Source organism: Actinomycetaceae bacterium MB13-C1-2, assembly GCA_035621235.1.
GTDB lineage: Bacteria > Actinomycetota > Actinomycetes > Actinomycetales > Actinomycetaceae > Scrofimicrobium.
This window is the reverse complement of the sequence record CP141731.1, coordinates 917,551-975,221: the sequence shown is the minus strand read 5'-3', so window position 1 is coordinate 975,221 and position 57,671 is coordinate 917,551. Positions and strand designations below refer to the sequence as shown.

Here is a 57,671-nt window from a genome sequence, read left to right as displayed (position 1 = left end):
GCGCAAATGACCACTAGGTCGATAGGTTCACGCATTCTTGTCCTCTTCCCCCCTCGTTACCTGATCCCAGGAAGCGCGCTCGACAAGGAATCCTCGTACCGCCTCTTGCGCCGCGGCGAGCGAGTGGTTCGCACCCCACCCGCACTGCACCTCGTTGGCAGCTGGAACCTCGTCCGCCTGCAGAATGTCTTTGAAGGTGTTCTCTAGAATTTCCTCGAACTGAGGCTGTTCCAGGCCGAGGGTCAGGGCGTAGAAGCCCGTCTGGCATCCCATCGGGGAGAAATCGATGAGAGCATCCGTGTGGTTCCGCATCAGTTCCGCGGTGAGATGTTCGATTGAGTGGACCGCGGGCATGTCTAGATGATCTACGTTCGGCTGAGTAAAACGAACGTCATACTTAATAAGAGTGTCACCGCCGGGAAGCTCTTTCCGGTCTGCAACTCTCACATAGGGGGCTTGGACTTTGCGGTGATCTAGGTTGAAGGACTCTACATTCATGCGGGGTGGAGTAGGTGTCATACCTCAAGGTTATTGCTCAGGGCGACAGGATGGTTGGCAGGACCAACCCGCGGCGACTGACACGTAATGATTTCGATGCCTAGGATTGAGTCCTAGGTCTGGGGGAACCATGCAACTTGGAGTTTCGGACGTGTTTCGTCTTGGCATCGGTCCGTCCTCGTCACACACCGTTGGTCCGATGAGAGCGGGAAGACACTTCGCTGAACTCATGCTTGGCAAGAAGGACAGGCCCGTTGCGGTCGAGGTTGATCTCTACGGTTCCCTTGCGGCCACCGGGGTAGGACACGGAACCGACCGTGCGGTTCTCTTGGGGCTGGGCGGAGCCAAACCCGAGACCGTCGACACCCGGGAAATAGCGAGTCTTGTTCCCCGCATCAGGACCACCGGAGAGCTTCCGCTACTAGGTGGAGACCCGGTACCGTTCTCTATTTTGGACGATCTTCGTTTTCACCCCTGGGATTCACTTCCCTTCCACGTCAACGGCATGATTTTCAGTGCCCAATATGAGGATGGAAGCGAGCTTCACCGTACCTACTACTCGGTTGGCGGCGGCTCAGTCGTTGTCCAGAATGCTGACGAAGGAATCCCGGTTCCGATCGACGGCGATCTCATCCTGGTAGATGGAACCACCGAACCCACCTATCCTTTCGCTTCCGCCTCTCACCTGCTTCAGTACTGCGAGATCCATGACCTGTCCATAGCTGAGCTGGTTCGCGCAAACGAGGAGCACACCAGAGAGTCAGCCTCCATAGACCGCTATTTGGACCAGATCCTCAATGAGATGTTCGCTTCCGTGGTTGCGGGATGCCAAACGGAGGGAACCCTGCCCGGAGGCTTGGGCGTTCCTCGGCGTGCGTCAAAACTGCGGAAACGTCTGGAACAGAGTGTTTCTGATCCAATGGTGTTGGTCGATTGGGTCACTCTGTATGCTCTGGCGGTTAATGAGGAGAACGCGGCCGGCCACCGAGTTGTCACCGCACAGACGAACGGCGCTGCGGGGATTGTCCCAGCTGTCCTCGGTTACTTCCTAGTCTCTACTGCTGTCGAACGTGTCGGCGGTTTAGAGAACCTGGCGGAGATCTGCCCCCTTTGGAATCTCGAAGATTTGCTTGGGCTGTTCGATGATGAACGAGTGAAGCTGCGGGAGTTTCTTCTCGCTGCCACCGCAGTCGGCTCACTGATCAAGACGAATGCGTCCGTGGCCGGAGCAGAGGTCGGCTGTCAGGGGGAGGTCGGTTCCGCGTCCGCGATGGCCTCGGCAGGCTTAGCGCAAGCCATGGGTGGCACACCCACTCAGGTTGAGAATGCGGCCGAAATCGCCATGGAACATTCACTGGGCCTGACCTGCGATCCGGTTGGAGGTCTGGTTCAGATTCCGTGTATTGAACGCAATGCCATCGCGGCGGTGAAAGCCATCTCGGCAGCACGGATAGCTCTGTACGGCGATGGCCACCACCATGTCTCCCTCGATAACGCGATTGAGACGATGCGTCAGACGGGCGAGGATATGAATGCGAAATACAAGGAAACCTCCGTCGGAGGTCTTGCCGTCAACGTCGTGGAGTGTTAGTTGACCGGTTCCACCGATCAAGACAGCGACACGCCGAAGTCGACTCGATTCTGAAGTGAATTACGTCGTTGTTATTCACAGGGTGAGGACAGAGAACTCCAGGTTATTCACAGGCGTCTGCATTGATGAGCGCGATCGAATCCCGATGATTCGCGGATATGTCGGAGCCATGAAGGACACTTACAAAATGAGGTTGAGTAAGTAATCCACAGGGCACATGCCTGAGTCCACAATTACGCCTCAACACGACATATAGGGGGTACTGGACAACTCAAACACAAGGTGTAGTGTTACAAGCCGTGGGGCAAACAGCGTCACGAAGAATCACAGTGGTGTAGTTACAAATATGGGGTTACCGGCGGATCTGGGCTAACTCCTGACAGGGCGGAAGGAACTCGACATGGAAATCACCGTTTACTCAAAGCCTCGGTGTGTTCAGTGCGATGCGACCTACCGCGCTCTTGATCGTTCCGGAACTCCTTATCGCAAGGTTGACGTTAGCGTCGATTCCGAAGCGCTCCAGTACATTATTGACCTGGGCTACCAGCAGGCTCCCGTTGTCGTTGTCGGCAATGAGCACTGGAGCGGGTTCCGCCCGGACCGCATTGCCGCAGCGTCGAAAATGGTGCTGCAACCCGCGGCTAACTAAAGGGGCCGGTGATGCGCGCCGAGGCGGCACAGTCTGGCGCTGTTGCTCCTGTCCAACCGAATGAGGTCAAGAGCCCGCAAGTGGCTTCGTCAAGGCCGAGGTTGGTCTATTTCTCATCAGCAACGGAGAACACCGCACGCTTCGTCAAGCGCCTCGGAGTCCCGGCCGAACGTGTTCCTCTGCGCCCCACAGACGGATTTCTGTCGGTGAACTATGACTATGTCCTCGTCATCCCGACATACGGAGGCGGCAACAGGGCCGGCGCCGTTCCTAAGCAGGTCATCAAGTTCCTAAATGATGAGACGAACCGAAATCACTGCAAGGGCGTAATCTCTGCGGGAAACACAAACTTTGGGAAGGCTTACTGCATTGCGGGCGATATCGTCTCCAAGAAGGTTGGCGTCCCACACCTGTATAAATTCGAGCTTCTAGGAACTCCCGAAGATGTCTCACGAGTACAAGAAGGACTGAATAGATTTTGGTCGACAATATGACAGATACCGGCCCAGAGAAGGCCCTGCCTCCCGAACTCGATTATCACGCTTTGAACGCACAGCTAAACCTGTACGACAAGGACGGGAATATCCAGTTCGACGCGGACCGGAAGGCCGCTCGCCAGTATTTCCTGACTCACGTCAACCAGAACACGGTTTTCTTTCACGACCTTGAAGAGAAACTCCGCTACCTGGTTGACGAGGGATACTACGAACAAGTCGTCCTGGACCAGTATTCGTTTCAGGACATCAAGGACCTGTACAAGCGGGCGTACGCTTTCAAATTCCGCTTCCCAACTTTCCTCGGAGCATTCAAGTACTACACCTCCTACACCCTGAAGACGTTCGACGGGCAGCGTTACCTTGAACGCTTCGAAGACCGGGTCGTTATGGTAGCCCTATATCTGGCTCAGGGTGACTATGCACTAGCTCAGCACCTGGTCGACGAGATGATGGCCGGACGTTTCCAACCCGCCACCCCAACGTTCCTGAACGCAGGCAAAGTCGCTCGCGGCGAACTGGTTTCCTGCTTCCTGTTGCGCGTCGAAGACAATATGGAATCGATCGCACGAGGTATCAATTCTTCCCTGCAGCTTTCAAAACGGGGCGGGGGCGTGGCGCTCTCGCTGACCAATCTTCGTGAGGCCGGGGCCCCGATCAAACGCATCGAGAACCAGTCCTCTGGGGTAGTCCCCGTAATGAAGTTGCTTGAGGACTCCTTCTCGTACGCCAACCAGCTCGGAGCCCGCCAGGGAGCCGGGGCCGTATATTTGAACGCTCACCACCCCGACATCATGGCCTTCCTCGACACCAAGAGGGAGAACGCTGACGAGAAAATCAGAATCAAGACACTGTCTCTGGGCGTCGTCGTACCAGACATTACGTTCCACCTTGCGAAGAACAACGAGGACATGTACCTCTTCAGCCCCTACGATGTTGAACGCATCTACGGGGTCCCCTTCAGTGACATCTCCGTGACCGAAAAGTACCGAGAGATGGTGGATAATCCTGAGATTCGAAAAAAGAAGATCAGTGCCCGCCGCTTCTTCCAGACTCTCTCTGAGATTCAGTTTGAGTCGGGCTACCCGTACATCGTCTTTGAAGACACGGTCAACAATGCGAACCCGATTGAGGGCCGCATCTCGATGTCAAACCTGTGCTCGGAAATCTTGCAGGTCTCTGAACCCTCCGAGTACTACCCGGACCTCTCATACAAGAAGGTCGGCAAGGACATCTCCTGCAATTTGGGCTCACTAAACATCGCAAAGACAATGGATTCTCCGGACTTTTCTCTCACGGTGGAGTCGGCAATACGTGCTCTTACCGCAGTTTCGGACCTGTCGAATATCGAGTCTGTTCCATCAATTGCTTCGGGGAACGCGCGTTCCCACGCGATTGGCCTGGGGCAAATGAACCTTCACGGGTACCTGGCCCGAGAGGGCGTCCATTACGGCTCTGAAGAAGGCCTAGACTTCACAAACATTTACTTCCTAACCATTCTTTTTGAGGCGATTAAGGCCTCCAACAAGATTGCCAAAGAACGTGGTGAGACCTTCGACGGTTTCGAAAAGTCCGACTACGCCAGTGGGAAGTTCTTCGAGAAGTACATTGAAGGAACTTGGGAGCCTGAGACGGAGCGAGTCAAGGAACTCTTCGCTAGGTCCTCTGCTCACATTCCAACCTCAGAAGACTGGAAGAAGCTTGCGGCGGATGTGGCCGAGTACGGGATGTACAACCAAAACCTACAGGCCGTGCCCCCGACGGGTTCCATTAGCTACATCAACAACTCGACCTCATCGATCCACCCGATCACTGCAAAGATCGAGATTCGCAAAGAAGGCAAGATTGGTCGCGTCTACTACCCGGCCCCATATCTGACCAACGACAACCTCGAGTACTACGAAGACGCGTATGAAATCGGACCCGAGAAGATCATTGACACATACGCGGCGGCCACCCAGCATGTGGATCAGGGCCTGTCGCTGACGCTTTTCTACCCGGACACCGTCACGACCCGAGAGCTGAACAAGTCCTACATCTACGCCTGGCGCAAAGGAATCAAGACCCTGTACTACGTGCGGATCAGGCAGGCCGCCCTTGAGGGAACCGAAGTGGAGGGCTGCGTAAGCTGCATGCTTTAGTGATCGATCGACCATAAGTCGGACTACTCGGCCACCTGCGCATAGGAAACAAACACGAACGGTCGAGTAGTCCGACTTACGATCCTGGTCCACTCCCCCGGACTCCCACTTGAGTCACGAATTCGTAACCGTTTGGAGCGGCCCGTGTCGCCGCCTACCATCTCCTCGTACGGTTGGCGTATGAGCAAGACTGTCTGCGTAAAAACGCCCATACTCAGCGCCTTTGCCGTGTGCGCGATGCTTCTGGCTGGTTGTAGTAGCCCGGAAACCAGTGGCGGTGGAGACCGCGGAACTGCCCCCGGAGTCAACGAAGCAGACGTCGAACCCGTGAGCTTTTCGTTGGATCAGGCCTCCTCATCGGCGTCGGTGATTCAAGCGACCAGAGAGTTTGGACTTAGCGTCCTGGCGCTGGAATCCGACGAAACCCTGGTCACCTCACCGGCTTCAGCCATCATCGCCCTAGCAATGTTAGGTTCTGGAGCTGAGGGGGAGACAGAAAGTCAGTTCACAGAACTCATTGGTGCGGGAGGAAGCGATCGGGACGAGGCAGTAAATGCTTTGGTCGGGTCACTGGATCCCTTCCGCGATGATGTTTCAAACATTGACTCTGACGAACTACCGGAAGAACCTAAGGTTCACATTGCGAACCAAGTTGTTCTCGACGACCAACTCACGGTGGAACCAAGCTATCTCGACTCGCTTAAGAAGTGGTTTAACGCAGGTGTTCTAGAAACTGATCTCGGCTCAGAGAAAGGTAAGGAGCAACTCGACCAATGGGTTCGTTACAACACCGCTGGACTTATTGAGAAATCTGCGGTTGAGCCAAACTCCATGTTGCGGCTAGTCCTGCAGAATGCTGTCCTGTTCGCTGCGAAGTGGTCAGAGACTTTCGATGCGAATAACACCTATGAAGACACATTCTCAAAGTCTGATGGGTCGACCATCGATGTTGACTTCATGCATGATCGCCGAGTCACCGGATATGCGGAAGCTGATGGTTGGAAGATGCTTGAACTCCCCTATGGATCCGATGCAAACCTGGTGGCTCGCTTTGTTCTCCCGCCTGAAGGAACGGCCCCGGCAGCAATAGAGATTTCAACTCTAGAAAGGCTCGAGAGCGAGCTCGCATATGAAGACACTGTGATCGCGCTTCCCAAGCTTGATCTCAAGTCCAACCAGGATCTAGTTCCAGCGGTCAAGGCGGCCGGACTGACCGACATTTTTGATGTCCAGGGAGACCCCCTGGCCTACATCTCCAAGTCAGAACCCCTGTTCGTCAGTCTGATCGTTCAGCAAGGTCGAGTAATTATGGATGAAGAGGGGACCATCGCCGCCGCGGTCACCGAAATCGCCCTCGAAGCTACCTCAGCGCCGGTCGCTGAAGAGCCCCCCAAAGAGTTCATCGCCGACCGTCCCTACCTTATGTTTATCCTCGACAAAACCGTCGGCTGGGACCTGTTCCAAATTCTGGTGAACGACCCAGCTGCCGAGTAGCTAGGGTGTATCTCCTAAGTCTGTGCTCAGGCGAGGATGCCCGGCAAATTCGTAATTGCAAGGCGGAAGAAGAGCCTTACTGGTGGCAAAGCCGACGATGACAACGTAGCAAACGCGGATTTCCCGGTCACCACTGCAAGCAGGAATTTAGGAGACACACCCTAGCTGCCAGCCGACTCCAGAGCCTTCTCCGGGGTTCCGAACCAAGCGTTGAAGAAAGCGTAGAAATTCTGGTTCCCCCAGGTTGTGCAGGCATCCCTGCTCCCCGAGAGCGCCGCCGCGTTCGGCTGGTACGGGGTGTAGTTGTAAAGGTTCGAGGTCGCAAGGTTCGCCACCGTCACCACCGGACCCTCGCAGTCCTCGCCCGGCGCATAGGGGATAGAAACTGGAACTCCCGGTTGGACCATGTAACTGTAGGGGTTAGCCTCGTACTTCCGCATTTGACGCGCAGCATAGTAAACCTGAGTTGCGAAGCCGAAATAGGCCGGGTCACAGACCGACGCATCCGGGCAGGCGAACCCCGTTGCAATGTTGTACCGTGACTCATCCAGTCGCAGACCGGAGGCGGTGAAAAGACCCTGCTCCTTCTGAATTAGTGTGAGAAGAACCTGAGGGTTAATCCCGCAACTCTGGGATGCCTTCCAAATGATCGAGGCGGCCGTATCTGCCTCTTGACCGGAGAATCCGAGTGAACAGTACTGGTCCGGCTCAAAACTTGGCGAGTCCTCCCTGAACTCCGTGATGCACGGCGTTCCATCGACTCCGTCTCGGCAGCCCTCATTCCACTTCACTATGAAGGACTCGATCTGCTCCTGGTCATAGGCTTGGCTGTCGAAGAATGCTTCGTCTGAGATGATGAACGCAGGATCGAAACCCTCGTATGACAGATCGGGAGTCCTAGGTTCTGGAACAAAGGGCTCCGCGTCAGACGATGTCTCAGGCGGCGTGACTTCTCGCTTGCTCGCCCAGGGGTTCCCGAGTCCCAGTAGGCCAGAAACAGCCCACAAAATGAGTGCTACAAGAACCGCCAGAACCACCAGCGTCGTCACGACTCGACGAAGATAGCTGGTTCCAGCTGAGCGATTCGAAGAAGTCACGGAGGAACGTGCCTACGAGTTCTCGCGGACGAACTCCGCTATCGCTGGCACGGCCTGCTCAATGATCTCCAAAGTCTCATCGAAATCTGACTGATCACCATACCAGGGGTCAGGCACATCCACCTCGTCATCGGGGACGAAGTCGCGGAAGAGCCGAATATCAGCGCCGAGATCACCGGCCCCGAAGCGTTCGGCAAACCGATCAAGCGCCCGCGCGTGCGAGCGGGTCATTGGCAGCATCAGGTCGAAACTCTCGAAGTCTTCAGCACTAACCTGGCGTGCACGCCTATCCGGAACCCGATAGCCCGCTGCCCTAAGGGTCCGGGCCGCCCGATGGTCAATGGCGTGCCCCAGCGCCTCGGTTGTTACCGCGGCTGACTGGACCTCCACATCTAGGCCAGCCTCAGCAAGCTTCTCGGCGAGAACAACCTCTGCCATCGGCGAGCGGCAAATATTTCCCGTGCAGATAGTGAGGATTCGATAACTCACTGCGTGTCCCTTCCAGCGAAAGTCTTCTCGCCAGCTTCGACCCGAGCGGGGATGCGGTTGGTCTCTGGAGGCTTCGGGCAGGTTCCGTAGGGACTCAGATGAGCCGGGAAAATCTGAGCTCGGTTGAAGTCAAGGACAACCGTTCCTCCATCGACAACCACTGGTGCCGAGCGCCATCCCGGGGTGGTGTCACCATTCGTGTCATCGTGGAACATCACGTTCGACGACTCGGGGCCATCGCCGGTGACAATAAGCGTTAGTGTCTCTCCGTCCGGCAATGCCACCTCCGCGTCAGCCCATGCGTTGACTGTCTGACTGCCGCCGGGGACGGCCGAATCTACGGTTAGTTCCTTGACCTTGTCATAAGGGAGGATCACGCCGCGCAAGACCCAGCGCGGTTCAAAGTCGTAGACATCCAAACCTTGAAACTCAGCGAGTCGCTTCGCTTGGGGGTCGCGCACTCTAATTGCCGGACCCCAGAATCGGTACATAACCTCAGTCTCTCGGCCACGTTCGTCACGAAGTGAACGATCCGCCACTCCAGGCCCAACCTCAATCTCTAAGGAATGAGTGATTTCCTGGCCATCACGGTAGACCTTTGGCTCCCCCGCCACCGGAGCAAACCGAACTGTGTTGTCGCTATGGTTCCAAAGACCGGGAAACGTATTAAGGGGCGACGGGTCTTCCTCTAGCCAGGCGAGCTCAACCAACGAAAGCCACCCGTAGGGGTCACGGAGTGTTTCCTCTCTCTCCGCCTTCCACTGCTCCCATCCTTCGCGGGTGCCAACTGAATAGGTCACTGGTCTTCCTCCTAGATCGGTAGCTCCTCAGCGATTCTAGCGGGTGGGGCGAAAGACCTAAATTACAGGTCGAAAACGGCCCCAACCCGCAGGTCAAGACCATTTCGAAACGCTGGGTTTAGTGAACGCTCACCGCGCAGGACAGTCCATCTGCCAACGCGTGAAGGTTCATGTGCATCACTGTCAGAAAATCATGTTCGGGATCAACCTGCACCTCCATGGGATCGAGGAGCAAAGCGGGAATCCCCAAGGCCTGGGAGATCGCCGTTGTCTGTTCCTCAGTCAAGTGGATATGATCGTGGTCCTCTTCCTCGTGAACGCTCTCGCCAACAGACTCATTACCGTTCTCGTGATCGGGCTCCGCCGCGCCGTGCGAATGGGCAGTGGTAGGTTCGACAAACAGGGTGGTTATTCCTCGATCCTGGATCAGGGCCAAGACCTCGTTGATCCGTGCGGGTGAAGGCTCCGCGTCCGGGTCAACTCCTAGGACACCCACCTGCTCAAGCCCGTACCGAGCAGCCAGGTAGCCGAAGGCTTCGTGCGAGGTTAGAAGGGTTTCACCGTCGCAGTTCGCAAGAACGGTCCGATACTCACCATCCTGCTCCTCAAGCGCTTTCCGAAGAGTCTCAGCATTCTGCCTATAGGTGTCTGCGGCGGCGGGATTCTCTTCAGAGAGCTTCTCAGCAATGGCATCGGCAATATCCGCCGAGATCATCGGATCCAGCCACACGTGTGGATCGCCAGCAATTACTTCAGCGTTAGGAATCGCAGAAAGAACGTCCATCCCCTCGATACCAGCCACGCTGATCGCCTGTTCCATCGCTGGCTGAAATCCCTCACCGATATAGAGGGCCAGATTCGCCTTGGATATCTCATTTACCTGGGACGGGGAGAGTTCCAAATGATGCGCATCGCCAGCATTAGCCGACATATCTTCAACTACCGCGTCGTCACCAGCGACTGAGGAAGCAAGGAATGCCAGCGGGTAAGAGGAGACGACAACGACCGGGCGGTCGCCCTCCGCTTCAGGGGTTATCGATTGCTCGGCGTCTCCCCCTAACTGCGAGGACGTTCCGGAAGAGCACCCCGCGACCATTGCCAATGTCGCGATAGAACCGCCCGCGAGCGCCAAGGCGCGCCTCACCCCTCGACCGAAACTTGAACCCGACCTAGTCACTATTGAACCTCCAACGTTGCTTTCCGCTGCGGGAGCCGAAACTTTCCACGCTTTACCAGAAGCAACAATAGCGTTATTGCGAACGCTATTCAATATGATTCTCAATAAGAGGTTTTGGGCTAAATCTCCGAACGCTCTGTCAGGTACGCAAGAACGGCCCGAACACGTCGGTTCTCCTCGCCAGGACCCAAGTTGAGCTTTGCGAAAACATTCGCAACATGCTTTGCGACAGCGCCGGACGAAATAAAGAGCTTCTCCGAGATCTGCTGGTTAGAAAGGCCAGAGGCCATAAGCTCAAGAACCTCAAGCTCACGCGGTGTCAAGGCATCGAGCGCCGAACGTTTGCCTCGCATCAGATGCGCTGCAACCTCCGGATCGACCACGACTCCTCCGCCTGCCACTATTCCCAGCGAGTGCATGAAGTCCGCAACTCGCGAAATCCGATCCTTCAGAAGGTACCCCACTCCACCTCCGGGTGGCTCCAGTACAGTGGGGGCTGCGAAAAGCTCGGTCGCGTACGCGGGTGCAACGTACTGAGAAAGTACTAGAACACCTAGTTGCGGGTACCGCGCCCGCAGAGCCATCGCCGCCTTCAACCCATCATCCTTCATCTGCGGGGGCATCCGGACATCGGTGAGCACAACGTCAATGCGGTCCTCTTCCATATGTCTGTTAACCAGAGCTTCTAGTTCCACAGCATTTGAGGCTTCCGCGATCACCCGGTGTCCGCGACGCTCTAGCAGGCCCACCAGCCCTTCGCGCAACAGCGCCGAATCGTCAGCCACGACAAGTTTCATTCGCTCTCCCCAATACGCGGATCGGCCTCGGACGGTAGTACAACGGACGGCTCACCCTCATACAACAGCAACGGCAAGTGAGTAGATACGGTGGTTGGCCCTCCCACTGGACTCGACACCTGGAGCGTTCCTCCGAAGGCGAGCAGACGCTCCCTCATCCCCGCCAATCCGTGCCCCGAACGCAGCTTAGCTCCACCGGGACCGGTGTCCACGACACTCACTTGAAGATACTGGTCTGCCGCGAGCAAAACGGTGACCGAGGCGCCCGGCGCGTGCTTAGCAACGTTAGTGAGAGCTTCGGATACGAGGAAGTACGCCGCTGCCACGACCCCCTCCGGCATATCTGGAAGAGGGTGGGGAACACGTACCATCACCTCCAATCCGCAGCGCGACGCGATGTCTCGCACCGCCGCTTCAAGACCGATGTCACTTAGCACTTTCGGGTGGATGCCCGCGACGGTTCGACGCAGTTCGGTCAGTGCCGCATCCACCGTATCTTGGGCTTTCAGCAGTAGCGAAGCTGCGTCATCCAGAGCTTCACGGGAGTTCTCGTCACCGTCACAGGTTTGACTTTCGCGCACGTCGTCCAAAAGCAGACTCGCCTCGCCAACCTGCATTGAAGCGGCGACGATGTACTGTTGCGCGCCGTCGTGAAGATCGCGCTCGATTCGCCTGCGTTCGATCTCGAACGCTTGGACAATATCGCGGCGACTGCGTGTCAGTTCACGAAGCTCATCTCGGTAAGACCCAGGGTCCGTCATTTTCCTGGGCCTGGATGACGGCCGCAGCCGCAACAGCGGCCCAAGCACCAGGCAAAGTAGTGTCCAAGCCACGAGAATCACAACCGTTCCCGCACTGCCCGGGTCCCATGCAAATACCCTGAGCAGCGTCACGGTTGCGATGACGGGGAGCGAAACGAGGGCAACAACCCGCCACGCCGAACGACCTTGACGTTGCGTGGACACAATCTAAGTCTAGGGGTTGACCAAAATGCGGCCGGTGTTCCGCGTTGCAAGTTCGGTTCCTAGATTGCGAGGCGAGTCGGTGCATCCCAAGACAAACGAGGGCGGGTTTGCCAGAACAAATCTGGACGAGAGAGCCACCTAGCGGTGCTGACTCAGCACGCAAAGACAGGGGTGCCCCCGAGATGTTGGCTCAGTGCGCGAAGCAGGGAGCGAAGTTGCGCCGAGGGTTACTAGGTGGTGCCAGCACCACCTAGATTGTGGAGTACACGCCGTGGTGGCAACCGGCCGCAGCGAGTCAAATGGGAACATGAGCATAATGAACGACACTGAGATCTATCGTGAGGCCGCCCCCGCAGGAGGCCGCGGCGACCTTGCGGGCTTCAACCTGACCAAGAACTATGGAGCAGTCCGAGCCCTCGCCGGGGTAACGCTTGTGGTCCCTAAGGGGCAGAGCGTTGCAATCATGGGGCCATCGGGTTCGGGCAAATCGACTCTGCTGCACGTGATATCCGGAATTCTGAAACCGGACAGTGGTGAGGTCGTCCTCTCGGGACGCTCCATTTCTGACCTGTCAGACTCCGACCGTTCTCGTCTTCGCCGAGAGCAGTTCGGCTTCGTGTTTCAAGACGGACAGCTACTGCCAGAACTTCCTGCCCGCGAAAACGTGGCCCTCCCCCTAATGATCAACGGTGTAGGACGCAAAGATGCTCTGACTGCGGCCGACACCTGGCTGGAGCGATTGGGACTAGCCGGGATGGGATCCAGACGTCCGGGTGAGATGTCCGGCGGCCAAGCTCAGAGGGTCGCAATTGCGCGAGCTCTAGTGCACAACCCAGCCGTGGTGTTCGCGGACGAACCGACCGGCGCTCTTGACCAGGCAACCGGTCACGAGGTAATGCAAATCCTCACTACCGCCACCAAAATGGCAGGGGCCAGCCTGATCCTGGTGACTCACGATCCGAAGGTTGCCGCCTGGTGCGAACGGCTTGTTGAGATCCGTGATGCGCGAATCCATGACGACCGCACGCTCGGGGGCGAAGCGCGATGAGGAACGCGATCAAACTGGCTCCCCGTCTCGCCGTCGAACGTCTCCGAAGCCACCAGGGCAGTGCAATCCTAGATGTCTTTGCCGTCATTGCCTTCACGGTCGCAACCCTGCTCGCCCTCACAGTCTCAGGGGGCACATGGGTATTTGTGAACTGGCACATCCACGGCAATCCCGAAATGATGGCGAACTTCGGAGATGCGGCCACGATGGTCGATCAACAGTTCACCAGTTTTTATGTAGTTTTGGCAGTAATCGCCTGCGCGCTAGTTGTCGTTCCTATCCTCTCCCTGGGAGGTGCGGCAGCACGGCTGGGCGCACGGGGCCGCTCATCACGGCTAGCGTCTTTGCGACTAGTCGGAATGACGGGATCTGAAGTAGTCGCAATGTCAGTTGTGGAAACCACGTTTCAAGCCTTAGTCGGCATGGTATTTGGAACCCTTGCGTGGCTCGCATCCCTGCCGCTTTGGTCCCTGGTGAGCTTCCAGACTGTACATCTGAACCCGACCGACATGAGGGGACCGTGGTGGCTGTGGCTGGCCGTGTGGGGCATCATGCTGATACTCGCCGTGAGCTCGACGATTATTGGGCTGCGTCGCGTGCGAATCTCTCCCCTCGGCGTAGCCAACCGACAGACACCGCCAGCAATGAAATCCTGGAGATTCTGGGTCTTCGTGCTTGCAGTCGTTGTGGCAACGGTCTTGGTGACCAACGGCAACGCCATGGCCCAAGGAATAGTCATGGGCGTACTGGTGATTGGGGGACTGATCACGGTTCTGATGCTCGTAATAAATCTGATGGGTCCGTGGCTGATACAGATGATCGCCAGAATTCGCGCCAAGACCAACTCGGTTCCAACACTGCTCGCATCGCGTCGCGTCGCGGACGATCCAAAAGCGGCATGGCGGAACGTCTCTGCACTGTCTCTTATTGGATTCATCGCAGCTTTCACACTGATGATGCCGACGAACGACATGGCAGCAGAGGATGACGTGGTGTACCGAACGATGCTTGTTGACCTAAGAACCGGCGTGCTAATCACGGTCGGTATCGGACTCGTTGTAGCGGCAGTATCAACACTTATTTCACAGTCGTCCTCGGTGATCGATCGGGCGGACGAGGAACGATCCATGGATCGCATGGGTATTCCGCGCTCCGTCTTCTCAAAGATGCGCAGGCGTCAAGTGTTGCTCCCCCTTTTGGTCACATTGGCAATCTCCATTGGACTCGGCCTTCTGATGGCTTCGCCGTTCATGTCAATGGTTTCGCCATCTAGCCCGATGATGCTTGCGGGAGTAGCGATAGCGGGAATCGCACTGTCTTTACTGGCGGCGGAGGCATGCCGGCCGGTACTGAATACCGTGCTGGGTCAAACAAAGAGGCGCAACGACTAGGGGCTTAGAACCCGGGAATGAAATAAGAGTTATGAGCAACAGCAGCAGCGGGGCCAAAAACCTCGGAAAAACTATCGTCCTGGTCGCACTGGTCGCGATCGTTGCGGTAGGGGCCTACTTCGGTAAGACCTACTACGACGATCGCTACGTGGGTGAAACCTTCTACGCGCAGGTGCCACTTAACGAGCCAGTTACCGTGCATGATCTGTATGACGCAGAAGGAAACCCCGTAGACAAGGGCTACACCTACTCTCTAACGGGAGTGAGTGAAAAGGGAGAACAAAGACTACTCGAGTTCGATCTGCACTCCTCGAATCCTGCAGATCTTTATCAGCCGGGCACCTATTTGAGGGCCAAGGCTAGTAACCAACTCGTAGTGCACCAGGAAGCTATTGATGAATCCCAGGTGCCGGACACAGTTCTCAAAAACCTGGCTGGCTAACCTAGGCCACTTCTCACGGCCATATCATTGAGGCTGGGGTCTACGGCGCCGAAACGGAGGAAGTTCACCACGGCCGATTAGCTACTTCGCTCCCGCCATTCCCTAACCTTTTCGGATGCCTTCTTGGCGCCCTTCACCCCGAGGTCTCTGGCCTTGCCTGCCGACTCGAACTCAGTCGAAAGAATCGCGAGTCCCCCGAGAGTCACCAGCGTTCCGGGACCCGGCAACGGCATCATGATCACGCCCAGGGCAGTAGTAGCACCGCCCACTACTCCCACCGACGTGCGGTAGGCACGATCAACTTTGGGATTCTTTCTTATGGCCTCGCGCGCGGACCTGGCAACGCGTATCCCGAGACCCGGGGTCTTAGGAGCAGCAGGTCCCTCATTCAAACCCGCCGCTTCCGACGCGTCAGGATGCACGTAAGCGCTCTGCTTGGGCCTTTCGGTCTCGTCGCTCATGATACGAACCTACACCGTTACGAGGAAGCCATCGAAGAGCGCTTAACTGGAGGTGTCCGGGATTCATCCCGCTCCGTCCGGGCGTACGTGTTGGAGCACAATTTGGCATCGGTGCGGTCGCGGAGAAGACGGGGCTGGCTCTGCAGCACCGAGGTCCAAATACGGGCGACCGAATCCAGATGCAATCCACTGACACGCGGCCACTTCTCGCCTCAGTTCCCATCTACGCGAGCTCTCAACTCGAACCTGAAGGGTTTCCCTGAAGGGGGTCAACTTGTGCGACTTCAGTGACCGGGCGCGTTAATCTCTGCGATTAGCATTCGGAAGTCCCCGTTTTTCGGGGCCTCGATCTCCGAGTACTTGACCCAGTCCAGCGTGTACGAGCCAGCGATGTTGAGCGCTGCTTCGCGCCCTCCTGACTTGCACAGGCTTAGTGCCTCAGCGTGTTGAGTAGTTTTTGAACGTCATCGTTGAGTGCGGGGTGGGCGTCGATGTTGTGGCCGGCGATGGTGACGGTGACGGTTTTCAACGGTCGTAGCGTGGTGATGATCCGTTTCAGGCTCCAGCCTGAACGCGTCTGGAGATCGCGGGCGATTGCGAGTGCGGCGAAGACGATAGTCAGGTGCGCTTCGATGGCTTCGCGGGTGTGGTGGAAGATCGGCCTGGCGGCGAGATCGCTTTTGGGCATGCGGAAAGACTGCTCGACGTGCCAGAGGTCGTGGTAACTGGCCACGACCTCTCGCGCTGGCATGAGACTGGCGGGGATGTTGGTGACGTATCCCTTGAGACCAGCGAGATCCCGGGCCCGCTGAAGCGAGGACTCGTTAACGACATAGTGCCCGCCTTGCGTGGCCAGGAAGCGGGCTTTCTTCGCGGCGCGCTGGCCGGTGGCGATTTCACGTGCGCGAGTTTCTTGCTTATTCAGGTTCCGCTCGTCACGCCGGGCGCGGGACGCTGAGTAGTGCCAGATGGCCTGCCAATGCGCTGGGTGCTTCTCGCGGTCCCACACGGGCTCCGCGCGCGTGGCCAGGCGGCAGACGCCACCACTGGAGGGAAGACACCCCAGACACGGACTCCGCGCGCGTGGCCAGGCGGCCCTGTTGACCATGGCCACGTTTCGCAGTCACAGTGTCAATAATCTGACCGTCGGCGAACAAAGTCCCATTCCAATGGAAGTGCTTAGCCAGATCGTGAGGGGCTTTTGTCATGCGCGAGCCGACGATGAACCGCAGATGCTCGGCCTCTAACGCGGTGAGGTTCTCGTTCGACAGCATCCCGGCGTCAGCGACCACGACCATGTCCTCGATCCCATGCCGGGCCTGGAAGCCCTTAATCACCGGGATCAGCGTCTGGGTCTCGACCTTGTTGCCCTCGAAGCATTGGATCTCCAGCGGGAAACCAGTGCGATCTACCAGCAAACCAACCACGATCTGGGGGTCAATCCGGCGTTCTTTCGAATAGCCAGGCTTCCTGAACTCGTCCTCTTCCTCGGCCTGGAAAAACAAAGTTGTGACATCGTAAAGAAGCAGGCTCACGTCCCCGCCAGCACGGGCATAGACGTAATCGAAGCAGGCGTTCGCAATGATCGCCCGATAGTTATCGGCTAAGGAGCGTTGTAATACCTCGCCATAGGTGTTGCGATGTCTAGCGTCCAGCCCAAGCTCGTTAATGACCCAGATACTGTCCAGTCTCGAGGTCGGCTCCACTAACCGCACCAGGACCAGTTGGAAGAATGCTTCATCACCGATCGTCTCGAACCCCAGGCGCTGCCACACCACAGTGATCACATCAGTCAACAACACGCTGCGGGAGCCCCGCACCACTCCATCCGCGACGATCGACACCCCTGTGCCATCCAGGCCAAGATCAAGCACATCCTGGCCCTCGTGGAGCTTCGCATTGCCCACACGCAACAGTGCGGCAAGCTCCACTTCCGTATGCGCCGACCCCAGATACTCAAGGATCTTCCGTCGCCCGGCCCTCTTCTCAACGATCTGGACCGCCGTCGCACCCGAGGCGGCCTTCACCTTACGCAGAAACGGAGACACCACCCGATCCTACCGACCCCATTAGCGCCCCACCCATCAACAGCAACCCGCGGAATATCAACGAAAAACAAGCAAGAAACACGCCAATCAGCAATCACCTGTGCAAGTCAGGTACTACTGACACCATACTTCCGACAGTCTTCTATTAACCTTTTGCCAGTTGGTACCATTACGGTACCATGTCAACATGGCTATGCAACTACGGCTTTCGCCAGATGAAGACAGAATGCTAAACGAGTTAGCTGAGGAAGACGCGACCTCCAAGAATCAACTCATCGCGTCGTTGGTCAAGGAGGCGTGGGAACGTAGGCGTGCTCGAAACTACACGTTCGCGCTCCTCGACCAGATCAGCGAAGAACGAAGCGAGCTACTTGATCGCTTAGCGAAATGAGTATTTGGTGGCCTCAATTCGATGACGTCCAAGCATGGCTCGTCACTGGCGGATACGTGTCACGAGACTGGGGTCTTCTAGCCGCATGCATCGACAGGCCGTTGACAACCTTGGCGGGCGAAGAAATGTATCCAACCATCTGGACCAAGGTGGCGGCACTCCTAGATTCGGTGGAACGCAATCACCCGTTGATCGACGGCAACAAGCGCCTGGGATTCTTGCTGGCGAGCTTAGTGCTAAACAGCAACGGCATAGGCGACCGAATCGTCAGCGATAACCAGTGGTACGAACTGATCTTCGCCGTAGCCTCGGACCACCTAGAAGTGGACGAGATCGCGAATCGACTGCAGACGATGCTCAACCCAAGCTAGCAGTCGAGCCCCTTAGCCGTGAAGTAGACGGAGTGCAACTCTCCTAGAAGTCCCAATCCTCGTCTTCCGTTTCGACTATTTCGCCGATTACGTACGAAGATCCCGAGCCGGAGAAGAAGTCATGATTCTCATCTGCGTTCGGGGATAGCGCCGCAAGGATCGCCGGATTCACGTTGGTCTCATCCGCGGGGAAGAGCGCCTCGTACCCCAGGTTCATCAACGCCTTGTTCCCCTGGTACCGCAGGAACTTCTTCACGTCCTCGGTCAATCCGAGTTCGTCGTAAAGATCTGCCGTGTACTTTTCCTCGTTCTCATACAGCTCATAGAGCAACGAGAAAGTGAAGTCCTTAAGCTCCTCAAGACGCTCCTGCGAAGCACTTCGGTTACCCACCTGGTATTTGTAACCGATGTAATATCCGTGCACCGCCTCGTCCCTAATAATCAAGCGAATGATGTCCGCAGTGTTCGTCAGTTTGCCATGCGAAGCCCAGTACATGGGCGCGTAGAAACCGGAATAGAAGAGGAAGGACTCCAACATTGTGGACGCGATTTTCTTCTTCTGCGGATCATCGGCAACGTAGTACGAGTTGATGATCTCCGCCTTACGCTGGAGTTCCTCGTTGGTCTCTCCCCAGCGGAATGTCTCGTTGATCTCTGCCGTTGACAGTAGTGTCGAGAAGATCGACGAGTACGACTTCGCATGCACGGACTCCATGAAAGCAATGTTCGTGTAGACCGCCTCTTCGTGCGGTGTGATCGCATCGGGAATCAGGCTAACCGCACCGACGGTCCCCTGAAGGGTGTCAAGCAATGTCAGGCCGGTGAAAACCCGATTCGTCATCTGTTTCTCTGCGGCGTTCAAGGTCGCCCACGAAGGCAGGTCGTTCGAAACCGGTACCTTTTCCGGAAGCCAGAAGTTGCCTGTCAGACGATCCCAGACCTCAAGGTCCTTGTCATCCTCGATCTTGTTCCAGTTGATCGCTTCAAAGATCTCGGCCTTGTTCTCCGCCACTGCGTCTCCTTACAACTCAGGTCGCCATTTGCCTACCCGGATTCTAACCGGCTACCCGAAGATTGGGACTTCAGTCTACGTTTGACTGTGTAGGGTTTTGCTATGGATCCAAGACTGAGCGCCGCCATCACAGAATCCCACCTCCCCACTCCCCGCAACATCCCCGAAGACTTCTTACTAGGTGCCGCAGCAGCCGCCTACCAAATTGAGGGGGCGGCGAACGAGGACGGACGAGGACCCTCCATCTGGGACAAGTTCTCCCGCGTTGACGGAGCTGTTGTAAACGGTGAGACCGGCGACGTTGCCTGCGACCACTATCACCTCTACCGCGAAGATGTGGCGATGATGAGGGACCTGGGCCTGGACGCCTATCGCTTTTCGGTGTCGTGGGCCAGAGTGTGCCCAGACGGAAAAACCCTCAACCCCAAAGGGCTCGACTTCTACAAGCGCCTGGTCGATGAACTGCAAGGCGCAGGCATTTTGCCCTGGCTGACGCTGTATCACTGGGACCTTCCTCTCGCTCTCGAAGAAAAGGGCGGCTGGCCCGCGCGCGACACCGCCGAATACTTCCGTGACTACGCAATGTTGGTGCACGAGGGACTCGGTGACCGGGTCGGTGTCTGGACCACTTTGAACGAACCCTGGTGTGCCTCGTTTCTCAGCTACACCGGGGGTGAGCATGCGCCGGGCCACCACTCACTGGCCGAAGGGATGCTTGCCAGCCACCACCTACTTTTAGGCCACGGACTTGCGATCCAGGAACTGCGATCTGCGAACCCGGACCTCAACCTGGGTCTGACACTGAACTTCACAGTGGCACAGCCCCTCGACCCGTCTAGCCCCGAGGACCAGCGTGCGGCTCGTCTGGTTGACGGCCAGTTCAACCGCTGGTTCCTCGACCCGATCTTCAAAGGTTCGTATCCGCGGGACATAGTTGATGAGTTCACCGATGTCGACCCCGAGGCAGGAGCCGCCTTCGCTAGCGCCGTCAAGCCTGGCGACCTTGAGATAATCGGAGCCCCGATCAACACCCTGGGCATCAACTACTACCAGTCAGACCTGTTGTCCGCCTCCGCGACGCCCCCACTGGAAATAACGGAGCGTCTAGGTATCGCCGAGCTGGCCCCCGCTCCCAGTGGCGGCGCTCCAACAACCCGACAGAACACCAATCCGATGCCAGCCTCGCGTGGGTTCGTGGGACCAGACTCCCTCCTCCCTCGTACTTTCCAGAACTGGGATATTGACCCGCTAATGTTCAAGGACCTGCTACTTCGTCTGGACCGGGACTATACGCGCCAGGCCGGTGTGAAGATGTACGTCACCGAGAACGGAGCCGCCTACGACGACCGGGTCGAGCAGACAGAAAACGGTCCAGTAGTCCACGATCCCGATCGCACCGCGTACATTAAGTTGCACCTTGCCGCGGTCCTGGACGCAAAGGACGAGGGCGCCGACGTAGGCGGCTATCTCTACTGGTCACTAATGGATAACTACGAATGGGCATGGGGGTACAACCGCCGATTTGGGATCGTCTATGTTGACTACCAGACTCAGGAACGAATCATCAAAGACTCGGGGAAGGCATACTCGCAGATAATCTCGGAGCGGACAATCGATGTCGGCCCCGACGCCGGTCTGTTGGTCCGTCGCGGTTCCCTTGTCGAAGGGCGGACCGAGTCCCTGTGGAACGGCGTCACTGACTAGTTGGGGTCCCGGACTGCTCTCGGGATGGTTTTGCCTACTGTTGTTGACGGTACTAGTTAATGGCTAGGCCCCAGCGATGTCTTGATCTGTGGTGGTTGTAGAAGCATCTGTATTGGTGGATCACTTCTTCGATTTGTGGAGGCCGCCCGGCTGGGCTAGTCCGTCTCTGAGATCTCACCAGTCGTGGGGCTGGGGCGGAGCAGTCTGCCAGAATCGTTCAGATAGGCGTAGTACAGGCCGATCATCAGGCCACCGCCAACAAAGTTCCCGACTAGCACGACACCAACGTTGGCCAGAGCTAACCAAACATCGATGCCCGCACTCAGTCCTTGAATCAGGAACAAGACTGTGTTCGCGACCGAATGCTCGAAACCGAGGAAGGCAAAAACCATTACCGCCACGACCATCGAAACAACCTTGACTCCGTCCGACTTCACGCGGCCGTTATAGATCAGCAGCATCGCCAGGTTGATCATGAAGTTGCAGAGAATCGCCCGCACAAACAGGTCGCCGATGCCCGCAGCGCCACCGGTAATGTAACCGAGTTTGGTATCTACTGCGCCCGCAACAAACTCTCCTGTCGATCCGTCCAGAAGAGTGGAGAAGTACACGAGGATCGCCACCAGCAGGCCACCCGCGGCGTTCCCCAGAAAACAAAGAAGTAGAATCCAGGTCGCTCTGCCGGCTTTCATGCGGCGGAAATAGACGGCAATCGTAGTGACCATCATGTTCGAGGTCAGTAGCTCAGAACCGGTGTAATAGATGAACGACAGCGCGAACCCAAAGGTTATAGCGCCGAGCAGACGGCCAACTCCGACCATGTTTGAGCCGACTTGAGCAAAGGCCGCAATCACGGCGAAGTTCGCCAAATAGAAGAGTCCGGCGAGCATTCCTGCCATTCCAGCCCGCATCAAGAAGACTCGGGTAACCCGCTTGGTCATGGTCTCTTTCGAGTCGGCTGCGTCCAGAACCCGGGACACAAACTCAGCACCGGGGAAGACTTTTTGCTCGACGGTACTCATGGGTGCGCCTGCTTTCTAGCGTGCCGGTTAGGGTGATGTGCGATTAAGACTGCAATAGTTTCCAGTCCAAACCTCCGTAGAGAACCCAGTTTAGAAGAGAGTGTCAGCCTCGAACGCGTCGAGAGGAGCATCCGGGGCCGAGAGTGCCGGGGCCGCGTTCAAGGGAGTCTGCACATCATTTGCGGGTTGTTGGCTCTGTGTTTGCTGCCTCCGGCCTGGCCGTTGACCCTGTATCTGCTGCGAGTTCTGTGCCTTTTGGGTCGGGACGGATTGTGACCGCCTCGGGGACTGTGGGAACCCGGGTCCCTCATCGAATGATCGACTCCGCTGATAAGCTTCTGCCGCAGAGCGTGCTTTGTCATCCGCCATCTCGTTTAGATCATGTCCGGCATGACCCTTAACCCACTGGAAATTGACCTTACGTCCCTGCATCGCCCGGTCGAGTTGCTGGATTAATTCAAGGTTCTTAACGGGCTTCCCATCGGCTTTCTTCCATCCCTTTCGCTTCCAGTTCGGCATCCACCTAGTAACCGAGTTGATCACGTACTGGGAGTCGGCAAGAACAAGTAACTCCTCGTCCGCCAGTCCGGCTACTGCGGTGTCCTCAAGCAGACGCAACAGCGCGGTCAACTCTCCGATGTTATTGGTGCCGCTGCTCCACCCACCGCAGGCCCAAGTGTTCCCATCGACAACCCAAGCCCACCCTGCCGGGCCCGGGTTACCTAAAGAAGATCCATCGACTGCAGCGGTAATAGTCATGAGTCGATGGTACGCAAGGGCCATCTGTTGCGGGTATTCGACGTGCGCAAGTTCTCGATGCCGCTAGTGTCTCGCGCTGCATAGTCGGCGCCTATCTCGCGCACCGAGTCACCTCCTCGCGGCGGCGCACTTGCTAGACCTGCAACCCCGCAAAACCCTCGTTCGTTTGCCTTGCGATGCGCAGACTCTGCACGCAATCTAAGCAACGACTTTGCGGCGCGAGACACTAGGCTGGACCACATGCGCGACTACGGAAACAATCCTCGTAAACAAGGCGGTCGCGGCGACCGGCGCCGCTTTGATGACACCCCCAAGAAGGGCACCGACCGTGACCTACTGAAACTGCTTCACAGCATCGATGGGTCCTCGTACGGCGCCTACAAGCAGGCAGTCGGCGAATGGGATTACGGTTCATTCGTTCTATACATTGATCGCATCCAAGCCGATCCATACGCCCCTCCCTCGTCACTCCGAGTCGTCACTTGGCCCGACAAAATGGGACTTCCCGAACAAACCTTTACAACCGGCGAGCAGCAAACCGCAACTGCCGACTTCCTCGTCCGGTCCTTAAGTAAGGCGCTAAGAGCCGACAAACGTTTTTCTTCCGTTTCAATCGTTTCGGTCGGGCAGGAAATCCTGGAACGCTCTGCGGCATCGGTTGGTCCGAAACAAGTGGAGTTACGAATCCAAGTCTCAATGCCGGCCCGTGGGCGCACTGTGCTCGGTCACCAGGCCGCAACGATTTTCGATGTCGAGCTGCCGGACGCTCTTGGCGAGACCTTCGACTTCCTCTCCACTCACGCCGACGGGTATCGCGAACGTCTCCTCGAGCACGTTCACACGTACGAGGATTACTGCGCCCTACAACGTGCTCTCACTGACAACAACTGGACCTCGTTTATTGCTAACGAGGCGATCCTCGCTCGCAAATCCGGTATCTCCCAGTTGCCGATGGAAGACTCAGTTCCATTTAGGTCCCCTGAGTCGTTGCTTCGAACAGTCGAGCTTCCTCATGCGGGAACAGTGCGAGGAATGGCGATTGAGCCGGGGATCACCCTGATTGTCGGCGGCGGCTATCACGGAAAGTCCACGGTCCTCTCCGCCATCCAACGGGGCGTTTACGCTCATGTTCCGGGCGACGGACGTGAGTTGGTCGCGACCCTTCCAGCCGCGATGAAAATCCGCGCAGCTGACGGTCGACCCGTCACCAAAGTTGATGTCTCGCCCTTCATCAACCATCTACCAACCGGATCGAATACCTCGCGCTTCTCGACCCAGAATGCTTCAGGGTCCACGTCGCAGGCGGCCAGCATCATTGAGGCACTTGGGGCGCGGTCACCCCTACTGCTGATTGACGAGGACACGTCGGCAACTAACCTAATGATCCGAGATGAACGGATGCGCGAGTTGGTGGTCTCCTCTCAAGAGCCGATCACCCCACTGATTGACCGGATTCGGGGACTGTACGAGTCCGACAGTGTCTCGCTCATCCTCGTCATGGGTGGTTCTGGCGCGTACTTGGATGTCGCAGACCGTGTCCTTCAGATGGACTCCTATCGGTGTGAAGACGTGACCGAACGGGCGCACAAGATCGCGGAAGAGAACCCTCGTGAGCGCACTGACATCGCCGGATTTCCCGATTTGCTACCGCGTTGCCCGACGAGGATCAAGACCGGGGGAGATCGTCAGAAAACAAAGGTCTCTGGGACCCATTCGATCGGAATAGACAAACAGAACATCGATGTCAGCGACGTCGAACAGGTCGTGGAACAGGGTCAAACCGAAGCGATTGCTTGGGCCGTTAGGGGAATCCTGCAGGCGCTCTCGGATGGAGAGAAGACTGTCGCGGACTTAACGGAAGAGGTCGAGGCCATCCTCGAAAAAGACGGCCTCGACGCACTGGTCAGGTTCGGAGCAAGAAAGTACCCGGCGTTCCTAGCAAGGCCGCGAGCGGTAGATATTGCTGCGGCGCTGAACCGTTATAGGGCTCTGGAGATCGCCTAGACCCCGACGACACAAATCCGTCCTCACACGAATCTCCAATCACATAGGGGGCGATTTCGCCGACTTTGTCGGCGTGTCCGGCCCCTATGTGATTGGAGATTCCGAAGGAGGTGTGAGGACCCTAGTCCTCGACGGTCGCACTCTTGTTTACTGCACCGTCCTTAGGCTTGACGTTGTCCCCACCCTTGATGAACTCTTCAACCTGGTGGCGTGCCACGCGGTCTTCCATCTGAATCGGCGGAGACTTCATGAAATAGGCCGCGGGACCCCAGATCGGCCCACCAATTCCTCGATCGAGGGCGATCTTGGCTGCACGAATCGCATCAATAACAATGCCCGCCGAGTTCGGGGAGTCCCAGACCTCAAGCTTGTACTCCATCTGAATCGGGACATCACCGAACGTGGTGCCCTCGATACGGACAAAAGCAAACTTGCGGTCATCAAGCCAGGGCACATAATCCGAAGGCCCGACGTGAACGTTTCGATCTTCGAACTGCGACTTCATGTTCGAGGTGACCGCCTGCGTCTTGGAAATCTTCTTCGACTCAAGGCGCGAACGCTGCAGCATATTCATGAAGTCCATGTTGCCGCCGACGTTCAGCTGATAGGTGCGGTCGATCCTGACTCCGCGCTCTTCCATTAGACGAACGATGTCTCGGTGACTAATAGTCGCGCCGAACTGGCTCTTGATGTCGTCACCAACAATTGGGACACCAGCAGCCTCAAACTTCGCTGCCCATTCAGGATCAGAGGCAATGAAAACGGGGAGGCAGTTCACGAACGCGCAACCCGCATCGATGGCGCACTGGGCGTAGAAACGATCCGCTTCCTCTGAGCCGACAGGCAGGTAAGACACCAGGACATCGACCTTTGCGTCCTTCAGAACCTTGACGACATCCACTGCGTCAAGCGGTGATTCCTCAACTGTCTCCTGGTAGTACTCGCCCAGTCCATCGAGGGTGTTTCCGTGCTGAACGATCACTCCAGTCTCGGGTACATCAGCAAACACAACGGTGCAATTGGGCTCGGCAAGGATAGCTTCGGACAGGTCCTTACCAACCTTGTTCTCGATGACGTCGAACGCTGCGACAACTTTAACGTCGCTCACGTGGTAGTCGCCGAACTGAACGTGCATCAGACCTGGAATCGTGTCGGTTGCCTTCGTATCTTTGTAGTACTCAAGCCCCTGAATAAGAGAGGAAGCACAGTTTCCTACGCCGACAATCGCAGTGCGAATTTCGCTCATTGTTTCTTTCTAGCCTTCTTAGTTGGTGCTGCTCGGGTTTTGTAAACCGGGGTCGTTCTGGATCAAACGGTCGATCCAGGAAAGTTCACGAAGCGTCTGCTCAGAATCCAGCTCGCCCTTCGAGCGGACCCAGTAGTCCGAGGACTTCTTTGCATTCTCACTAGCCTCATGCCGTTCCAAGACCAGGGCCCTGCGCTGCATCAGCAGAGTCAGTCTGGTTGCTGGAGTCGCGCGGGACATGAGCCCCATCGTCAAACCCAACGATTCATCGTCCATCTCAGCGGTTGTAAGCGCCGATTCAAGATACTCCCGACCAGCATCAGTCGTTTGATAAACAACTTGATTCTTTTTTGGTGCGGATGAGTCAGTTCGTACAGGCTTTCCAGACCACTTCGATAGGCGAACCTCCGGAACCGCATTTTCAACGACCCGGATGAGTCCTCGATCGTCGAGTCGGTGCAGTGCCGGGTAGAGGGATCCAAATGAGAGGCGGCGAACAGGTCCGAGCGAACGGGAGAGGCGCTTCCGTAGCTCGTAACCATGAAGCGGCTCTTCGAGTTCACCAAGAATGGCAAGCTCAAGCATGCTCGACCGCGTCCCCACTGGGGCCTCCTGTATTGTTCGATTTCTCGGAACGATGTCCAGGTTAGCATTTTGTATCGATTCGATATGTCGAATCGATACATTCTTGAGTATGCACCCCGTCACAGCACCGGACGCCTCAGTCAGTTCTCGCAGGTTGCCAATCAGATAGGGGAGCGACACGCGGCAAAAGGCGCAACGAAAAGTCCCCTATCTGATTGGCAAACGTGTTGGGACGAGGATCGTTACCCGAGCAACGTCCGCCTGCGGGATATTCTCTTGAGCTCCCTCGCATAGTCGCCTCCCGGTTGGGTAGGGATACCATCGCGAGTCCACTCGAAAATCACTGACGGATCAAACCGCTTTGAGCACCTCCCGCACGATACAACCCGTTTGGGCATTCGATGAAGGTTTCTTCTCTGACCGCAACGAGGGCATGTGCCAATCCACTTCGCCGGTGCGGGCGGAAGCCAGTTAGGCAGTAGAGCCTTTGGGCTCGCCCCGATCTCTGTGGCGATTTTCTTCCACTCGGGTCCGTGCCCTGCTTTGGGTCCAGCGAGGGCATGGGCCGCCTCGTGCAACACCACGTCTCTTTGAACATCCCGGGGATATAGGGCCATCAGGGTCTTGGAAAAGCTAAGGGTCTTCTTCGCGTAGTTGCACGCACCTGCACGACGCTTGGCGTGGTCCCACACTATCGCCCAGCCCTGGAGGTCATGCATGATAAGCACATCGAGAGCAAAAGAGTTGACGTAGCCAACCGCCTCTTCCGTGCTCGAACCTCCCACCGAGCCCCCTGATTGTCCCACTTACTCCCCTGTTGTAGTTCTTTATTGGATCGACTAGAAGGGGATGAAACCCTGCGATGCAGCTTTGCCGCGGTCAATGTCGCGCTGGCAACCGGGGCCGTTATTCCATTGCCTCTAGCCTTCTTCTTATTCGGGTTGCTGAGACCCTTTGAGATGTTCCCAATGATTGAGCGAAGAGAGACACCCTCAATTCCTCAATTAGCATCCGCACTTCTTCGAGTTCACGTTCGGCTCTTCGGGAGTAGGGCCGGGCTTCGGTGTGAGCCCGTGCCGCCTCGTATTCCCTGATGACATTGTTCAGTTCAGACATCCGCTCTGCGTCCACCTTCACTGCTTGGGGTGCTCGAGTGGCTGCCTCAATACGTCTGGCATCCGCCTGTAGGTAGCGCGGAAGGTGCTGGCGGACCTCCCAAGGCAAGTAGGTCAGATATCCATTCGCAAACAGTGCCCTCGAGTGACGCTTCGTGTCGCGCAATACCATCTTGAGGGACTCACTCTGGTGATTCTGCAACGCATCCTGAACCTGGGCAAACGCTTCCGCTGACCTAACAACTCCACCCAGAACCTCGTAAACTCGGTCCTCAAGCCGGTCACGAATCTTTGATCGAAGCTCCTGGTAGGAATCCTCGCTCCGGCCTTCTAGACTCGCCGTGTCGGAGGCCTCGAGCATCCGAGCACGGCCATTATCACGTTCCTCACCACCAATAGCCCCCACGCTCAGGACCCCACGGCCATCAGCTCCCGGACTCTGGATACTCAATGCCCCGCCCTCCGGCAAGAGTTCTCTCACCAGATCAGCCATCGCCGCTCGTTGCGCGTCTTCGACCAGGGCTGCCGTGTTCGGATAGGGAGAAGCCGCGAGTAAAAGGGCCTCCCGACCCGTCCATCGCGTCGTGACCCTAGTTTGATCCAGGCGCAGATCCTCAAGTAGGCGCCTAACAAGATCCTGTTCGGCACGAGCCTCTAGTTGGTCCTTAGGAACCTTTGTTGTCTGAACGAGGAGATCTTTCGCTCTCCTCTTTTTGGCCTTGGCTTGTCCCCTTGCTGCTGTCGCTAACGCTCCCTTCACGGCAGCGTCGACTATCTGGTCCACCTGCCTCTTGAAACGCTTCTGTAAATCCGCGAGTGAGTCTGAAGCGCCAATGATCGCTCCCATATCGTCAACCACACGGAAACCTACTCGCAGGTGAGACGGGAGTGAGTTTTGCGCTTGACGCAGGTCATCCTGGCTGAGCTCAATGCCGCGCGAGTTCCGCACCGCCCGAGCAAATGCAATCATGAACGGTTCCGATGCCCCGCTCTGCCCCGCGGACCCGGGCGCGTGGGCCGCCTCTCCCAATCCGTTCTCCTCAACCGCTGCCGAGCTTGATGGGACCTCAGCTAGTTCTAGTCTTGACGAAATTGGTTCCACGGACTCAGACTGTGCCGCAGGCGCGAAGGCCTGAAAATCCCTCCCGGCCACCAGTCGCCGGTCTAGTGCAGATGAAGTCTCCCCTGAACCATCACCAAAGTCCACAGAAAAACTCGACTGTCCCGCACCATCCCTAACACTCGCCGATTGTCGGGAAGTCTCCGAGTCACTTCGCGTCGCCCGGATAGCGTTCTTCGTCTGGCGAACTGTTCCAGAGGAACCCCAGTTTCTCAGGCGATCAAGCGATGCCTCCAACGAATAGGGGTCCGCCTCAGGTTCCGCACCCGCATCCTGCACGTTTGCGGCAGTCGAGGTGCGTCCTTCACGCTCGTCAACCATTCGCTGCCAGATCGCCTCGCCGTGCTGCTGAGCTGGGGCGAGCAGGCGTCGCTTTGCCTTAGGTAGTCCCCGAACCATCGCGATACACAGATCACGCTGCAGACCTGGAACCAGCCAATCGAACCCCTCGTCCCGTACACCCTGCAACACTCTGAGGGGAATCGTCACCGTGACGCCATCCTGCTTGTCTCCGGGGTCGAACGAGTACGAGACTGGAAACTCCAACTCCCCCTGTTTCCAAGTGTCGGGGAATCCATCGGGGTCAAGTACTGCCCCTGCCGGTAGCAGTTCACCGAGGGAGTAGTCCAGAAGATCGGGTTCGCTACGACGCTTGTCCTTCCACCACCGATTGAAGGAGGCGGCCGACGTTATTTTTGCGGGAATCCGCGCGTCGAAGAACCGGTAACGCACTGCCTCGTCTGGCACCAAGGACGGATCGCGGAGACGATTGGAGAGCTCTGTCGCCTCATCCATCACCTGCTGGTTGTGTCTCACGAACGCGTGATGACCCTCGCGCCAATCCCCGTCAACCAACGCGTTTGAAATGAACATATCGTGGGCGAGGGACCGCGCGGTCACCCAGGTATCCTCACCCAAGTAGGTGCGTCCGATAGGAGTGTCGCCAAGCTGGGTCAGTGGTACCTGTCGGTCGGCGGCGAGCGTCAGTCCGTAAAGGGTAACCCTCTCCTTGACCGTGGCACTCCCCTTAGCGCGAGACCAGATCGGCTCAGAATAACTACGTTTCATGAGCGGACCCGCGTACTCCTCGATCCACTCCGGCTTGATCGCGGCAACGGTCCGGGCGAACAGCCGCGAGGTCTCAACCAGCTCCGCAGCCATTACCCACCCTGGAGTGCGACGGCGCAGGGCCGAACCCGGCCAGATAGTGAATCGACTACCGCGGGCGCCCTGGTAATTGTGCTTTACCTCGTCCCAGTTCCCGATGTTGGAGAGCAGACCGGAGAGGACGGCACGATGAACCTCATCCGCACTAACGGAACCCGGACCCTCCCCGAACTCGATGACCGCGGCAACGGCAGGATGCTCGGCGTCGCGAAAAGCCGCCACCTCGCGGGGCGACGGAATCCCAATGGGAGCAACGTTAATGCCTAACTGCTGGCACATGCGCCTGATCTGCCCGACAATATCGCGCCATTCGCGATAGCGCAGGTAGTGAAAATACTCGGCTTTGCAGAGCCTACGGAACGCACTGCCTGACAGGTCACGAGACATGACGCTGAGGTATCGCCACATGTTGAGGTACGTAATGAAGTCCGAGGAGCGGTCAGCGAAGCGCGCGTGTGCCTGATCCGCCTGCTGCACACGATCAAGAGGACGCTCACGCACATCCTGAATCGACAAAGCCGCAACAATAACCAAAACCTCGGAGGCACAACCAAGCTTGTCAGCCTCGATTAACATTCTGCCGAGGCGAGGGTCAATCGGGAGCCGAGCGAGACGCCTCCCCAGCGCCGTAACATGCTCATCCTCATCAAGGGCACCGATCTCCATCAGGAGTTGAACGCCGTCGCGCACCGCCCTCGAATTGGGGCGGTCGAGGAATGGGAACTCCGCGACTGCGCCGAGACCCAGAACGCTCATCTGTAGGATCACGGAGGCGAGGGAGGTTCGGAGTATTTCCGGTTCGGTGAACTCGCTTTGATGGAGGTGGTCGCGCTCCGAGTAGAGACGGATCGCAACGCCCGGTGCGACACGGCCAGCACGGCCAGCACGCTGAGCTGCCGACGCCTGCGAGATTCGCTCGATCGGCAAACGTTGCACTTTGGTCTTATTCGAAAAACGACTGATTCTCGCAAGGCCGGAGTCGATCACATAGCGCACCCCCGGAACCGTCAGTGAAGTCTCCGCGATGTTGGTCGATAGGACCACACGCCTTAGTGAGTGCGGGGCATAGATCCGGTGTTGCTCTGCAGCGCTCAGGCGTGCATAAAGCGGTACTACCTCAATGCCGTCCGGGCGGTGAGGTCTCTTTTCGTCCTTCACATAGCGAGGTCCGAGTGCGTCAACGAGTGCCTGCTCGGCCTCGCGAATGTCACGCTCCCCCGGAAGAAAGACGAGAATATCTCCCTCGGGCTCATCGAGCAGCTCGGCCACAGCCTCGGTTAGCGCGGTCTCCAGGTCAATGTCTTCCCCCAGTCCATACCCCAGCTCGGGCAGATCACCGCCGTCCTGTTCTGGCTGAAGCTGAGTGCCGACACCGCCCGCGCGGCTGACCTGGGAGAGTTTCTCCTCGTCCGAGGCAGATTCGGAATCCGAGTTTGATGCACCTGGCGGACCGTCCCTCACGTCGTCTGCGTTCGGCGCGGACTCTGTGCCGGTTCTCGCGGGAGCCAGGTCGGCACTTAGTGGCCTATATCTAACCTCCACCGGATAGGCGCGACCGGAGACTTCTATGACGGGAACCTCGTCCCCGGTGACGGAACTAAAGTGCTGGGCGAACCGAGCCGAGTCGATGGTTGCAGAGGTAATGATGACCTTGAGGTCCGGCCGCTTCGTGAGGAGTGTCGCTAGGTAGCCCAAGATGAAGTCGATGTTAAGAGAGCGCTCATGCGCCTCGTCCACGATGATCGTGTCGTACTGACGAAGTAGAGGATCAGTCCCAATCTCGGCCAGCAGGATGCCATCGGTCATCAGCTTGATCAGAGTGGTTGGCCCAACCTCATCAGTGAATCGCACCTGGTAGCCAATGATGTCACCGGGATCGCGACCGACAGTCGTCTCAAGTTCATCCGCGATTCGTTCAGCGACAGCTCGTGCCGCGATTCGCCGGGGTTGGGTGTGCCCGATCATTCCGGCGATTCCTCGTCCGATCTCGAGGCAGATTTTGGGAAGTTGCGTCGTCTTTCCCGAGCCCGTCTCACCGGAAACAATCACGACCTGGTGGTTCTTGATTGCCTCAGCGATCTCTCCGCGGTGCTCGCTGACTGGCAGGTCCGGGTACGACATGACCGGCAACGCCGCCGCTCGGGCTGCTAGCTGAGCGGGGGAAAAGGTAGCACGAGAACTACTCCGCTTTCCCCCATTCCTTCTTCTCCGACCCTTGAGAGGCCGCCCTTTCGAATGAGGGGCCCCTTCTCTAGACCCGTCCAGATTGGCCACTATGGGTCCGTCCGATCGGAAGTTGCTGCACAATCCACTTCTCCGCAAGATCGCAGAGTAAGTCCAGGTTCTCTTCCAGGCTAAACGCAGCGTCTTCTACCACTTCAAGCCTGGAGCCGTCGGGAAGCAAGTGGAAGGCTTCCGTCGCGGTCGCAACCAGACCCCGCTTCTCATCTGCCCTGTCGAACACTAGGCAAACCGGAGAGGTAAGGTCGTGTAACAACTCCTCGGGTTTATTCAATGACAGATCAATCAGCGTCTGAGAGTTGATTGTGAAGCAACGGCGGGGCGTGGGCGAATCGTCCGGGATTTCCATCAGTCCGGTTCGGTCCAGTTCATCAAGCTGCTCTGAAGAGAATATCGACTCCCACTCGTAGCTAACCGGGCCCAACACGCCACTGGTTACGAAGAGCGACTCCACTGCCGGTGGTCGACCGCGGAAAGCCGACAGCGATCCGGTGGAGTGCGCGTGTATTAGTTGGCGCGTGTAGCCCTGCTCGGCCAACCAGCCCGAGGCGGCTCGCAGGTCCTCAGTTCTGTGTTCGACAGTTATGCGGTCGTCATCCGAGCTTCCATGTCCCGAGTAGTCGAACCCGAGCGTTGCGTATCCGAGGCCCCGGTATCTTTTCGCCAACTTGGGAAAATGGGCGCTCGAACTGCGGTCCATTAGGAATGAGTGCGAGAACAGTACCGCCGCGTCGGTTGAGTCAACCGGGGCGGTGTAGGTTCCGGCCAGCTCCACACCGCGCGGGGTCAGGATGCGTACTTCGCTCACAACTCAAACGTACCGTCCGACGGCAAGTAAATCACTAGCCTTCGCCCGTGGCGGAGTCTCAGTTCCGCCGCCCGCATCCACACCCCGTCACGCGCACCCGAAATATGAGCGCTCCGGGCGATTATGAGCCAGAGTGACCCATGAACTGTCGGTTTTCCGCATAGCTTCGCACGAGGAACCTCCACGCAGGCAGATACCCAATAGAGAGACCCAAGCCGATCAGGTTACATCGCGCAGCCAATTGGGGCGGCGCAAACCATGAACTTTCCGAGAGGGCCACCGCCACACCACAGACCCTGTCACGAAACTCCCACCCACCGGTAGGATCGTCGAAGAAGGACTAAAGACCGACCGTTCCCGGACGCGAGCCGGGGTTAGAGAGCAACAGCATGAAGAAGATCGGAACCATACTGGCCCTGGGAGTTGCGTTCCTTCTGGGATCGAAGGCCGGACCCAAGCCTTATGCAGCAGTAAAGAGACTGGCGACCAGACTCCGCCATACGGCAGTGGTTTCTAGGCCAATCGAAGGGGCGGCGAACCACGCAGCAGACATCGTACGGGAACGCGGAATGGCTGTGACCGACAGGATGGCAGAGGCAACGTATCGCAGCATAGCTGGAAGTGAGCCTATCGAGGCAACCGTCGTTGACGTCTACGACGCCAAGGACTGACCAAAGGCAGTGCAAGACATCAACGTCGTGGCGGTTCATGATCTGTTCCGTACCATCGATTTGATTGGGGTGCTACTAAACGGAATCCTCGGTGGCAAGCTGGCTCGTCAAAAGCACTTTGATGCAGTTGGCTTCGTGATCCTCGCCGTGATGTCTGCTATGGCCGGGGGCATAATCCGCGACGTAATGCTACAGACGCCCCCCGTCGCCATTACGGACCCGCTCTACATTTCCACCGCCTTAGTTGGAGCCGCCATCGCGTTCTTTTGGAAGCTGAAGAACCGCTTTTGGGTCGTCGCGTTGATCGTTGCTGACGGAGTCGTTCTGGGGGCGTGGGCCGCGACCGGGGCCATGAAGACTATGTCATTCGGATACGGGGTGATGCCAGCACTCCTGCTGGGTATCACCACTGCCATCGGCGGGGGAATGATCCGCGACATAACTGCGGGAAATGTGCCCACAGTCTTTGGAGGCAACAACCTATATGCCACTCCCGCCCTGGTATCGGCGGGGATCATGGTAACGATGTACTCCCTCGGTCTTCCGATGTGGGGAATGGTTTTGGCAACCGTCATTGGATCTTCCTTTACCGTTCTGGCGCACTGGAGGAAGTGGCAGCTACCGGTTCACACTGACTGGAGTCTCTCCATCACTCCAGCACAGCTGCGTCGTCTGCTAAACACGCGCTCTGGTTTTCCGCATCGAGGCGGTAACCCGCCCGAAGACCTCGCGAACCTGAAGCGAGAGTTGGACGAAGTAGACGAGGAGAACTAGCCCCACATTGCGTTGTCGGCACCTCGTGTCATTCTTGATGTATGTGTGGACGATTCACCCTGTATGCGGACGACCAAGAACTAGTTCGCCTATTCGACATCGACGTGGTTGAGGGCGAGCATGGAGAGTCTTTCAATGAGGCACCCTCCCAACTGATCCGATCCGTACGAACCAAGTCTGATGAGCAGCGCGAACTGGATCTCATGAAGTGGGGCCTGGTCCCATTCTGGGCCAAAGACTCCTTCAAACCCCTGATCAACGCAAGAGCAGAAACGGTCACGGAGAAGTCAGCGTTCAAAACAGCGACGTCAAGACGGCGCTGCCTGATTCCAACCAACGGTTACTACGAGTGGAAAGTTGAAGCAGACGGAAAGAAGCAGCCGTACTTTCTATCGCTCGCAACCGATGACGGCACTTCGGCAGCTCCGGGGGCGGAGCCTATAGTCGCCATGGCCGGGATTTTCGACTGGCCGACTCGCGAGGAACGCGAGAAGGAACCCGAGTGGGAGCAGGGAGAGCTCGGTGTGGAGAAGAGGTTGCGGTCAATACCCGCTCCTACCAGCGCTGTTATTACGCGGGCTGCGACCGACACGCTAGGCCACATTCATGACCGAATGCCACTGTTTATTCCGACGAGTGCGTGGAGTGACTGGCTGAACCCAGAGTTGACAGACCTGGGCGATATTCGCGCGCTAATAGACCAGATTGGGACACCACCAATCGTGACGCGACGTGTGGGCAAAGCTGTGGGAAACGTGAGAAACAACCGACCTGACCTTATCCTTCCCGCAGTTGATCCCGAATAGCGCACAGGCCGGGCAAATGGGGGCTTTCCCCAACTTGACTCGGAGTCGTCTGCATCTGTCGGTCCCATAGGCCAAAGTTAGGGGCATGATCTTCGAAAACCACAGATACCCGCGCCGATCTGCCAGCGGCCTCCGCACCGGGCACCTGTGGCGCAATACCCTCGTTTTTGCTATCGCGATAGGAGTTGTTGCCTGGCTTCTGGTCCCGGGGATCGGCCCGAATATCCTCCAACTGCCGGAAGTGCAGGGCCCATGGTCTCGGGCCGGGGCCGGTAATAACCCCGATCTGTTGGCCGACCTGGATTCGCTCAGCATTCGAGGACGAACCGACGTTCCAGACTACCGCCGAACCGAGTTCGGAGACGGATGGGCGGACCTGGACGGGGACGGATGTTCGACACGAAACGAAGTCCTCGCCCGCGATCTTACTGAGATTACATACCGAGAAAGCAGTAATCCGTGCGTAGTGGACACCGGCGTGCTTGATGACCCGTACTCGTCAGGACTGATTGACTTCCAACGGGGTGAGCAGACGTCGCAGGAGGTGCAGATAGACCACGTGGTTCCTCTTGCTGACGCCTGGTATTCGGGAGCGTGGCGGTGGGATCCCCCCACTCGTTATCAGTTTGCGAACGATCCGCTGAATCTGCTCGCAGTCGATGGTGGGGCAAACTTTGAGAAAGGAGCAAAGACGGCAGACCAGTGGCTTCCCTCCAACAAAGACTTCCAGTGCGAGTACGTCGGGCGACAGGTGACCGTGAAGCACCGCTATGCGCTTTCTGTAACGCCAGCTGAGGCCAAAGCAATGAGGCGGGTTATTAGCAAGTGTCCAACTCTGAATGTGAGCACTTGGGACTGAAACGGCCAAATCCGACTATTCTTCAGAGGTGTGGAAGTTCTGCGCGACCATCGACTTGAGGCTAGTAGTCTCATAGGCGAGGAGTTCTAGAACCACAGACCCGTCTTCAAGAGTAGGAATAGCGCCCGAGTGGACAACGCTGGATCAGGGAAGCAGACCAGGACAGCTGCACAGATAGTTGGCCTGATCCTTCTCGGAATTGCCGCCGGTTTCCTTTCTGGAATGTTTGGTGTTGGCGGAGGAATCATCATTGTTCCCGGCCTAATGGCCATTGCGGGATTCTCACAGCGACTCGCTTCAGGAACTTCACTTGCAACAATCGTGCCGCTTGCTTCGGTTGGGGTTATTTCTTATGCATCCCACGGCTCGGTCTCCTGGATTGGAGCCTTACTCCTGGCTCTTGGAGCCATTGCCGGAGCTCAGCTAGGCACTTGGCTGCTGGTTCGAATCAGCCGGAAGCCCCTCCAGATATTCTTCGCCCTTTTCATGGTCGCAGCGATTGTCAGCCTGTTCATGGTTGTGCCGTCACGCGATGCTACCTTGACTATCGACTGGCCCGTCGGGATCGGTCTGGTTGCTCTTGGATTCGTGACGGGAACCCTCTCCGGTCTGCTGGGCGTTGGCGGAGGCATAGTGGTGGTACCCGCACTCATGCTCTTTTTTGGCGTCTCTGACTTGATCGCCAAGGGGACATCTCTACTGGTGATGATCCCGACGGCGCTAACCGGCACGGTATCCAACTTCAAACGGAAAAACGTTGACCTTGCTGCGGCAGCCATTGTCGGGCTTCCAGCCTGCGCAACAACCTATCTCGGGTCCCTCGCAGCATCCGCTGCACCTCCCGAAATTGCAAATATCTTCTTCGCGATCTTCTTGGCGTTCGTCGCTGCGCAGCTTTTGTGGAAGGCTCTCCGCGCTCCAAAGACCAACTAGCCTTTTGTAGGAATCCCTCAGTGAACAAGAAACAGGTGAGTAGCAAATGACCTCCGCGGCCGACCCCGGATTTCCCCCTGAATTTCCCTCCATTGTTGAGGAGCCTCCGGTCGAGGGACTCGTGTTGAACTCGACAATCGAGACGCAACTAGCGCACCGCACTATTCGCGCTTTCACGGATGAACCTGTTGCGGAGGACGTGATGGCGACCCTGCTGGATGTCGCAAGGCACACGGCCTCGTCCGGTTTCTACCAGGGACTCACAATTCTTCGCATTAAGGATCCCCAGATACGACAGCGGATTTACAGGTCTTCCGGACAGCCATACGTTGGCGCTCCTCAGGGCGAACTGCTTGTCTTCGTTGTTGATTTGAGCAAGACCGCCCGCGTGCGCGAAGCGGCTGGAGCGGATCTTGAGCCGCTGGGCCGCACTGGCGCGTTCTTGCAGGGTGCCGATGACGCGGTGTTGGCAGCCCAGAACGTAGTTGTCGCCGCCGAGAGTCTAGGTCTTGGCACCTGCCTTCTCGGTTCGATTCGTACGGACCCCGAAGATTTGATCGACGCAATGAAGCTTCCTAAATACACTTTCCCCCTGCTAGGGATATTAATCGGGCACCCGAACCAGAATCCGCAAATGAAGCCTCGCCTCCCTCGCGAAATCACCATCTCGGTTGACACGTATCCCGATTTTGAATCCGCCCAGTACAAGCAGGCCTGGGCCGACTACGACCAGGTGATTCAGGAGTACTACGACCTTCGTGAGGGCGGAAAGCGGCAGGATACCTACACCGACCAGCTGATCCGGAAGCCGGGCAATCCCGCATCCGAGAAAGCGGACATGCTCGGCGCCCTGCACGCGCAGGGCCTCTGCACTCACTAACTTCCTCCGGAACCCCGACAGCAACGACCAATATAGACAACCGACAAGACTGGACCACAGGCTACTCAGACATATGCGACTCTTCCTAGTTAGACACGGACAAACCACGGCCAACGTTGCGGGAGCGCTGGACACGGCACTTCCCGGAGCCGAACTAACCGATTTGGGCTGGCAACAAGCGGCAACACTGCCGGAGCGATTCGAGGATGTCGAGATCGCCCACATGGCCATTTCGGATCGAACCCGAACAGCTCAGACCGCCAGCTATCTTGCCAAAGCGATCAACCTTGATCCGGTAATCGACCCAGACCTGCGAGAAATCGGGGCAGGTTCCCTTGAGATGAACACGGATATCCCTTCCGTTCGCGCCTATCGGTCGCGCGTGCTGGAGTGGTCTCACGGCAATCTTGATGAGGTCATGCCCGGCGGCGAGAGTGGACATCAGGTAATCGACCGTTTTGATCGGGCGATCCAGCGAGCTCATGAACGCGCAGACACCCCTGGCGCCCTGGTCATCGTGGCTCACGGTGCCATCATCCGAACTTGGTCGCGCCTACGCGCAGGCGTCACCGATCTCGAAGAATATCCCTACGTCGACAACGCGGGAATCGTTGAGATGACGGATGACGAAGGAACCTGGCAGATCAAGAACTGGATGAAGCGCTAACCCCTGATCCCTCTTTCTCAGACCTGCAAATCGGGACCTTATAGACCTGCAAATCGGGACCTACCCTCAAGAAACCCTGGAGTTGCAATGTATAGGCCCCGATGCGCAGACGTACAAATTGATCAGGACTTTGAGTGGGCCGGGGTGTTCTGCTCGAAGGCCCAAGAGGATGCGGAGAGACAACCACCTAGCACAAATGCTTGACTTCGTTCTTGAGTGGAGTTCCCGCAATGTAAGCCCTGAAGTTGTAGTTGATCAGCTCGCCCGCTCTGTATGCGCGCCAGCCCGCGATATGTGGGGAGAGGAGGCAGTTCGGAGCATCCCAAAGAGGCGAATCCGCCGGCAGTGGTTCCACTGGCATCACGTCCAGGGCGGCACCTGCGATGCGGCGCTCCTTCAGAGCTCTTATCAGTGCATCTTCATCAATCGTCGAACCTCGTCCGACGTTACAAACAACCGAACGGTCCGGCAGAAGGTCGAGAACTTCGGCACTCAGCGCCCCGTCCGTATCGGGCTGCGAGGGTAGAACCATCACCAACGCATCAGTCTCCGGCAGGGCCTGGTGGATGTCGCGAACAGCTAGTACCTGGTATCCAGCGCGTTCCCCGGACTCGTGCGCCACTCCCCGAACCTGACACCCGAGAGCCTCAAGCACCGGAGCCATTGCCTGCCCAATCGACCCGAACCCCCAAATCAAGACACGAGCTCCAATCAGGGTGGTGAGTCGCTCAGGATCAAACACCGGCTTAGGCCCTCGTTTCTCTTGCGCCCAGCGATGCTCATCTTGCGCGTGGACCAGATCCGGGATCTGACGAACCAAAGCGAGCAGCAGTGCAACCGCGTGCTCTGTCACAGTTAGGTCGTGCAGCCCTCGACCTGACGTCAGGATCGTACCTTCCGGCAGGCCCGCTCGTGAGAAAGCGTCCGTCCCTGCCGACAGCGACTGCACCCACCCAAGATTCGGCATATCGCGCAAACAGACGAGGGACGGATAAGCTCCCCAACAGATCACCACCTCAGCATCCATGTGCTCGGCTGGGATCGGTAGCTCCTCATCGAACGGAACAACGATTACGCCTTCGGGAACCTCGAAGTTCAACTCCGTACTGTCTGTTACCAGAATCTTCATTGCGTTCTGCTCTCCCTAAAGCTGTGCTCCTGGCTCCACCTGAGGCTCGATCGACACCTGACCCACGGCTACCTCGATGTCGATCATGCTTGGAGAGGAGGCGTCCTCTTTCACTCTCAAGTCCGTCGATCCTAAGACCGACCCCTTCTTTACCCGATACGGCACTGGCGGAACGATCAGATCGGCTGAACCCGTAGCAACTTCCACTCTAAGAAATGAAGGAGCGCCGCCCTTCAGCCACCCCGACAAACTGCCGGCTGCAATCTTCAACTCCACTTTGGCGGTATTTTCCAGCAGAACTCGAGCTTTGCCAGCCGCCAGCCCGATCCGCGCTTCTTGCACCTGAGCCGCCAAATCAAACTCGGATGCTGCCAAATCGGCCTCCACGGCGAGAAAAGCTCCCGCACCATGGAACTTGCAGGCGGCAATATCCAACTCCAGAACCAATCGTCCGTCATTCAGCGCTTGAGGTAGCGTCAAAACAGCGTTCGTCTTTACTCCAGCAAGAAGTTTTGCTCCGGCTCCACTAAGCGGTCTGCGAGGGCCGCTGCTTATCTTCAGCAAGTTGGCCTCCCGTGAAAGGGTCCAGTAATCTGCTTCCTCCCCCTCGACACTCAACACCGCCGTGGACACATCGGCAAAACCGATTCGGAAGTCGGCGGCGGCTGCCTTGAGCTCGACTTCTTCGACTCCTGAAACGTCAACTTCCGCGCGCACCCTGTTCCCCGTCCCTCTAGCCTCAACCGGCGTTATCCAGCAGAAACCACCCTACCGGAGCACGCCCGCAATCCCCTCTCTAACACCGTTTATCAACGCGAGCATCTAGTAAGATTTTGTTATCTGGGTCACCACTTTTCAAAGACGGGGCATGATGGCTGACATAGACACTACTTCGGCGATCATCTCCCTGCTGGTCCTTGTCGTTGTCTTCCTCATCGGCACCGTCAGCAAGCTTCAGATGGGAATCGCCGCCGTTGTCGCCGCGACCATTGTCGGCCCCCTTCTGTTCGGAGAGTCGGTTTCAACGATCGAAAGCGGCTTCCCTCTCAGTCTCTTTTTCACCCTTATCGGCGTCACATACCTGTTCTCCATTGCCACAAATAACGGAACTGTCAACTGGATTGTTGCCCAGGGGTTGCGCCTGGTTGGAGGCCACGCACTCTGGTTCCCGTTCGTCATGTTCTTCGTGACCGCGCTACTAACAGCCATTGGCGCAGCAACCCCGGCGGCCGCGGCAATCCTGATGCCGATAGCCCTTAGCTTTGCCAGACGCAACGACCTGAACCCGCTTCCGATGGCGCAAGCAATCATTCAGGGGGCCACGGCGGGATCATTCTCTCCGATGGGTGTCTACGGAATAATCGTGGATTCCGTGGTGATGAGGTCGGGTGAAGACTTGGTCGCTCTCTACAAGCCGCTGATTACCTGGGGGCTTGTCTTCATCACCAGCTTCATAATCTTCCTGATCACCTGGCTGATATATAGACAGGCGCCGCCCGCAAACGAAGATGCCGATCCCCTCGAAATCGAAAACGACCGCTCCGTTCGAAGCGACCTAGAGAATCACGAAACTAGCGTCGAGCGCATTGTCACCATCGTGGGCATCGCACTGATGGCGGTCCTAGTCCTGGTCTTCGGCCTAGACGTTGGCCTCACCGCCCTGGCCGTCGGCGCGGTCCTTACCTTGCTCTTTCCAAAATCTGCCAAGGGAAGCGTCGGTCAGATCGCCTGGCCAACCATTCTTCTGGTTGGCGGCATCGTCACCTATGTCTCGATGCTCGAGCGACAGGGCATCATCGAGTGGATCGGCCACATCGCCGCGAACCTGGGCGACCCGAAACTAGCCACAATCATCATTTTGCTAGTTGGAGCAATCGTTTCAGCCTTTGCTTCCACAACCGGAATCCTGGGAGCTCTGATCCCATTGTCGGTTCCTTTCCTGGTCACAGTCGGCGGCATTCCGGCGGCGGTTAGTGCAACAATGCTGATCGCCGCCCTCTCCGTCTCTTCATCCGCCGTCGACGTCTCGCCCTTCTCCACAAACGGGGCGCTGGCGGTCGCCAACTCCTCGTATCAAAGCGAATATGTCTACCGGCGCCTGTTTGTCTGGTGCTGGATTCTGATCTTCTTGATTCCTCTTCTGACGTGGGCAATCCTGATCTTGCCGCCCTGGGAAGGATAGCTCTTGTTTTCCGTTGAGGTCCCGTCTGAGATCCCGTTGGAATCTCCAATCAGATTAGGGGGTGACACGCCATGGCAACGGCGCGAAACGGCCCCTATCTGATTGGAGATTCGGAAAAGTCCTCCTTGGAAAACGCTAAAGCGATATCGAAATGTTGCCATGGCTCGGCTGTGCTTACCCAGAGCTTTTGTTAGGATTGCTTACTAAGTAGCGATCAAGTCGCGAAAAGGAGAAGTCAAATGGGGACGTTATCCACCGAGTCATGGTCCAGGCCGAAGACAACCGCTGTCGTCTTAGCCGCAGGGACCGACCAAGAGTCCAGGGAGTTGCTCACCGCCGAGCTCTCAGACAGCACCGTCGTTCAACTTGCCCTCGATAATGTTCGCGAAGTAATCCCGCCCGATCGAATCATTGTCGTCGTCTCCAAGGGCGACACAAAGATCCGTGAACTTCTGGGACCAGAACTCACCTACGTAGAGCAGTCCGAGGCTCTAGGCACCGGCAACGCCGTCGCGCTCGCCCAAGATTCCATTCCTGCCGACACCGAGCAACTATTAGTTACGTATGGCGATACGCCCTTGCTTCGGGCGGACTCTCTGCGGGGACTCCTAAACCGTCATCATCTTCTTGCTGCAGACTTCAGTTTGCTTACCGCTCACGTCGACCAGCCACTACCCTACGGCCGGGTCCAGCGTGGCGACTCCGGGCGCGTAGCAGCGATCATTGAACCAGAAGACCTAGCCGACTCGGCGCAAAACCACGAGATCAACGTGGGGTCCTACGTTGCTGCCCCCGCTACTCTGCTTGAAAAAATCGATTCTCTCGCAAAGCAGGATGAGCACCGCCTCACCGAAGTCGCCCGTAGTTTCATCGACGAAGGCCAAAGAATCTCCACATACCGCATCTACGACACTGATGAGGTTCAGGGAATAAATACGGATGAGGAACTACAAAAGGCAGCCGACATCGTCCTCAAACGCCTATTCATGCCTAAGAAAGACACCGACACCACCATCAAATTCGGCACCGGCGGCTGGCGCGCAATCATTGGCGAGGGATATACCCTTGGCAACCTGCGCCGCCTCAGTCAAGCCATCGCGAACGAGGCCACCCGCCAGGGTATCGAAGACAAGGGAGTCGTCATCGGCGGTGACCGGCGTTTCCTCTCACGTGAGTCCGCCGAGGCCGCCGCCGAAGTCTTCGCCGGCAACAACATCCCCGTGACTCTATTGCCCGACGATGTTCCGACCCCACTTGTCACCTTCGCCGCCCCCTACCTTGGCGCGGCTTACGGCATCATCATCACCTCGTCCCACAACCCGCCCAACTGGAACGGCGTCAAGGTGTTCCGCGCGGACGGCTCGCTGCCCTTGGATGTTGAGACTGACCGCTACCAGGACGAGGCAAACGCACTCACAGTCGATGACGTCATTTCCCTTGACCTAGCCCTCGCCAAGAAGGCGGGCATTGTCGTCGAGAAGTCTCTGACCGACCCCTACATCGATGCCATTGAGGAGATCGTGGACGTCGAAGAAGTCCGGGGACGAGGCCTGCGTGTCATCGTCGATCCGATGTACGGCACCAGCCAACTTACCCTGGGGACGATCCTCTCGGATATGCGCGTCCAATCAGAGTTCATCCACTCTTCCCACAACCCGCTCTTCGGCGGAGTTGCCCCTGCCCCCGACTCCGAACGCCTCTCTGCCCTCATCGGCATGATCAAGGCGGGCGAGGGAAAATACGATCTAGGGATGGCAACGGACGGCGATTCCGACCGCATCGGGATCGTCGACGAGACCGGCGAGTACATCACCACGAACGACCTGCTACTCCTCCTCTACTGGTACCTGCATGAGGTACGAGGAGAAAAGGGTGGTGTCGTCCGCAACGTCGCCACTACACACCTCCTCGACCGCCTCGCCCACCACTTCGGCGAGGAAGTCCGCGAGTGCAAAGTCGGTTTCAAGCACGTAACCGCTGGAATGGAAGAGATCGACGCAGTCATGGGCGGTGAGTCGTCGGGGGGCCTGACTATCCGTGGCTGGATCCTCGGCAAGGACGGAATATTTGCCTGCGCACTGGTGGCTGAAATGCTGGCCCGCACCGGCAAGCGCATCTCTGAGCTGCGCGAAATGATCTACCAGATCACCGGACGACTCTATCAACTGGAAGCCGGTGTCCCTGCGACCCCGGAAATGCGTGTGGCCGTTCCCCGACGTCTCGAAGCTGAACCACTGACGCACATTGGACCCTACCCCGTGGTCGAGGTGCGGCGTGAAGACGGCGTGAAAATCATGCTGGAGAACGACAACTGGGCGCTGCTCCGCTTCTCTGGAACCGAGCCGGTGTTGCGTATGTTTGTCGAGGCAGACTCGCCGGAGAAAGCACAAGAACTACTGGATTGGCTCAAGGGTTTCGTAACCGCGTAGCCCGGCCCCGCAATAAGAAAGCTCTCGTTAATGAAGTACGGACACTTCGATACCGCCACTGACGAGTACGTCATCGACCGACCCGATGTTCCCGTCTCATGGACCAACTACCTGGGGACCAAGGACTACGGCGCAGTCGTTTCTCACAACGGCGGTGGATACAGCTACTACAAGTCGCCCGAATACGGACGTATCACCCGCTTCCGCCAGAACGGGGTCCCGCTAGACCGGCCCGGCAAGTACGTCTATGTTCGCGACGATGCCAACGGGGCATTCTGGTCAATCTCCTGGCAACCCGTCGGACTCCCATTTAGGGCGGAAGAGGACGACCTGGACGGTAAGGCGAGAACCGCCGAAGATTCTGCGCTTTACACCTCCGCCCACGGCCTCGGATATACACGGTACGAGGTCTCATACCGGGGCATCGACGCCTCGCAGACGGTGTTTATCCCCCTTGACGACGATCTGGAAATCTGGGACGTTACCCTGACGAACACAACGGATCAGCGGCGGGAACTGACCACTTCCTCGTACACAGAATTCTCCTTCCACACAATCACCATCGACAATCAGAATCTGCAGATGTCCCTCTACGCGTCCGGTTCGACGTACGAGGACGGGATTATCGAATACGACTTCTACTATGAACCGTGGACGTTCCACTATTTCACCTCCTCGGAGGAACCCTCCTCGTACGACACCCTGCGTGACAGGTTCATCGGGCCGTACCGCACAGAGTCGGATCCGTTGGGGGTCGCTCGTGGTGAGGGAAGCAACTCCCAGGGCACGACACAGAATCACTGTGCAGCCCTACTTCACAAGATCACTCTCGAGCCGGGCGAAACGAAGCGGCTGGTATACGTTCTCGGCCACGGCTCACGGGAGCTGGTCGGCCGAAAGATGCAGGCGAAATACTCGGACATGGCGAACGTCGACGCAGAGTTTGCTCGGCTTCAGGACTATTGGAAGAACAAGCAGTCGCAACTTCATATCGAGACGCCAAATGAGGGAATGAATACCCTTATCAACGCTTGGACGCTACTCCAGGCGGAGACATGCGTGGTGTGGTCCAGGTTTGCTTCGTTCGTCGAGGTCGGTGGGCGAAACGGACTGGGATACCGGGACACCGCGCAGGACGTAATGAGTGTGATTCACACGAATCCAACCAAGACGAAGCAGCGCATAATCGAACTGCTCCGGGCCCAGGTGTCGCAGGGCTACGGGTTGCACCTATTCGACCCGAAGGCATTTGATCCCGATGCGGAGAAACTACCGGATATCCCCTCGCCCACCATTGTGCCGACGCCCTCGACTGATGACCTGATTCATGGCCTCGAAGACACTTGCTCAGACGATCACCTTTGGTTGGTGCCATCGGTGCTCGAGTATGTGAAGGAAACGGGCGATGTCGATTTCTTGGATGAGGTGATTCCGTTCGCGGACGGGAACCCCGGGGCGGTGTATGAGCATTTGTTGGCGGCCTTGGACTTCTCTGCTGAGCAGGTCGGACAGAACGGCGTAGCGCTGGGGCTGCGTGCCGATTGGAATGACTGTCTAAATCTGGGCGGAGGAGAGACATCACTAGTTACCTTCCTGCATGCCTGGGCGATAAGCGAGTTCTTGCCGATGGCCTCGTCTTTGGGCCGGATCGACGATGTGGAGAAGTACCGGAAGGAACTGGAGCGGATCGAGAGGGTCAGCAACGAGCAACTGTGGGACGGCGAATGGTGGATTCGCGGCTATACCCGTGATGGCGTGAAGATCGGGTCGAATGCGAATGCTGAAGGCAAGATATTCCTCGAACATCAGGCTTGGCCGGTGATTGCGGGGATCGCATCGCAGGAGCGCGGGGAAAAATCGATGGACTCGGTCCGAGAATTGCTCGGCTCTCAGTACGGCAACCACTTGAACTGGCCCGCATTCCGAACAGTTGACGACACGGTTGGATTCGTGACGCGCGTGTATCCCGGCATCAAAGAGAACGGGGCGATTTTCAGTCACCCGAACGCTTGGCCGATCATTGCCGAGGCAAAGCTGGGGCGAGGAGACCGGGCGGTTGAGTTCTACGACTCCATCTCTCCGTTCAAACAGAACGACAACATCGAGGTACGAGGGGCCGAGCCTTACGCCTACGTCCAGTTCATTTACGGGCGTGATCACGAGGATTTCGGCAAGGCGCAGAACCCATGGCTCACTGGCACGGCGGGCTGGATGTACACGGCTGTCACCAAGTACATCCTGGGCGTGCGACCCACGATGGAGGGCCTGATTGTTGATCCCTCGATCCCTGACGACTGGGACGGTTTCAAAGTTTCACGAAAGTGGCGCGGGGCCACCTACGACATCGAGGTGACAAATCCGGCTGGAATCTCAAAGGGCGTCGCGAAACTGGTGGTCGACGGCAAGGAGATGGATCCCTCGTCCCCCGTCCCAATTGCTCCTTCGGGAACGACAGTGAAGGTGGAAGCAACCCTCGGATAACCCGCATCTGGTTTGCCAATCAGATCAGGACACGACACGCGGCAAATTTAGGCCAAAAGGTTCCCTATCTGATTGGCAAACCAGAGCGCCTGGAATCGGCGTCCCCCTCCCCCCGGTTAATGTTTCAGTGTTGAAGAGCGGTCGTGCCACGCCGATCCACTTCTCGACGTTAGACGCAATCTGCAAGGTCCTAGAGTGCCAGCCGGGAGACATCCTGGAATACGCCCCGGACAGCTAGCCCTCTGAGGCGCTTCCAAACCGCCGGGAACCCCGGATTATCCGCCAGGGTGGCCACCTGCACCCCACTCCTCTACGCGGTCACGTCGGAGGCATGGCCAACCCGGCAGATATTTAGACGAGCAACTAGTGCAGACGGTCAACCTGCCAGATATTGCGCGTCCCGGCAATCAAAACCAAGGCCTCAAAGAACCGTGGCCTTCTCTGCCACAAGTCCTTGCTTATGCGAGGGCTCCCATCGGGTCCCAGGCCGGGAGCACCAGGGGGTCCTCATCCAGAGCCTTCCGTAGTTCGGCAGGCAGGGCCGACTTTTTCACGACAACCTCGAACACGTACTCCGTGAACCAGTCATCATCCATGGTGAAGAAGCCCTTGCTTCCAACCTCGTCACCCCACGAGTTCTCAACGCGCCAGCGACGATAGCCGGACCCGGCGGGATCCTCATCCACACCCGTCAGAACCATCGCATGGGTCATCAGAGATGAACCCATTAGGACACGCTGCTCCTTGGTAGTGGTCAGGTCGATCCCGAGGGTCGCGTCATAGTCATAAACACCGTTCACCAGCAGACCGGCTTTGCGGTCCGATTGCTGTCCCACGTCACACCCGAACCAAACCGGCTCGCCCTTCCGCATCGAATCCGCAGCCAGATCCTTCATGACCTGGATGTCAGCGTTTAGGTAGAGAATTGGAGCGCCACCGACCACGTTACCTAGATGGGCCACGGTAAGCGGGGAGTTCTTCGGGTGGTTCGTACGAGGATCATCTACCAGACAGACGTACTCGTTCAGATCAAGCTCGGTGTACTTCTTCATAAACTCAAGGGGAGTCATGGTCCCGGCCTGGTGGAACTCGTCGTCCGCATCACGCCACTGCCAGTCGAAGGTGGTGGGAGGAACGCCGAGACTGATCGCTAAAACCCGGTAGACCTCCTGCATGACCTTCCCCGCTAGTTCCTGACGGGCCTCGTTCGAATCGAGACCTCGGAACTCAAGAGCGGTACGGCGTAGCAGAGTCCGAAGGCGCGTGTTCATGGAGTCGGTGTTGGAAGAAGAGAAGGACTCTGGCATGGCCTCCTGCGGCACGACACCGTGCTTGAGGTAAACCGCCGCGAGCATGTCCCACTGGCCCCCGTCGTTGAGCACATCTCCGAGAAGAAACTGGCTCAGCTGGGAGTCCAGGGGCTCACCGGCCTCCACCAGTTCTATCTGGTCTTGCAGGAAGTAGTTGGCGCGCTCAAACTTCTCCCAGAAGACCGCGTAGTTTTGCGAGAGCTCGAACTCTTTCAGGTTCATCTTCTTCATCGCCTGTACGCGAAGCAGGTTGAGAGAGGCAAACAGCCAACAACGACCTGACTTCTTCTGGTTCGTCACAGCCCATTTGTCGAGCTTGATCGACATGGACTGGGGTGTAATCGCTTTTTCGCGATCTAGCGATACGTCTTCCAACCCGACATTGGTTACCCCGTTCATGGTTGCCGCAACCTGCGGGTCATTGTCTACTGCGGAACGGATTTCAGTGATCTGAGCATCGCTCAACTCAAGCAAGGCTAACTCCTAGTTACTTTGGTGTGTACTCCCAAGATACGAATCGGTCTGCCTCCAAGATACGCCGTTCTTGACGGGCTTTCTTAAGCGCCCGCTATAGAAGTAGTTAGGCTGAGTCACATGTCATCCCTAGTCATCCGAACTCCCGAGCCTTCCGACGTTGCTGGGCTGGCGGATCTGCTGGTTCAGGCTTGGAACAAAGCGTATCGCGGCCTCATACCCGATACGGTTCTGGACGATCCGCATGCATGGTCTCGACGTCACCGGATGTGGTCGATCATGCTGGCGGAGGCCGATCCAGAGCGAAGAATTGCTCTCGCTGAACGCTCCGGGAAGATAGTCGGCGTCGGGGTATCTCAGCCATCCGAGGAGGATCCGAAGATACGGTCCCTGTCCATCCTCTATGTTCTCGCCAACGAATATGGCACTGGCACAGGGCAGGTGCTCTTCGACGCAGTAATCTACCCGGATGAACCAAGTGATCTCTGGGTAGCCGAACCAAACCCTCGCGCGCAGGCCTTCTACAGAAAGAACGGCTTCGTGGACGGAAAAACCAGGACCTCAGAACACTGGGGCATCAAAGAAAAGCAGATGATGCGTCTCGCTACCGCTAGTTCATGAGGAAGTTCTGAATCGAGTACTGGGCACCACGTATCGTAATTGGGTCAGCCCGCCCAACGAATTATTCGTATGCGTCCGACTCGATTAGCGGCGATGGTACAGGTTCTTTGACTGGAACACCGGTTCGCTTGTTACGTTCACACCCAGACTTCGGAAGATACCCTCGTCCACCGACCCTAGAATCACCGAGGTGTGAACGTCACATCCCCGCAGTTTGGGAAGTTGGTCAAGGGCGAGGCGAGCATGCTCATTTTCGGTCGCACCGACCGCGAGGGCGATCAGTACCTCATCCGTGTGCAGTCTAGGGTTTTGACTTCCAAGACTTTCGGTCTTTAGTCTCTGAATCGGCTCGATGTTTTCCCTAGCCAGTAAGTCGATTTTCTGATCGATACCTGCCAAAGCCTTCAGTGCATTTAGCAAGAGCGCTGATGACGACCCCAATAGTGCCGAGGTCTTTCCCAACATGATTCGCCCGTCGGGAAGCTGCATCGCAGCCGCTGGGGCCTTCGTCTTCTTCTGCAGTGTCAGGGCTGGCTCCACCACAGGTCGATCGGTTTTCTCGATCCCCAACTCGCTCATCACAATCGCGATCCGGTCGCTAACCACCGGCTCTAGCTCGTCTCGTTTCTCGGCGACCAGTGCCTTGTAATAGCGACGGATCACTTCCTGTTCGGAAGCCTGACGGCATGCTTCGTCATCTGAGATGCAGAACCCCGCCATGTTCACACCCATGTCGGTAGGCGACTTATATGGGGACTCTCCAATAATCTTCTCGAAGAGATTATTTAGTACAGGGAAAACCTCAACATCACGGTTGTAGTTGACCGACTGCTCCCCGTAGGCGGCAAGGTGGAACGGATCGATCATGTTGACATCGTTCAAGTCGGCGGTAGCAGCCTCGTACGCCAAGTTCACGGGATGATCGAGCGGCAGGTTCCAAATCGGGAAGGTTTCAAACTTGGCGTAGCCCGAGGGGACTCCTCGCTTGTAGTCGTGATACATCTGAGACAGGCAGGTCGCCATCTTGCCGCTGCCAGCAGCTGGGGCCGTGACAATGACCAGATCACGAGTCGTTTCAACGTACTCGTTCTTTCCGTATCCATCGTCACTAACAATCTTCTTCACGTCAGTTGGGTAGCCCTTGATCGGGTAGTGTCGCGAGACTGTCAGTCCTGATTTCTCCAGTTTTCTCTGGAACGCACGGGCCCCCTTGTTGCCGTCCGAAAGCTGCGATATCACTACGTTCTCAACCAGCAGTCCATACGAACGGAAAGCGTCTATAAGACGTAGAACTTCCTGTTCATACGTAATCCCTATGTCGGCGCGAGTCTTGTTGTTAGCGATGTCGTTCGCGTTGATAACCATTACGACTTCGATGTCGTCCTTGATCGCGGCAAGCATCTCGATTTTGTTGTCGGGTGAGAATCCCGGGAGCACCCGCGAAGCATGCAGATCATCAAAGAGTTTGCCGCCAAACTCAAGATAGAGCTTGCCGCCGAAGCTCCTGCGTCGCTCACTGATGTGCTCTGACTGAAGGGATACGTACTTATCTCGATCAAACCCGGTAACCGTCACAGTAGAAACTTACCGGAGTTGTGGTGGCACCCGCTTGAGAGCGCCACCACAGAGACCAGCCCTACCTGTCCCGCGCGCACCGCCCGAAGAGGAACGCCAGAGTTCCACCTGCCAGAAGAAGAGCTGCAACACCGTCGATCACCACGGCTGAAGACCCCGTCGCAGGGAGTTCTGGTTGAGGCTTCTCCGGTTCTCTCGTGGGAATCTCAGGGCGGTGCGGTCAGAGATGTCCCGTTCCGGGCCGTCGGCTCGTTGGGTGAGTTCGCGTCCGTGGCCGGACTGGCAAACCCATCCTCGCTCCGGTCAGATCGAATGGTGGAGACCATGAACGACTCTCAGGACGAGTCCGTCCGCGTTGCGCCTGAACTAACTTGCAGGTGCTTGCGAAATCTCAATCACCATGGGAAACGGCTATTCCGTTCTCAAGATGATCGCGGACTTTGTTACCGCAGACGTTGACGCGGGAGGTGTTGAACTGGCCTTCGCGAAGCTAGGGCCCATCGAACGGGACACTCGCCTTACTCCAGCAACGAGTCTTCGGGAAGGACCCCGCCAAGGCCGTCATCGACGGACGTCACCCTACGGCGTCGTTTCGCGTAAGGCTCAGACTCAAGTTCAGTTCCCGACGGGGCTGACGCCGGAGTAGCGGCCTCAAGATTGGTCCCCCGCGCCTTCGAAATCCAGTTCATAACGTGGTAAACCAGAATCGCGCAAAAGGAGCCAAGAGCGATACCTTCGAACACCAGCTCGGTCGAGCCGACCTTGACGACCCAGGTGTAGTTGGCGATGCCAACAATCAGAGCAACTGCGGCAGTGTTCAGATTCACCGGGTTCGAGAAGTCAACTTTGTTTTGAACCCAAATACGAACGCCGAGCAAACCGATCATCCCGTAAAGGACCGTGGCTGCCCCTCCCAGAACCCCAGGGGGAATAGTCGAAATGATCGCACCAAACTTCGGCATCATCGACAGCGCAATAGCTGTCACTGCCGCTATTAGGTATGCAGCGGACGAGTAGACGCGTGTCGCGGCCATTACCCCGATGTTCTCGGCGTAAGTCGTCGTTCCCGAACCGCCACCAGCACCAGCCAACATCGTTGAGACGCCGTCCGCAAACAGAGCACGGCCCGTCAGATGATCGAGATTCTCGCCAGTCATTGCAGACACGGACTTGACGTGTCCTACGTTCTCCGCGATCAGCACAAAGACAACCGGGACAAACAGTCCAAGAACACTCGGGGAGAACTGAGGGGTGTGGAATTCGGGAAGGCCGATCCACGCGGCCTCGCCGATCGCCTTGAAATCCACCTGGCCCGGCTGAAGAAGAGCAGCGACATAGCCAACCAAAACCCCTACCAGAATCGAGAGGCGCCCGATTATTCCTTTGAATAGGACGGTCGTCAGAATGATCGCGACGATTGTAATTACCGCAGTTAGAGGACCTTCCTTCACCCAGTTCCAGGCGGCCGGGGCGAGGTTGAAACCGATCAGCGCAACAATCGCACCAGTCACGATGGGAGGCATGACGATGTCAATCCACTTCGCGCCCGCGAAGTGGACAATGACACCAACCAGGGCCAAGGTCGCACCGGCCGCGATGATACCGCCCAAAGCGTAGCTTTGACCCAGCGTCTGAGAGACCGCCAGGATCGGCGCGATCATCGCAAATGACGATCCGAGGTACGAGGGAATTTTTCCAGCAGTGATTAGGAAAAAGAGAATAGTTCCGATGCCGGTAAAGAACAGTGTCGTATTGGGCGGAAAGCCTGTGATCAGGGGAACCAGGAAAGTTGCACCGAACATCGCAACAACATGCTGCATGCCGATCCCGGTAGTGCGTCCCCAAGAGAGACGTTCATTTGGAAGGACTACTTCACCCGCGCCCACTTTTGCGCCGTCACCGTGAAGCTTCCATTTGAACAGGGATGTATTTTGACTCATTGTCGTCCGATCCGTATTGGTGGGCACCGAAGCGCCTGGATATACCGGTCGGAATCCCAGGATAAGGACTCGCCCCACGATTTTCAGGCCACCATCGGCTGATGGGCATAGTTGCGCTCAGGCCTTCAGTCGGCCACGATTGGAAGGACTATTCTTGCCTTTGCAAGAACGCGCAACCAGGAAGCTCACTGAGCCGTGGACAAGAACCTAGAATCTCAAGCCTCAGACCCGAAGACCCCCGCCGTTGAACTGCAGCGGCTGGCAGGTGAATACCCGAGTCTGCGCCCGCTGATCGCAATGAATCCCTCTACCTATCCAGAACTGCTGGAATGGCTCGGTAATCTGCGCGATCCCGCCGTGGATCTAGCGCTGCAACAACGCCGTGCCGCGGAGACCGCGAAACTCAACGCGGCCCCCACTGATAGTCCCCGCAGAGTGTCGGTGATCCAACGACCCGAGGGACAGGAAACGGCATCACGCATTCCCGTCAGCCAGACCCCTACCTTTGCTCCGGTTCAGGCCCAGGCGGTGGCCGCGAGCGAGGAACCCGCACGAGGACGAAATCAGTTCGTTTGGATCTGGGGAGCACTCGCTCTACTTCTTGTCGGGGCGGTTCTTGCGCTGTTCCTAATTCTTAGGGGCGCTGGAGGGTCGGAAGCTCCCGACGCAGCAACCCCTCCGGCCGTCGAAGTGGTGCAGTCGGAGCAGTCAGAGGATTTGGGACAGGACACTACTGAGGAGGAAGAGGAGCCTCAGTCGGACAAACCCACAGAGCGCCCTGATGATCCAGATGCAACGTATCCGGCCCCAGCCAATGCGATCTGGGCAGAGGTCGTCGCCTCTCCTAGCGGCAACATCGTCTGCAAGCTTGGGGACTCGGGCGCAACCTGCACCATTTCTTCTCATGTTCTGGATCAGGCAGGAATAACCAGTTGCGCATCGCAGCCAGTCACCATTCACACGACTGACTCTCTGGCCGAGTTGGGGTGCAGCGAAACACCTGTCTCGAACGAGGGTGCCGTGACACTCTCCCAGGGCGCTTATGCCATCTATGGCCAGGGAGCGTGCTACGTGGATGACAGCGCTGTGAGTTGCTGGAATACCCATAATGGGAGCGCATTCGCAATCGAACGACGTGGTTATGTGCTCCGAACAAACGGCGAAATCCCGAGTTCAGAGTTCCTCTGGTAACGGTAGTCCGAGGCGTTTCATGGACCAGAGAAGCGCTTGAAGGGCGCACAATAATTGACCGTAACAGTGCGGACCCGTCTCTGCTGAGTCGGCACCGTTACTTGGTGTAGGCCCCGTTACTTGGTATTGAGACGCATGACTGGCACGCTGGCTTGCCGATTAGCGCAATTTCCTAGCTCGCGAAAACCTTCACGAAGTTAGCGAGAATCTTCGCAGCACTATGCTCTCCAGAACCCTGGCGCCCTGTAGTGACCAGAGACTCGATGTCACCGATCCCTGAGTCGCCGGCATCGGCGAAAGCCTCGGTCTTAGCAAACATCAGTTCAGAGTCGAGTTCCGGGTTGAACTGAATTCCGTAAACGTTATCTCCGTGCCGGAATGCCTGTACCACCGTATTGAGCGAGCGGGCCAGTCTGGTCTCTCCCTCGGGCAATTCATCGACCGCGTCGCCGTGATTAACATAGGCAACGAACGCATCTGGAAGGCCCTCGAACACCGGGTCTTCCCAGGCGTCACGCGTTAGTTCGATGTCGACAATCTCTCCGAACTCCGCATCGCGACCAGACACTGAGAAACCCAGTTGGGTGCCTAGGATTCCCACCGAGCTCCCGGTGGCCAGAATTGGGGTCCCCGCAGCGAGCAGTTGTTCAAACAGTGCGGCCAATTCCTCGCGAACCCATTTTTGGGTTGAAGAAACGTAGCCGTCAGCGCTGCCCCCATAAGGGGAACCCGCGACGAACACGCCCGAGTATCTCTGTGGTTCAATCTCAGGAAGCCCCACTAAATCGAACTCGGCAAGCTCAAGCTGGCTTTCCTCGAGGCCCGCACCGCGCCGATACGCGCGGTACTCACTGGCTAGAGCTTCTTCTTCAGGGCGAGTTGAAACAAGCAGGAACGGCTTCATACCCACAACCCTAGTGTCTCAGTCCAGTCGCGTCCTCATCGGATCGAGACCTCGAGGAATCCTAAGTCTTTGAGCGTCTCCTCAGCCTGGCCTTCGTCCCAGTGAGGACCCACGGCCAATAGTCCAGGATCAACGCCTCGCTGTGGCTCTAGCGGCACCTGATACCGCTGGATTGCGAATCTTCGTGCCCCACGTTCGCGGCTCCACTGCGCTACTTCGCGCGCGTAGTCCAGCAGCTGTTCGGACGAGGGGGGTTCACCACCCAAGGCTCGAGACGAAAGCAGCCCCGGCCAAAGCGTCAGGCGAACCTCCCATGAGAAATCCGACCTACCCCCCGCGCGTGATGCGTCGTAGTCCGCCAGAACCGATAGAGTCTCGCCGGAGCGATCGGCCCCCACGGAACTTCCAGTAGCCAGTTCGTAGTCCTGAGGAAGCGCCTTTATGTCCAGGCCGACCCAGTCAAGCAGCCCCTCGTACAACAAGTATTCGAGTCTGCGCGGGTAGGCTCCGGCCGTGTGGAGACCTGTCCTGAATCCCAGTTCTCGTACCCTCTTTAGGGCGGTTTCTAGTCGGCTTCCAGGCGAGGCAGAACCCTGGACCAACGCTTCGCCACCAGAAAAGACAACCCCGTCAAGCAAGCCGCGACGTCTGGATAGCAGAGTCTCGACCTCGTCCCACGAAACGGTACCCGGGGTACGCAGATCTAGGATGTTTGCGTTGTGGCAGTATGGGCACCTCCACGGGCAACCCTGAAGAAACAGGACGGCGCAAAGATTGCCCGGCCAGTCAACCGTAGAGAATGGAACCAGGCCAGCAATCTGAAGATTCTCCGCCTCACTCAACAGGATCTCCTAACCTGAATTTCCGACCCACCTATGGTTTGCCAATCAGATAGGGGACTTTAGAGGCTGATTTATCGGCGTGTCGCCGCCCTATCTGATTGGCAAACCGGCGGAGCTATGCGAAGTTTGAGACCAGGTCGCCGTGTTTCGAGGCCGCAGACTCAGTGAAGTGCAAGCGTTCTGCGTGCTCACCCTTCTTCCCGATGTTGAACTGCGACACTGGTCGGAAGTAACCCATGACTCTGGTCCACACCTCACACGTCTGCGGTTCGGCGTCCGGGTGTTCCTCAGCGCACTTCGAACAGGTCCACTGCTCACCCTCAAGATAGCCGTGAGCTGGGCAGATAGAAAATGTTGGCGTGATAGTGATGTACGGGACCTTGAACGCAGTCAGAGTTCGCTTGACCATCTGCTTGCAGGCTTCGCCGCTACTCATCCGCTCCCCCATGTACAGGTGAAGGACGGTGCCGCCGGTGTACTTGCCTTGCAAGACCTCCTGCTGCTCCAACGCCTCGAACGGGTCTGCCGTGTACCCAACCGGGAGCTGCGACGAGTTCGTGTAGTACGGCTGATCCTCTGTTCCTGCCTGAAGGATGTCGGGGAAACGCTTCTTGTCTTCCTTGGCGAACCGATAGGTCGTTCCCTCGGCTGGTGTCGCCTCAAGGTTGTACATGTGTCCAGTCGATTCCTGCAGTTCGACCATGCGGTCACGGATGTGATCGAGGATCTCCACCGCAAGCTGGTGGCCCCTGGGATCAGTGAGGTCATACTCGTCGCCGGTGTAGTTGCGAACCATCTCGTTCATTCCGTTAACGCCAATGGTTGAAAAATGGTTGTCGAGGGAACCGAGGAAGTGGCGAGTAAAGGGGAACAGTCCGTTGTCCATCTGCTCCTGGATGACCTCACGCTTGATTTCCAAGGTGGCAGCGCCAGCGTTTACCAATCGGTCAAGCTCCGCAAGTAGGCCCTCTTTGTCACCGGGGAAACGGTAGCCCAGCCGAGCCAGGTTGACCGTGACAACCCCGATTGAACCTGTGAGTTCAGCAGAGCCAAACAGTCCATTGCCCCTCTTTAGCAGTTCCCTCAGGTCGAGCTGCAGACGGCAGCACATCGAGCGGATCATCCCGGGATCAAGGTCAGAGTTGATGAAGTTCTGGAAGTAGGGCAACCCGTACTTCGCGGTCATCTGGAACAGCAGGTCGGTGTTCGGTGAATCCCAGTCGAAGTCTTTCGTGATGTTGTAGGTCGGAATCGGGAAGGTGAAGACACGTCCTTCCGCGTCGCCCTCTTCCATTACTTCAATGAACGCACGGTTGATAACGTCCATTTCCGGCTGCAGGTCGCCGTAGCTGAACTCGCAAACCTCGCCACCAATCAGCGGGTACTGGTCACGCAGATCATCAGGACAGGTCCAGTCGAACGTCAGGTTAGTAAACGGGCACTGACTTCCCCAGCGACTGGAGACATTGAGGTTGAAGATCAGCTCTTGCATCTGCTGCTTAATCTCCTCGTACGTCATGTTGTCCAGGCGAACGAACGGCGCCATGTACGTGTCGAACGAGGAAAAAGCCTGGGCTCCAGCCCACTCGTTCTGCAACGTCCCGAGGAAGTTGACGATCTGTCCGGTCGCGGAAGAGAAGTGCTTCGGCGGCTTGGCGGCAACGGCTCCGGGAACCCCGTTAAAGCCCTCCTCAAGAAGACGCTTTAGTGACCAGCCTGCGCAATAGCCAGAGAACATATCGAGGTCATGAATGTGGATATCACCCTCGCGATGTGCAGTTGCGGCCTCTTCTGGATAACACTTTTCAAGCCAGTAGTTGGCAATCATCTTGCCCGAGGAGTTAAGGATCATTCCGCCCAGGGAATACCCCTGATT

The 57,671-nt window shown here is 57.3% G+C and carries 50 protein-coding genes and 2 pseudogenes (2 of these 52 only partly in view); 25 read left to right on the top strand and 27 right to left on the bottom strand.

Going from position 1 to position 57,671, the window contains the following annotated elements:
* Positions 1–35 carry the start of a bifunctional phosphoribosylaminoimidazolecarboxamide formyltransferase/IMP cyclohydrolase gene (purH, locus tag U6G28_04360; protein WRS30923.1) on the bottom strand. It extends 2,440 nt beyond the left edge of the window, so the window shows 35 of its 2,475 coding nt (coding positions 1–35); it begins with the start codon at positions 33–35; the stop codon falls past the left edge of the window.
* A complete protein-coding gene (locus U6G28_04355; GenBank protein ID WRS30922.1) occupies positions 28–519 on the bottom strand; it encodes an S-ribosylhomocysteine lyase in 492 nt (163 codons plus the stop codon). Before U6G28_04355 ends, purH begins: the two co-directional genes overlap by 8 nt.
* 115 nt (positions 520–634) lie before the next feature.
* On the opposite strand from U6G28_04355, the pseudogene U6G28_04350 reads away from it, so the two are divergent.
* From U6G28_04350 to U6G28_04330, 5 genes and pseudogenes are all read left to right on the top strand, one after another.
* Positions 635–2,089 (top strand): annotated as a pseudogene (locus tag U6G28_04350) (L-serine ammonia-lyase, iron-sulfur-dependent, subunit alpha).
* Between the two features lie 400 nt (positions 2,090–2,489).
* Positions 2,490–2,738, top strand: coding sequence for a glutaredoxin-like protein NrdH (gene nrdH, locus U6G28_04345; protein ID WRS30921.1), 249 nt, complete (start codon positions 2,490–2,492; stop codon positions 2,736–2,738).
* 11 nt (positions 2,739–2,749) lie between these two features.
* On the top strand, positions 2,750–3,232 hold the full coding sequence (nrdI, locus tag U6G28_04340; protein ID WRS30920.1) for a class Ib ribonucleoside-diphosphate reductase assembly flavoprotein NrdI: 483 nt from the start codon (positions 2,750–2,752) through the stop codon (positions 3,230–3,232).
* The gene (gene nrdE, locus U6G28_04335) at positions 3,217–5,373 is read left to right on the top strand and encodes a class 1b ribonucleoside-diphosphate reductase subunit alpha (GenBank protein ID WRS30919.1); all 2,157 of its coding nucleotides are present in this window, start codon (positions 3,217–3,219) and stop codon (positions 5,371–5,373) included. The genes nrdI and nrdE overlap by 16 nt, the downstream gene beginning before the upstream one ends.
* Before the next feature lie 180 nt (positions 5,374–5,553).
* The gene (locus U6G28_04330; protein WRS30918.1) at positions 5,554–6,867 is read left to right on the top strand and encodes a serpin family protein; all 1,314 of its coding nucleotides are present in this window, start codon (positions 5,554–5,556) and stop codon (positions 6,865–6,867) included.
* Between the two features lie 161 nt (positions 6,868–7,028).
* Here U6G28_04330 and U6G28_04325 read toward each other — a convergent pair whose 3' ends face one another.
* From U6G28_04325 to U6G28_04300, 6 genes are all read right to left on the bottom strand, one after another.
* Positions 7,029–7,964 carry a hemagglutinin gene (locus U6G28_04325; GenBank protein WRS30917.1) on the bottom strand — a complete coding sequence of 312 codons (936 nt, stop codon included), beginning with the start codon at positions 7,962–7,964 and terminating at the stop codon, positions 7,029–7,031.
* 12 nt (positions 7,965–7,976) lie between these two features.
* Entirely contained in the window at positions 7,977–8,453 is a 477-nt protein-coding gene (locus tag U6G28_04320) for a low molecular weight protein-tyrosine-phosphatase (GenBank protein WRS30916.1), read from the bottom strand.
* Positions 8,450–9,253: a DUF1684 domain-containing protein gene (locus U6G28_04315; protein ID WRS30915.1), complete on the bottom strand. Its 804-nt coding sequence runs from the start codon at positions 9,251–9,253 to the stop codon at positions 8,450–8,452. Before U6G28_04315 ends, U6G28_04320 begins: the two co-directional genes overlap by 4 nt.
* 118 nt (positions 9,254–9,371) lie before the next feature.
* Positions 9,372–10,523, bottom strand: a complete 1,152-nt coding sequence (locus tag U6G28_04310; protein WRS30914.1) for a metal ABC transporter substrate-binding protein — start codon at positions 10,521–10,523, stop codon at positions 9,372–9,374.
* A 26-nt stretch (positions 10,524–10,549) separates the two neighbouring features.
* The gene (locus tag U6G28_04305; protein WRS30913.1) at positions 10,550–11,227 is read right to left on the bottom strand and encodes a response regulator transcription factor; all 678 of its coding nucleotides are present in this window, start codon (positions 11,225–11,227) and stop codon (positions 10,550–10,552) included.
* Positions 11,224–12,192 (bottom strand): ATP-binding protein, encoded by a 969-nt coding sequence (locus tag U6G28_04300; GenBank protein ID WRS30912.1) that lies wholly within the window; start codon positions 12,190–12,192, stop codon positions 11,224–11,226. The genes U6G28_04305 and U6G28_04300 overlap by 4 nt, the downstream gene beginning before the upstream one ends.
* 316 nt (positions 12,193–12,508) lie before the next feature.
* Between U6G28_04300 and U6G28_04295 the strand changes: the two genes are divergently transcribed.
* The 3 genes from U6G28_04295 to U6G28_04285 are packed head-to-tail and all read left to right on the top strand — an operon-like array spanning position 12,509 to position 15,073.
* Positions 12,509–13,240, top strand: a complete 732-nt coding sequence (locus tag U6G28_04295; GenBank protein ID WRS31192.1) for an ABC transporter ATP-binding protein — start codon at positions 12,509–12,511, stop codon at positions 13,238–13,240.
* Positions 13,237–14,631, top strand: a complete 1,395-nt coding sequence (locus U6G28_04290; protein WRS30911.1) for an FtsX-like permease family protein — start codon at positions 13,237–13,239, stop codon at positions 14,629–14,631. The genes U6G28_04295 and U6G28_04290 overlap by 4 nt, the downstream gene beginning before the upstream one ends.
* 31 nt (positions 14,632–14,662) lie before the next feature.
* Positions 14,663–15,073 carry a YxeA family protein gene (locus U6G28_04285; protein WRS30910.1) on the top strand — a complete coding sequence of 137 codons (411 nt, stop codon included), beginning with the start codon at positions 14,663–14,665 and terminating at the stop codon, positions 15,071–15,073.
* 77 nt (positions 15,074–15,150) lie between these two features.
* On the opposite strand, the gene U6G28_04280 is transcribed toward U6G28_04285, so the two are convergent.
* The 3 genes from U6G28_04280 to U6G28_04270 all read right to left on the bottom strand — a co-directional run bounded on the left by U6G28_04280 (position 15,151) and on the right by U6G28_04270 (position 17,582).
* Complete coding sequence (locus tag U6G28_04280; protein WRS30909.1) at positions 15,151–15,534, bottom strand: PGPGW domain-containing protein; 384 nt, start codon at positions 15,532–15,534, stop codon at positions 15,151–15,153.
* Between the two features lie 430 nt (positions 15,535–15,964).
* On the bottom strand, positions 15,965–16,543 hold the full coding sequence (locus U6G28_04275) for an IS1634 family transposase (GenBank protein WRS30908.1): 579 nt from the start codon (positions 16,541–16,543) through the stop codon (positions 15,965–15,967).
* On the bottom strand, positions 16,470–17,582 hold the full coding sequence (locus U6G28_04270) for an IS1634 family transposase (GenBank protein ID WRS30907.1): 1,113 nt from the start codon (positions 17,580–17,582) through the stop codon (positions 16,470–16,472). The genes U6G28_04275 and U6G28_04270 overlap by 74 nt, the downstream gene beginning before the upstream one ends.
* Positions 17,583–17,769: 187 nt before the next feature.
* On the opposite strand from U6G28_04270, the gene U6G28_04265 reads away from it, so the two are divergent.
* Together U6G28_04265 and U6G28_04260 are read left to right on the top strand one after the other, a co-directional pair.
* Positions 17,770–17,973, top strand: a complete 204-nt coding sequence (locus U6G28_04265; GenBank protein WRS30906.1) for a hypothetical protein — start codon at positions 17,770–17,772, stop codon at positions 17,971–17,973.
* Positions 17,970–18,344 carry a Fic family protein gene (locus tag U6G28_04260; protein ID WRS30905.1) on the top strand — a complete coding sequence of 125 codons (375 nt, stop codon included), beginning with the start codon at positions 17,970–17,972 and terminating at the stop codon, positions 18,342–18,344. Before U6G28_04265 ends, U6G28_04260 begins: the two co-directional genes overlap by 4 nt.
* Positions 18,345–18,387: 43 nt before the next feature.
* Here U6G28_04260 and nrdF read toward each other — a convergent pair whose 3' ends face one another.
* On the bottom strand, positions 18,388–19,356 hold the full coding sequence (nrdF, locus tag U6G28_04255; GenBank protein WRS30904.1) for a class 1b ribonucleoside-diphosphate reductase subunit beta: 969 nt from the start codon (positions 19,354–19,356) through the stop codon (positions 18,388–18,390).
* Between the two features lie 102 nt (positions 19,357–19,458).
* On the opposite strand from nrdF, the gene U6G28_04250 reads away from it, so the two are divergent.
* Positions 19,459–21,060: a family 1 glycosylhydrolase gene (locus U6G28_04250; GenBank protein ID WRS30903.1), complete on the top strand. Its 1,602-nt coding sequence runs from the start codon at positions 19,459–19,461 to the stop codon at positions 21,058–21,060.
* A 155-nt stretch (positions 21,061–21,215) separates the two neighbouring features.
* On the opposite strand, the gene U6G28_04245 is transcribed toward U6G28_04250, so the two are convergent.
* On the bottom strand, positions 21,216–22,082 hold the full coding sequence (locus tag U6G28_04245; protein ID WRS30902.1) for a formate/nitrite transporter family protein: 867 nt from the start codon (positions 22,080–22,082) through the stop codon (positions 21,216–21,218).
* 294 nt (positions 22,083–22,376) lie between these two features.
* A pseudogene (locus U6G28_04240) lies at positions 22,377–22,841 on the bottom strand (ribonuclease H).
* A 240-nt stretch (positions 22,842–23,081) separates the two neighbouring features.
* Between U6G28_04240 and U6G28_04235 the strand changes: the two are divergent.
* The gene (locus U6G28_04235; GenBank protein WRS30901.1) at positions 23,082–24,845 is read left to right on the top strand and encodes an ABC-ATPase domain-containing protein; all 1,764 of its coding nucleotides are present in this window, start codon (positions 23,082–23,084) and stop codon (positions 24,843–24,845) included.
* Between the two features lie 121 nt (positions 24,846–24,966).
* On the opposite strand, the gene U6G28_04230 is transcribed toward U6G28_04235, so the two are convergent.
* From U6G28_04230 to U6G28_04210, 5 genes are all read right to left on the bottom strand, one after another.
* Positions 24,967–26,091 carry an inositol-3-phosphate synthase gene (locus U6G28_04230; GenBank protein WRS30900.1) on the bottom strand — a complete coding sequence of 375 codons (1,125 nt, stop codon included), beginning with the start codon at positions 26,089–26,091 and terminating at the stop codon, positions 24,967–24,969.
* Between the two features lie 18 nt (positions 26,092–26,109).
* Positions 26,110–26,676 (bottom strand): PadR family transcriptional regulator, encoded by a 567-nt coding sequence (locus tag U6G28_04225; protein ID WRS30899.1) that lies wholly within the window; start codon positions 26,674–26,676, stop codon positions 26,110–26,112.
* 242 nt (positions 26,677–26,918) lie between these two features.
* Complete coding sequence (locus U6G28_04220; GenBank protein ID WRS30898.1) at positions 26,919–27,461, bottom strand: SprT-like domain-containing protein; 543 nt, start codon at positions 27,459–27,461, stop codon at positions 26,919–26,921.
* A gap of 121 nt (positions 27,462–27,582) precedes the next feature.
* The gene (locus U6G28_04215) at positions 27,583–32,199 is read right to left on the bottom strand and encodes a DUF3418 domain-containing protein (protein ID WRS30897.1); all 4,617 of its coding nucleotides are present in this window, start codon (positions 32,197–32,199) and stop codon (positions 27,583–27,585) included.
* Positions 32,200–32,329: 130 nt separating this feature from the next.
* Positions 32,330–33,127: an alpha/beta fold hydrolase gene (locus U6G28_04210; GenBank protein WRS30896.1), complete on the bottom strand. Its 798-nt coding sequence runs from the start codon at positions 33,125–33,127 to the stop codon at positions 32,330–32,332.
* Between the two features lie 389 nt (positions 33,128–33,516).
* On the opposite strand from U6G28_04210, the gene U6G28_04205 reads away from it, so the two are divergent.
* The 7 genes from U6G28_04205 (at position 33,517) to U6G28_04175 (ending at position 38,717) form a co-directional block, all read left to right on the top strand.
* Positions 33,517–33,798, top strand: coding sequence for a hypothetical protein (locus tag U6G28_04205; GenBank protein WRS30895.1), 282 nt, complete (start codon positions 33,517–33,519; stop codon positions 33,796–33,798).
* Positions 33,799–33,807: 9 nt separating this feature from the next.
* Entirely contained in the window at positions 33,808–34,572 is a 765-nt protein-coding gene (locus U6G28_04200; protein WRS30894.1) for a trimeric intracellular cation channel family protein, read from the top strand.
* Positions 34,573–34,613: 41 nt separating this feature from the next.
* On the top strand, positions 34,614–35,378 hold the full coding sequence (locus U6G28_04195) for an SOS response-associated peptidase (GenBank protein WRS30893.1): 765 nt from the start codon (positions 34,614–34,616) through the stop codon (positions 35,376–35,378).
* 85 nt (positions 35,379–35,463) lie between these two features.
* A complete protein-coding gene (locus U6G28_04190) occupies positions 35,464–36,237 on the top strand; it encodes an HNH endonuclease family protein (GenBank protein ID WRS30892.1) in 774 nt (257 codons plus the stop codon).
* Between the two features lie 129 nt (positions 36,238–36,366).
* Positions 36,367–37,170, top strand: coding sequence for a sulfite exporter TauE/SafE family protein (locus tag U6G28_04185; GenBank protein ID WRS30891.1), 804 nt, complete (start codon positions 36,367–36,369; stop codon positions 37,168–37,170).
* Positions 37,171–37,216: 46 nt separating this feature from the next.
* Entirely contained in the window at positions 37,217–38,050 is an 834-nt protein-coding gene (locus tag U6G28_04180) for an NADPH-dependent oxidoreductase (protein ID WRS30890.1), read from the top strand.
* A gap of 73 nt (positions 38,051–38,123) precedes the next feature.
* On the top strand, positions 38,124–38,717 hold the full coding sequence (locus tag U6G28_04175) for a histidine phosphatase family protein (GenBank protein WRS30889.1): 594 nt from the start codon (positions 38,124–38,126) through the stop codon (positions 38,715–38,717).
* 187 nt (positions 38,718–38,904) lie between these two features.
* On the opposite strand, the gene U6G28_04170 is transcribed toward U6G28_04175, so the two are convergent.
* Both U6G28_04170 and U6G28_04165 read right to left on the bottom strand, forming a co-directional pair.
* On the bottom strand, positions 38,905–39,846 hold the full coding sequence (locus U6G28_04170) for an NAD(P)-dependent oxidoreductase (GenBank protein ID WRS30888.1): 942 nt from the start codon (positions 39,844–39,846) through the stop codon (positions 38,905–38,907).
* A gap of 15 nt (positions 39,847–39,861) precedes the next feature.
* Positions 39,862–40,563, bottom strand: coding sequence for a hypothetical protein (locus U6G28_04165; GenBank protein ID WRS30887.1), 702 nt, complete (start codon positions 40,561–40,563; stop codon positions 39,862–39,864).
* A gap of 151 nt (positions 40,564–40,714) precedes the next feature.
* On the opposite strand from U6G28_04165, the gene U6G28_04160 reads away from it, so the two are divergent.
* From U6G28_04160 to U6G28_04145, 4 genes are all read left to right on the top strand, one after another.
* Positions 40,715–42,028, top strand: coding sequence for an SLC13 family permease (locus tag U6G28_04160; GenBank protein WRS30886.1), 1,314 nt, complete (start codon positions 40,715–40,717; stop codon positions 42,026–42,028).
* A gap of 239 nt (positions 42,029–42,267) precedes the next feature.
* Positions 42,268–44,457, top strand: coding sequence for an NTP transferase domain-containing protein (locus U6G28_04155; GenBank protein WRS30885.1), 2,190 nt, complete (start codon positions 42,268–42,270; stop codon positions 44,455–44,457).
* Between the two features lie 30 nt (positions 44,458–44,487).
* A complete protein-coding gene (locus tag U6G28_04150) occupies positions 44,488–46,938 on the top strand; it encodes a hypothetical protein (protein ID WRS30884.1) in 2,451 nt (816 codons plus the stop codon).
* A gap of 127 nt (positions 46,939–47,065) precedes the next feature.
* Positions 47,066–47,176: a helix-turn-helix domain-containing protein gene (locus tag U6G28_04145; protein WRS30883.1), complete on the top strand. Its 111-nt coding sequence runs from the start codon at positions 47,066–47,068 to the stop codon at positions 47,174–47,176.
* A gap of 220 nt (positions 47,177–47,396) precedes the next feature.
* Here U6G28_04145 and U6G28_04140 read toward each other — a convergent pair whose 3' ends face one another.
* Positions 47,397–48,722, bottom strand: coding sequence for a C1 family peptidase (locus tag U6G28_04140; GenBank protein WRS30882.1), 1,326 nt, complete (start codon positions 48,720–48,722; stop codon positions 47,397–47,399).
* Between the two features lie 120 nt (positions 48,723–48,842).
* On the opposite strand from U6G28_04140, the gene U6G28_04135 reads away from it, so the two are divergent.
* Complete coding sequence (locus U6G28_04135) at positions 48,843–49,343, top strand: GNAT family N-acetyltransferase (protein WRS30881.1); 501 nt, start codon at positions 48,843–48,845, stop codon at positions 49,341–49,343.
* Positions 49,344–49,427: 84 nt separating this feature from the next.
* Here U6G28_04135 and U6G28_04130 read toward each other — a convergent pair whose 3' ends face one another.
* On the bottom strand, positions 49,428–50,918 hold the full coding sequence (locus U6G28_04130; GenBank protein WRS30880.1) for a DUF1846 domain-containing protein: 1,491 nt from the start codon (positions 50,916–50,918) through the stop codon (positions 49,428–49,430).
* Positions 50,919–51,436: 518 nt separating this feature from the next.
* Positions 51,437–52,858 carry a solute carrier family 23 protein gene (locus U6G28_04125; protein ID WRS30879.1) on the bottom strand — a complete coding sequence of 474 codons (1,422 nt, stop codon included), beginning with the start codon at positions 52,856–52,858 and terminating at the stop codon, positions 51,437–51,439.
* 195 nt (positions 52,859–53,053) lie between these two features.
* On the opposite strand from U6G28_04125, the gene U6G28_04120 reads away from it, so the two are divergent.
* The gene (locus U6G28_04120; GenBank protein WRS30878.1) at positions 53,054–54,049 is read left to right on the top strand and encodes a hypothetical protein; all 996 of its coding nucleotides are present in this window, start codon (positions 53,054–53,056) and stop codon (positions 54,047–54,049) included.
* Positions 54,050–54,221: 172 nt separating this feature from the next.
* Here the strand turns inward: U6G28_04120 and U6G28_04115 are convergent, their stop codons facing one another.
* From U6G28_04115 to U6G28_04105, 3 genes are all read right to left on the bottom strand, one after another.
* Positions 54,222–54,953, bottom strand: coding sequence for a glutamine amidotransferase (locus U6G28_04115; GenBank protein WRS30877.1), 732 nt, complete (start codon positions 54,951–54,953; stop codon positions 54,222–54,224).
* A gap of 35 nt (positions 54,954–54,988) precedes the next feature.
* Complete coding sequence (locus U6G28_04110; protein ID WRS30876.1) at positions 54,989–55,795, bottom strand: anaerobic ribonucleoside-triphosphate reductase activating protein; 807 nt, start codon at positions 55,793–55,795, stop codon at positions 54,989–54,991.
* 115 nt (positions 55,796–55,910) lie between these two features.
* Positions 55,911–57,671, bottom strand: partial view of a ribonucleoside triphosphate reductase gene (locus tag U6G28_04105; protein WRS30875.1) — the 3' portion only. The gene runs 81 nt beyond the window's last position; 1,761 of the gene's 1,842 nt are visible here — the last part of the coding sequence; the start codon falls outside the window, past its right edge; its stop codon occupies positions 55,911–55,913.

Coding starts and splice junctions, on each gene's coding strand:
- U6G28_04305 (WRS30913.1), bottom strand. CDS start 11,227: ATGAAACTTGTCGTGGCTGACGATTCGGCGCTGTTGCGCGAAGGGCTG.
- U6G28_04235 (WRS30901.1), top strand. CDS start 23,082: ATGCGCGACTACGGAAACAATCCTCGTAAACAAGGCGGTCGCGGCGAC.
- U6G28_04280 (WRS30909.1), bottom strand. CDS start 15,534: ATGAGCGACGAGACCGAAAGGCCCAAGCAGAGCGCTTACGTGCATCCT.
- nrdH (WRS30921.1), top strand. CDS start 2,490: ATGGAAATCACCGTTTACTCAAAGCCTCGGTGTGTTCAGTGCGATGCG.
- U6G28_04295 (WRS31192.1), top strand. CDS start 12,509: ATGAACGACACTGAGATCTATCGTGAGGCCGCCCCCGCAGGAGGCCGC.
- U6G28_04175 (WRS30889.1), top strand. CDS start 38,124: ATGCGACTCTTCCTAGTTAGACACGGACAAACCACGGCCAACGTTGCG.
- U6G28_04265 (WRS30906.1), top strand. CDS start 17,770: ATGGCTATGCAACTACGGCTTTCGCCAGATGAAGACAGAATGCTAAAC.
- U6G28_04135 (WRS30881.1), top strand. CDS start 48,843: ATGTCATCCCTAGTCATCCGAACTCCCGAGCCTTCCGACGTTGCTGGG.
- U6G28_04155 (WRS30885.1), top strand. CDS start 42,268: ATGGGGACGTTATCCACCGAGTCATGGTCCAGGCCGAAGACAACCGCT.
- U6G28_04160 (WRS30886.1), top strand. CDS start 40,715: ATGATGGCTGACATAGACACTACTTCGGCGATCATCTCCCTGCTGGTC.
- U6G28_04285 (WRS30910.1), top strand. CDS start 14,663: ATGAGCAACAGCAGCAGCGGGGCCAAAAACCTCGGAAAAACTATCGTC.
- U6G28_04150 (WRS30884.1), top strand. CDS start 44,488: ATGAAGTACGGACACTTCGATACCGCCACTGACGAGTACGTCATCGAC.
- U6G28_04125 (WRS30879.1), bottom strand. CDS start 52,858: ATGAGTCAAAATACATCCCTGTTCAAATGGAAGCTTCACGGTGACGGC.
- U6G28_04190 (WRS30892.1), top strand. CDS start 35,464: ATGATCTTCGAAAACCACAGATACCCGCGCCGATCTGCCAGCGGCCTC.
- U6G28_04215 (WRS30897.1), bottom strand. CDS start 32,199: ATGTCGTACCCGGACCTGCCAGTCAGCGAGCACCGCGGAGAGATCGCT.
- U6G28_04195 (WRS30893.1), top strand. CDS start 34,614: ATGTGTGGACGATTCACCCTGTATGCGGACGACCAAGAACTAGTTCGC.
- U6G28_04245 (WRS30902.1), bottom strand. CDS start 22,082: ATGAGTACCGTCGAGCAAAAAGTCTTCCCCGGTGCTGAGTTTGTGTCC.
- U6G28_04355 (WRS30922.1), bottom strand. CDS start 519: ATGACACCTACTCCACCCCGCATGAATGTAGAGTCCTTCAACCTAGAT.
- U6G28_04205 (WRS30895.1), top strand. CDS start 33,517: ATGAAGAAGATCGGAACCATACTGGCCCTGGGAGTTGCGTTCCTTCTG.
- U6G28_04225 (WRS30899.1), bottom strand. CDS start 26,676: ATGCTTGAGCTTGCCATTCTTGGTGAACTCGAAGAGCCGCTTCATGGT.
- U6G28_04180 (WRS30890.1), top strand. CDS start 37,217: ATGACCTCCGCGGCCGACCCCGGATTTCCCCCTGAATTTCCCTCCATT.
- U6G28_04230 (WRS30900.1), bottom strand. CDS start 26,091: ATGAGCGAAATTCGCACTGCGATTGTCGGCGTAGGAAACTGTGCTTCC.
- U6G28_04115 (WRS30877.1), bottom strand. CDS start 54,953: ATGAAGCCGTTCCTGCTTGTTTCAACTCGCCCTGAAGAAGAAGCTCTA.
- U6G28_04330 (WRS30918.1), top strand. CDS start 5,554: ATGAGCAAGACTGTCTGCGTAAAAACGCCCATACTCAGCGCCTTTGCC.
- nrdI (WRS30920.1), top strand. CDS start 2,750: ATGCGCGCCGAGGCGGCACAGTCTGGCGCTGTTGCTCCTGTCCAACCG.
- U6G28_04170 (WRS30888.1), bottom strand. CDS start 39,846: ATGAAGATTCTGGTAACAGACAGTACGGAGTTGAACTTCGAGGTTCCC.
- U6G28_04260 (WRS30905.1), top strand. CDS start 17,970: ATGAGTATTTGGTGGCCTCAATTCGATGACGTCCAAGCATGGCTCGTC.
- U6G28_04250 (WRS30903.1), top strand. CDS start 19,459: ATGGATCCAAGACTGAGCGCCGCCATCACAGAATCCCACCTCCCCACT.
- U6G28_04290 (WRS30911.1), top strand. CDS start 13,237: ATGAGGAACGCGATCAAACTGGCTCCCCGTCTCGCCGTCGAACGTCTC.